General features: G+C 59.3%; 46 protein-coding genes, 1 tRNA gene and 1 rRNA gene (2 of these 48 only partly in view). 28 read left to right on the top strand and 20 right to left on the bottom strand.

The window, feature by feature from the left end:
- The 4 genes in view from NB311A_RS10295 to NB311A_RS10280 are tightly spaced (at most 58 nt apart) and all read left to right on the top strand, a layout consistent with a single transcriptional unit that may run on beyond the window.
- Positions 1-270: the 3' portion of a chemotaxis protein CheW gene (locus tag NB311A_RS10295; protein WP_040674878.1), read on the top strand. It extends 201 nt beyond the left edge of the window; 270 of the gene's 471 nt are visible here — the last part of the coding sequence; its start codon lies off the left edge, out of view; it ends in the stop codon at positions 268-270.
- Positions 271-328: 58 nt separating this feature from the next.
- Positions 329-694: a PleD family two-component system response regulator gene (locus NB311A_RS10290; RefSeq protein WP_009798472.1), complete on the top strand. Its 366-nt coding sequence runs from the start codon at positions 329-331 to the stop codon at positions 692-694.
- 48 nt (positions 695-742) lie between these two features.
- On the top strand, positions 743-1900 hold the full coding sequence (locus tag NB311A_RS10285; protein WP_040674717.1) for a chemotaxis response regulator protein-glutamate methylesterase: 1158 nt from the start codon (positions 743-745) through the stop codon (positions 1898-1900).
- Entirely contained in the window at positions 1897-2763 is an 867-nt protein-coding gene (locus tag NB311A_RS10280) for a protein-glutamate O-methyltransferase CheR (protein ID WP_009798470.1), read from the top strand. The genes NB311A_RS10285 and NB311A_RS10280 overlap by 4 nt, the downstream gene beginning before the upstream one ends.
- Positions 2764-2917: 154 nt before the next feature.
- Here the strand turns inward: NB311A_RS10280 and ctrA are convergent, their stop codons facing one another.
- Positions 2918-3619, bottom strand: coding sequence for a response regulator transcription factor CtrA (ctrA, locus tag NB311A_RS10275; RefSeq protein WP_009798468.1), 702 nt, complete (start codon positions 3617-3619; stop codon positions 2918-2920).
- Positions 3620-3987: 368 nt separating this feature from the next.
- Here ctrA and fliI point away from each other — a divergent pair, with 368 nt between their 5' ends.
- Positions 3988-5313, top strand: a complete 1326-nt coding sequence (fliI, locus tag NB311A_RS10270) for a flagellar protein export ATPase FliI (protein WP_009798467.1) — start codon at positions 3988-3990, stop codon at positions 5311-5313.
- Positions 5314-5420: 107 nt separating this feature from the next.
- Positions 5421-5846 (top strand): flagellar export protein FliJ, encoded by a 426-nt coding sequence (fliJ, locus tag NB311A_RS10265; RefSeq protein WP_009798466.1) that lies wholly within the window; start codon positions 5421-5423, stop codon positions 5844-5846.
- 310 nt (positions 5847-6156) lie between these two features.
- Here the strand turns inward: fliJ and NB311A_RS10260 are convergent, their stop codons facing one another.
- Both NB311A_RS10260 and flhA read right to left on the bottom strand, forming a co-directional pair.
- Complete coding sequence (locus tag NB311A_RS10260) at positions 6157-6357, bottom strand: hypothetical protein (RefSeq protein ID WP_009798465.1); 201 nt, start codon at positions 6355-6357, stop codon at positions 6157-6159.
- Between the two features lie 324 nt (positions 6358-6681).
- Positions 6682-8811 carry a flagellar biosynthesis protein FlhA gene (flhA, locus tag NB311A_RS10255; RefSeq protein ID WP_040674876.1) on the bottom strand — a complete coding sequence of 710 codons (2130 nt, stop codon included), beginning with the start codon at positions 8809-8811 and terminating at the stop codon, positions 6682-6684.
- Between the two features lie 322 nt (positions 8812-9133).
- Between flhA and NB311A_RS10250 the strand changes: the two genes are divergently transcribed.
- The 3 genes from NB311A_RS10250 to NB311A_RS10245 all read left to right on the top strand — a co-directional run bounded on the left by NB311A_RS10250 (position 9134) and on the right by NB311A_RS10245 (position 10420).
- Positions 9134-9209: transfer RNA gene (locus tag NB311A_RS10250), tRNA-Ile, on the top strand.
- A 48-nt stretch (positions 9210-9257) separates the two neighbouring features.
- Positions 9258-9404: a flagellar biosynthesis protein gene (locus NB311A_RS21965; protein ID WP_009798463.1), complete on the top strand. Its 147-nt coding sequence runs from the start codon at positions 9258-9260 to the stop codon at positions 9402-9404.
- Between the two features lie 620 nt (positions 9405-10024).
- A complete protein-coding gene (locus tag NB311A_RS10245; RefSeq protein ID WP_009798462.1) occupies positions 10025-10420 on the top strand; it encodes a transposase in 396 nt (131 codons plus the stop codon).
- Between the two features lie 39 nt (positions 10421-10459).
- On the opposite strand, the gene NB311A_RS10240 is transcribed toward NB311A_RS10245, so the two are convergent.
- Positions 10460-11119 carry a ParA family protein gene (locus NB311A_RS10240; protein WP_040674714.1) on the bottom strand — a complete coding sequence of 220 codons (660 nt, stop codon included), beginning with the start codon at positions 11117-11119 and terminating at the stop codon, positions 10460-10462.
- A 465-nt stretch (positions 11120-11584) separates the two neighbouring features.
- On the opposite strand from NB311A_RS10240, the gene NB311A_RS10235 reads away from it, so the two are divergent.
- The 7 genes from NB311A_RS10235 (at position 11585) to NB311A_RS10200 (ending at position 22897) form a co-directional block, all read left to right on the top strand.
- Positions 11585-12685 carry a calcium-binding protein gene (locus NB311A_RS10235; protein WP_009798460.1) on the top strand — a complete coding sequence of 367 codons (1101 nt, stop codon included), beginning with the start codon at positions 11585-11587 and terminating at the stop codon, positions 12683-12685.
- Positions 12686-12916: 231 nt separating this feature from the next.
- On the top strand, positions 12917-13522 hold the full coding sequence (locus NB311A_RS10230) for a class I SAM-dependent methyltransferase (RefSeq protein ID WP_040674712.1): 606 nt from the start codon (positions 12917-12919) through the stop codon (positions 13520-13522).
- A gap of 460 nt (positions 13523-13982) precedes the next feature.
- A complete protein-coding gene (locus NB311A_RS10220; RefSeq protein ID WP_009798457.1) occupies positions 13983-16217 on the top strand; it encodes a peptidase domain-containing ABC transporter in 2235 nt (744 codons plus the stop codon).
- On the top strand, positions 16207-17556 hold the full coding sequence (locus tag NB311A_RS10215; RefSeq protein WP_009798456.1) for an HlyD family type I secretion periplasmic adaptor subunit: 1350 nt from the start codon (positions 16207-16209) through the stop codon (positions 17554-17556). The genes NB311A_RS10220 and NB311A_RS10215 overlap by 11 nt, the downstream gene beginning before the upstream one ends.
- On the top strand, positions 17556-19595 hold the full coding sequence (locus tag NB311A_RS10210) for a tetratricopeptide repeat protein (protein ID WP_040674873.1): 2040 nt from the start codon (positions 17556-17558) through the stop codon (positions 19593-19595). Before NB311A_RS10215 ends, NB311A_RS10210 begins: the two co-directional genes overlap by 1 nt.
- A 162-nt stretch (positions 19596-19757) precedes the next feature.
- Positions 19758-21962 (top strand): glycoside hydrolase family 99-like domain-containing protein, encoded by a 2205-nt coding sequence (locus tag NB311A_RS10205; RefSeq protein WP_009798454.1) that lies wholly within the window; start codon positions 19758-19760, stop codon positions 21960-21962.
- Positions 21963-21973: 11 nt separating this feature from the next.
- Positions 21974-22897, top strand: coding sequence for a glycosyltransferase family 2 protein (locus NB311A_RS10200; protein WP_009798453.1), 924 nt, complete (start codon positions 21974-21976; stop codon positions 22895-22897).
- A gap of 207 nt (positions 22898-23104) precedes the next feature.
- Here NB311A_RS10200 and NB311A_RS10195 read toward each other — a convergent pair whose 3' ends face one another.
- Entirely contained in the window at positions 23105-24268 is a 1164-nt protein-coding gene (locus NB311A_RS10195; RefSeq protein ID WP_009798452.1) for a hypothetical protein, read from the bottom strand.
- Between the two features lie 258 nt (positions 24269-24526).
- On the opposite strand from NB311A_RS10195, the gene NB311A_RS10190 reads away from it, so the two are divergent.
- A complete protein-coding gene (locus tag NB311A_RS10190) occupies positions 24527-25777 on the top strand; it encodes a glycosyltransferase family 92 protein (RefSeq protein WP_009798451.1) in 1251 nt (416 codons plus the stop codon).
- A gap of 284 nt (positions 25778-26061) precedes the next feature.
- Here the strand turns inward: NB311A_RS10190 and NB311A_RS10185 are convergent, their stop codons facing one another.
- The 4 genes from NB311A_RS10185 to rfbA are packed head-to-tail and all read right to left on the bottom strand — an operon-like array spanning position 26062 to position 30015.
- Positions 26062-26712, bottom strand: coding sequence for a hypothetical protein (locus tag NB311A_RS10185; protein ID WP_040674709.1), 651 nt, complete (start codon positions 26710-26712; stop codon positions 26062-26064).
- Positions 26690-27991, bottom strand: a complete 1302-nt coding sequence (locus tag NB311A_RS10180; protein ID WP_009798449.1) for a UDP-glucose/GDP-mannose dehydrogenase family protein — start codon at positions 27989-27991, stop codon at positions 26690-26692. The genes NB311A_RS10185 and NB311A_RS10180 overlap by 23 nt, the downstream gene beginning before the upstream one ends.
- Before the next feature lie 58 nt (positions 27992-28049).
- Positions 28050-29114: a dTDP-glucose 4,6-dehydratase gene (rfbB, locus tag NB311A_RS10175; protein ID WP_009798448.1), complete on the bottom strand. Its 1065-nt coding sequence runs from the start codon at positions 29112-29114 to the stop codon at positions 28050-28052.
- Between the two features lie 25 nt (positions 29115-29139).
- Positions 29140-30015, bottom strand: a complete 876-nt coding sequence (gene rfbA, locus NB311A_RS10170) for a glucose-1-phosphate thymidylyltransferase RfbA (RefSeq protein ID WP_009798447.1) — start codon at positions 30013-30015, stop codon at positions 29140-29142.
- A 104-nt stretch (positions 30016-30119) separates the two neighbouring features.
- Here rfbA and rfbC point away from each other — a divergent pair, with 104 nt between their 5' ends.
- Both rfbC and rfbD read left to right on the top strand, forming a co-directional pair.
- On the top strand, positions 30120-30674 hold the full coding sequence (gene rfbC / locus NB311A_RS10165; protein WP_009798446.1) for a dTDP-4-dehydrorhamnose 3,5-epimerase: 555 nt from the start codon (positions 30120-30122) through the stop codon (positions 30672-30674).
- A complete protein-coding gene (rfbD, locus tag NB311A_RS10160) occupies positions 30674-31600 on the top strand; it encodes a dTDP-4-dehydrorhamnose reductase (RefSeq protein ID WP_009798445.1) in 927 nt (308 codons plus the stop codon). The genes rfbC and rfbD overlap by 1 nt, the downstream gene beginning before the upstream one ends.
- Before the next feature lie 158 nt (positions 31601-31758).
- On the opposite strand, the gene NB311A_RS10155 is transcribed toward rfbD, so the two are convergent.
- From NB311A_RS10155 to NB311A_RS10145, 3 genes are all read right to left on the bottom strand, one after another.
- Entirely contained in the window at positions 31759-34113 is a 2355-nt protein-coding gene (locus NB311A_RS10155) for a glycosyltransferase (protein ID WP_040674870.1), read from the bottom strand.
- 2 nt (positions 34114-34115) lie between these two features.
- Positions 34116-36569, bottom strand: coding sequence for a glycosyltransferase family 2 protein (locus NB311A_RS10150; protein WP_009798443.1), 2454 nt, complete (start codon positions 36567-36569; stop codon positions 34116-34118).
- 89 nt (positions 36570-36658) lie between these two features.
- Entirely contained in the window at positions 36659-37528 is an 870-nt protein-coding gene (locus tag NB311A_RS10145) for a hypothetical protein (RefSeq protein WP_009798442.1), read from the bottom strand.
- Positions 37529-38296: 768 nt separating this feature from the next.
- Here NB311A_RS10145 and NB311A_RS10135 point away from each other — a divergent pair.
- Entirely contained in the window at positions 38297-39688 is a 1392-nt protein-coding gene (locus NB311A_RS10135) for a glycosyltransferase family 4 protein (RefSeq protein WP_009798440.1), read from the top strand.
- 186 nt (positions 39689-39874) lie between these two features.
- On the opposite strand, the gene NB311A_RS10130 is transcribed toward NB311A_RS10135, so the two are convergent.
- The 3 genes from NB311A_RS10130 to NB311A_RS10120 form a co-directional block, all read right to left on the bottom strand.
- A complete protein-coding gene (locus tag NB311A_RS10130) occupies positions 39875-40624 on the bottom strand; it encodes an HAD-IA family hydrolase (RefSeq protein WP_009798439.1) in 750 nt (249 codons plus the stop codon).
- Between the two features lie 107 nt (positions 40625-40731).
- On the bottom strand, positions 40732-42558 hold the full coding sequence (gene typA, locus NB311A_RS10125) for a translational GTPase TypA (protein ID WP_009798438.1): 1827 nt from the start codon (positions 42556-42558) through the stop codon (positions 40732-40734).
- 322 nt (positions 42559-42880) lie between these two features.
- Complete coding sequence (locus NB311A_RS10120; RefSeq protein ID WP_040674867.1) at positions 42881-43639, bottom strand: Crp/Fnr family transcriptional regulator; 759 nt, start codon at positions 43637-43639, stop codon at positions 42881-42883.
- A 143-nt stretch (positions 43640-43782) separates the two neighbouring features.
- Between NB311A_RS10120 and NB311A_RS10115 the strand changes: the two genes are divergently transcribed.
- The gene (locus tag NB311A_RS10115; protein ID WP_009798436.1) at positions 43783-44199 is read left to right on the top strand and encodes a response regulator; all 417 of its coding nucleotides are present in this window, start codon (positions 43783-43785) and stop codon (positions 44197-44199) included.
- Between the two features lie 110 nt (positions 44200-44309).
- Positions 44310-45518, top strand: a complete 1209-nt coding sequence (locus NB311A_RS10110) for an NnrS family protein (RefSeq protein ID WP_009798435.1) — start codon at positions 44310-44312, stop codon at positions 45516-45518.
- An 80-nt stretch (positions 45519-45598) separates the two neighbouring features.
- Here NB311A_RS10110 and NB311A_RS10105 read toward each other — a convergent pair whose 3' ends face one another.
- Both NB311A_RS10105 and NB311A_RS10100 read right to left on the bottom strand, forming a co-directional pair.
- A complete protein-coding gene (locus NB311A_RS10105) occupies positions 45599-45853 on the bottom strand; it encodes a PepSY domain-containing protein (RefSeq protein WP_009798434.1) in 255 nt (84 codons plus the stop codon).
- Between the two features lie 198 nt (positions 45854-46051).
- Complete coding sequence (locus NB311A_RS10100; RefSeq protein WP_009798433.1) at positions 46052-47080, bottom strand: sensor histidine kinase; 1029 nt, start codon at positions 47078-47080, stop codon at positions 46052-46054.
- A gap of 411 nt (positions 47081-47491) precedes the next feature.
- Here NB311A_RS10100 and NB311A_RS10095 point away from each other — a divergent pair, with 411 nt between their 5' ends.
- From NB311A_RS10095 to NB311A_RS10080, 4 genes are all read left to right on the top strand, one after another.
- On the top strand, positions 47492-48160 hold the full coding sequence (locus tag NB311A_RS10095; protein ID WP_009798432.1) for a Crp/Fnr family transcriptional regulator: 669 nt from the start codon (positions 47492-47494) through the stop codon (positions 48158-48160).
- On the top strand, positions 48157-49038 hold the full coding sequence (locus NB311A_RS10090; protein WP_009798431.1) for a DUF6537 domain-containing protein: 882 nt from the start codon (positions 48157-48159) through the stop codon (positions 49036-49038). The genes NB311A_RS10095 and NB311A_RS10090 overlap by 4 nt, the downstream gene beginning before the upstream one ends.
- A gap of 378 nt (positions 49039-49416) precedes the next feature.
- Positions 49417-49767, top strand: coding sequence for a DUF3307 domain-containing protein (locus NB311A_RS10085; protein ID WP_050752101.1), 351 nt, complete (start codon positions 49417-49419; stop codon positions 49765-49767).
- Positions 49768-49923: 156 nt separating this feature from the next.
- A complete protein-coding gene (locus NB311A_RS10080; RefSeq protein ID WP_009798429.1) occupies positions 49924-50322 on the top strand; it encodes a hypothetical protein in 399 nt (132 codons plus the stop codon).
- Between the two features lie 19 nt (positions 50323-50341).
- On the opposite strand, the gene NB311A_RS10075 is transcribed toward NB311A_RS10080, so the two are convergent.
- Positions 50342-51052: a hypothetical protein gene (locus NB311A_RS10075; RefSeq protein ID WP_009798428.1), complete on the bottom strand. Its 711-nt coding sequence runs from the start codon at positions 51050-51052 to the stop codon at positions 50342-50344.
- A gap of 111 nt (positions 51053-51163) precedes the next feature.
- Here NB311A_RS10075 and NB311A_RS10070 point away from each other — a divergent pair, with 111 nt between their 5' ends.
- Complete coding sequence (locus NB311A_RS10070) at positions 51164-51721, top strand: MarR family winged helix-turn-helix transcriptional regulator (protein WP_009798427.1); 558 nt, start codon at positions 51164-51166, stop codon at positions 51719-51721.
- 35 nt (positions 51722-51756) lie between these two features.
- Here the strand turns inward: NB311A_RS10070 and NB311A_RS10065 are convergent, their stop codons facing one another.
- Together NB311A_RS10065 and NB311A_RS10060 are read right to left on the bottom strand one after the other, a co-directional pair.
- Complete coding sequence (locus NB311A_RS10065; RefSeq protein ID WP_009798426.1) at positions 51757-53043, bottom strand: glycerate kinase; 1287 nt, start codon at positions 53041-53043, stop codon at positions 51757-51759.
- A 390-nt stretch (positions 53044-53433) separates the two neighbouring features.
- Entirely contained in the window at positions 53434-55482 is a 2049-nt protein-coding gene (locus NB311A_RS10060) for a M23 family metallopeptidase (RefSeq protein WP_009798424.1), read from the bottom strand.
- An 824-nt stretch (positions 55483-56306) separates the two neighbouring features.
- Here NB311A_RS10060 and NB311A_RS10055 point away from each other — a divergent pair.
- Positions 56307-57671: ribosomal RNA gene (locus tag NB311A_RS10055) — 16S ribosomal RNA — on the top strand; it runs 124 nt beyond the window's last position.

Below are 57671 nucleotides of genomic sequence, written 5' to 3'. Positions count from 1 at the left end.
CGCGCCCGGCTCAAACTTCCCAAGGGAGAAGACAATCGTCCGCCTATGGCTGTCGGCGTCGAGCTGCGTGGTGAGTCCTACGGACTTTTGATCGACGCGATCGGCGAGGTCATGAAGCTGCCGGATGAAGGCCGGGAGGTCAATCCGGCTAATCTCGATGTGCGGATGGCGGAGCTGTCGGCGGGTGTGCATCGGCTGGATGGGCAGTTGATGGTTGTTCTCGATGTCGATCGTGTTTTGGAGATTGCACCGGACAAGCTTGCAGCTTGATCCACGCGGGCAGGTTCCGGCCGCGGGGAGAAGCGCTAAAAAAGACACGGAGACAAAAATGAAAACGTGCCTGATCGTTGACGATTCGAGTGTCATTCGCAAGGTCGCAAGACGTATCCTCGAGGGCTTCAGTTTCCACATCGTCGAAGCGGAGGATGGCGAAAAGGCGCTGGAGGTCTGCAGGCGTGAACTGCCTGACGCCGTGCTTCTGGACTGGAATATGCCGGTCATGGATGGGTACGAATTTCTTCGTAACCTGCGCCGGATGCCTGGCGGCGATCAGCCGAAGGTGGTGTTCTGCACCACGGAGAACGACGTGGCGCACATCGCCCGCGCACTCCACGCGGGCGCCAACGAGTACATCATGAAACCGTTCGACAAGGACATCGTGACGGCGAAATTTCAGGAAATCGGCCTCATCTGAATCTCGTTGCGATCCGGCCGGATACTTTAGTCGTTGCGTGGGGTGGGCATGAGTACTGCTGTGGCAAGTCATGTGGCTCTGGATTCGAAAAGGCAGGAGCCGCTGCGGGTCATGGTGGTCGATGACTCCGTCGTGATCCGCGGACTGATTTCCCGCTGGATCGATGCCGAGCCCGACATGGTGGTCGCGGCCTCGCTGCGCAACGGGCTCGACGCCGTCAATCAGGTGGAGCGCGCCAATCCCGATGTCGTGATCCTCGATATCGAAATGCCCGAACTCGACGGCATTTCCGCGCTGCCGCAATTGCTGGCCAAGAAGCGAAACCTCATTGTCATCATGGCTTCGACGCTGACCCGCCGCAACGCGGAGATCAGCTTCAAGGCGCTGTCGCTCGGCGCCGCCGATTACATTCCGAAGCCCGAGAGCACGCGCGAGATCGCGGCGGCTGAAATCTTCAAGCATGACCTGATGCAGAAGATCCGGCATCTCGCCGCAAAACGCCGCCGTCCGGCGACTGTCGCCTCCCCGCCGCTGGTCCACCGCGAACAGGAACCGCGTTTTGCCCAAGCCGCTCCTGCGACGAGCCGCCTGCCGCCAACGCTGCGTCCCTTCAGCGCCCATGCCCCGCGAGCGCTGTTGATCGGCTCGTCCACGGGCGGGCCGCAGGCTCTGATGGCGCTGGTGGCGGGAATTGGGCCGGTGATCGACCGCTGTCCGGTGCTGATCACCCAACACATGCCTCCGACGTTCACCACCATTCTCGCCGAGCATCTGTCGCGCGCCGCAGGGCGGCCGGCGCATGAGGGAGTGGATCAGGAGACCGTGAAGCAGGGTCATATCTATCTCGCACCCGGCGGCCGCCACATGAGGGTGACGAAAAAAGGAGCGGACGCGGTCATCGTTCTGGATGACGGCCCGGCGGTGAATTTCTGCAAACCGGCCGTCGATCCTCTATTCACGTCGGCGATCGATGTCTGGCAGGGGGGAGCTCTGGCGGTGATCCTGACCGGAATGGGATCCGATGGAATGCGCGGCGGCACGCAGATCGTCGCCGCGGGGGGGAATGTCATCGCGCAGGACGAAGCGAGCAGCGTGGTGTGGGGAATGCCGGGCGCCGCCGCCCAGGCCGGAATCTGCGCGGCCATTTTGCCGCTTCAACAAATCGCTCCGAAGCTGGTTCGGCTATTTGCGGGAGACCGTCTGTGACACCGGTTGATTTTGAGTACTTGCGCAAGTTGCTGAAGGAACGGTCCGGCCTCGACCTTGCCACCGACAAGCAATATCTGGTCGAAAGTCGGCTGACTCCGCTCGCTCGCAAGGCCGGCCTCGCAGGTATCGGCGGCCTCGTGCAGAAAATGAAGAACGGCGCCGCGGCGCTGACGGTTGACGTCGTCGAGGCGATGACCACCAACGAAACCTTCTTCTTTCGCGACAAGACCCCGTTCGACCATCTGCGGGAGACCGTGATTCCGGCGCTGCTCCAGGCTCGCGCGGCTCGTCGGAGCCTGCGGATCTGGTGCGCCGCCGGCTCGACCGGGCAGGAGCCGTATTCGATCGCGATGTGCCTGAGGGAGTGCGGCTCGACGCTTACGGGCTGGCGCACCGAGATCATCGCCACCGATCTGTCGAACGAGGTGCTCGAAAAATCGCGCGCCGGTCTCTACAGTCAGTTCGAAGTGCAGCGCGGACTGCCCATTCAGTTGCTCATCAAGTACTTCAAACAGGTTGGCGAACTCTGGCAGATCAACCCCGACATTCGCGCGATGATTCAGCACCGCCAGCTCAACCTGTTGCAGGATTTTTCCCATCTTGGGACCTTCGACATGATCTTCTGCCGCAACGTGCTGATCTATTTCGATCAGGAAACCAAAATCGGCGTTTTCACACGGCTTGCCAAGCAGATGGAAGCTGATGGCTTCCTTGCGCTCGGCGCTGCTGAAACTGTCGTCGGGCTGACCGATGCGTTCAAGCCTCACCCTGACAAGCGTGGCCTCTATCAGCCCAATCGTGTTCGCGCGCCGTCGTTGGTGCCCGGCATGCCGTCAACCAAAGCGGCAGTCCGCGCGTAGGCGCCACCGCCGACCGCGAGCGTACCCATCACCAACAACACGACGCGTCCGGAACGTTTCACCGGGGGCGAGCTACATCCAGACGTGTAGGCCTCACAAACAAAGACCCCGCCATTCACGGCGGGGTCAGTCTGGGAGGAATGGTGTTCCGGTGTCAGGCCGGGATGCGAACCTCGTCGTCGTGCGGTTCGCGCAGCACGTAGCCGCGACCCCAGACGGTCTCGATGAAGTTGCGGCCTTCGGAGGCGTTGGCGAGCTTCTTGCGCAGCTTGCAGATGAAGACGTCGATGATCTTCAGCTCGGGCTCGTCCATGCCGCCGTAGAGATGGTTGAGGAACATTTCCTTGGTCAGCGTGGTGCCCTTGCGCAGGCTGAGCAACTCCAGCATCTGGTATTCTTTGCCCGTAAGATGGACCCGCTGGCCGCCGACTTCCACCGTCTTGGTGTCGAGATTGACCACGAGATCGCCGGTCTGGATCACCGACTGGGCATGACCCTTGGAGCGGCGCACGATCGCATGAATGCGGGCGACCAACTCGTCCTTGTGAAAGGGTTTTGTCATATAGTCGTCGGCGCCGACGCCGAGACCCTTGACCTTGTCTTCGATCCCGGCCAGGCCGGAAAGGATCAGAATGGGTGTTTTGATCTTGGAGACGCGAAGCTGCTTGAGCACGTCGTAACCCGACATGTCGGGCAGGTTGAGGTCCAAAAGGATAATATCGTAATCATAGAGTTTGCCGAGATCGACGCCCTCTTCGCCGAGATCCGTCGTATAGACGTTGAAACTCTCGGACTTGAGCATCAGCTCGATCGACTGCGCGACGGCGCTGTCATCCTCAATCAGCAAAACGCGCATGCCAGTCCCCTAATCGTCGCCGCGCCGGGCGTCAGGCCGGCCGCAATACTTGCGGCACTGGAAACGCCTTTAAGCAACTGATTCGAACCCTGACCGCTTATGGTTAACAAAAACTGATTCTGATCTGCAAGTGTCTTCGGTGCAATTTTCATCGAATCGCCCTAAGGTGTTGCATAGAAGCAGCTTTCCTCATCCGCTCGCGCTCAGGCTCCACGTTAAAAGTCAGGCCTAACCGACTCTCGCGACTCGCCTTCGTCCTGAAGACAGGCGCGCTCAGTCACCAAAGACAGTGACGCAATGATTAACGATGCGGGTAAACACGAGGTTAAAGGACTTCCGCTAATGCGCGGAAACCTAAGGATTTCACGATGAAGGGTTTGGCCGAGCGGATTGGCGAGATCGAGCGCGTCAATATTTATGGCCGCGTGGTGGGGGTGCGCGGGCTGATGGTCGAGATAGCCGGCCCCATCCACGCGATGTCGGTGGGAGCCCGTATCGTAATCGAGACCGGCGTCGGTCCGGCCATCCCGGCGGAGGTTGTTGGTTTCAACGGCGATAATGCCGTTGTCATGCCGTTTGCCGGCCTCGACGGGGTGCGACGCGGCTGCCGTGCCTTGATCGCCAACGCCTCCGGCCAGGTGCGGCCGGCAGCCTCATGGCTCGGACGTGTTCTCAACGCCATGGGGGAGCCGATTGACGGCAAGGGACCGCTTCCGCAGGGCCCGGCGCCGGTGCCGTACCGCAACTCGCCGCCTCCGGCGCATTCGCGCAAACGGGTCGGCGAACCGCTCGATCTCGGCGTCCGCGCCCTGAACACATTCCTGACCTGCTGCCGCGGCCAGCGGCTCGGTATTTTCGCTGGCTCCGGCGTCGGCAAATCGGTGCTGCTGTCGATGTTGGCACGCAACGCGGATGCCGACATTTCGGTGATCGGGCTGGTCGGCGAACGAGGACGCGAAGTTCAGGAGTTTTTGCAGGACGACCTCGGCGAAGAGGGGCTCGCACGATCGGTTGTCGTGGTCGCGACCTCTGATGAGCCCGCCTTGATGCGGCGGCAGGCTGCCTATCTGACCCTGGCGGTCGCGGAATATTTCCGCGACGAGGGCCAGGACGTGATGTGCATGATGGATTCGGTGACGCGCTTTGCGATGGCGCAGCGCGAGATCGGGCTGTCGACCGGTGAGCCGCCGACCACGAAGGGCTACACACCGACAGTATTCACCGAATTGCCGAGGCTGCTGGAGCGCGCCGGACCCGGATCCGGCGAGGGGACAATCACCGGCATCTTCACGGTGCTGGTGGATGGTGACGATCACAACGAGCCGGTGGCCGATGCGGTGCGCGGCATTCTCGACGGGCACATCGTGATGGAGCGCGTCATTGCGGAGCGGGGCCGCTATCCCGCGATCAACATTTTGAAGTCGGTGTCCCGCACCATGCCGAAATCGGCCGATCCGGCCTTCCTGCCGGTTATTACCCGCGCGCGACAGATGATGGCGACCTATTCCGACATGGAGGAACTGATCCGGCTCGGCGCCTACAGGGCCGGCTCCAACGCGGAGGTGGACGAGGCGATCAGGTTGAATCCGGTTTTGGAGGATTTTCTGCGCCAGGCGAAGGATGAAGTGACCGGCATCGAGGAGGGTTATCGAAGGTTGCAGCAAATCGTTAAGACCTTGGAAACGGAAAGCTAACTTTGTCGGGCCATCATCGGCTTCTCAAATGAGAAGCAGGGCGGGATCCAAGGGAGGTGCCGCCGTTGTCCCGCGTGTAGATTGGGACTTCTGGGGAGTACGAGTCGATGAAGTCACGTGAAACGCTTATCCGCCTGAAGAAATTCCAGGTCGAGGAGAAGCGTAGGAGGGTGGCTCAGATCGAGAGTATGATTGCTGACTTCCAGCGCATGTCGGTCGATCTGGAGCGTGAAATCGAAATCGAGCAGGAACGTGCGGGGATCGATGATCCCGCGCATTTCGCATATCCAACCTATGCCAAGGCCGCGATCCAGCGCCGGGAAAACCTGACCCGCTCCGCGGACGAACTGCGCGTCCAGCTCGAAGATGCCAAAATGGGCCTGGCGGAAGCTTTTGAGGAACTCAAGAAGGTCGAATTGCTCGATGAGCGCGATCAGGCTCGCGAACGTGCAGAAGAGAACGCCCGCGAACAGGCCGATCTCGACAGTATCGGTTTAATGCGCTCCCGCATGGGCGTCGCCACCATCGCGTGAACGCGATGTCGACCATGTTCCATTGGGCGCCACGCCACCGGGTTGCTGAACTCTGCTGGGCTGCAAACACGCCGCTTGACCATCCGCAAGGGTACACAAGGGGGTGAATCGCCGGGACGGGAGCGGTTCATCGGGGGAAGTTCGGGCCGGGGCGCCGGATTCCAGGAGAGGTGTTTATAAAAAAGAAAACGCCCGTGGGGGGCGGGCGTTTTCCATCGTAGTCCACTTGGGGTTAGTGGGTCCTCTACGTACTCACGCGGCGACTTCGGGGGGCAAATGTAAAGAAGCCTCGTGAATTCTTCAAACTCCTTCAGCGGACGACCATCGCGCCCGAACTCGTAACCGCCATCGGCTTGCCTGCCTTGATGACGCGCGCCGTCTGCGTATAGCCATCCTCACCATTCATGCGCGCTGAAATTGCGAAACCCGCCACTGCAATACCTGCAACAAGAGCTACAACCACGATCTTCAGATGGGTCGTCCGATCTGCACTGTAAATCGAATGGTTCATTGGAAGCCCTCCTGCCCGTAACTTCCCTTTCGAAGATTGGTCTCCGTTGCCCACGCACAGGTTCATGACCTCGCGCCCTGAAAACGTAGGAAGTGGTCCTAATGTTCCGAAGAGGCGATCACAAAGTGGTGAAAATGTGTGAACGGATCGCGATCATCAATTCCGCCTGGGACCGGTAAATCTGATAATTATAAGCTATATCAATATCTTAATGTTAAATCGCGCTTTTGGCGTCTCCCGGCGGGGTAGGACGCGGAACGGACACAAACCATTTGTCTGATGCCAAAATGCCGCATTAGGCGCAGCGTGATTCGGGCAGCATTATCAAATGCTGCCGACCGTCTTGAGCCGGGCCCGGGGATGGATTTCGGCCTGTGACAGAACAGGGGTCTGGGCGCGGAAGCGCTCGACCAGCGAGCGGACGAACGGCCGGATCGCGGCCGAGGTTACCAGCACCGGCGCTTCGCCTTCCCGGGCGGCTTGTTCGAAGCGATCGCGCACCGCGGCCATGAACTCCGATAATTTTGACGGCTGCATCGCGAGGCTGCGCTCTTCGCCCTGGCCGATGATGGATTCGGCGAAGGCCTGCTCCCATTTGGCCGACAGTGCGACAAGTGGCAGGTAGCCGTTGACCGAGGTGTTCTGGGCGCAGATCTGGCGGGCCAGGCGGACGCGCACATGCTCGACCACCGTCGCGGGATTGCGCGAAAAGGCCAGCGCGTCGGCGATGCCTTCGAGGATAGTGGATACATCGCGGACGGAAACGCGCTCGGCGAGGAGGAGTTGCAGCACACGCTGAATTCCGGAGATCGAGATCTGGCTGGGAACAATATCCTTGATCAGTTCGCCCTGTTCTTTCGGTAGATCCCTCAGAAGCTTTTGCAACTCGCCGTAGGAAAGCAGATCCGACATATTGGTCTTGAGCAGTTCGGTAAGGTGGGTCGAAACCACGGTCGCAGCATCGACCACGGTATAGCCCTTCAGTGAGGCCTCCTCCTTGAGCGAGGCATCCACCCACGTTGCCGGCAGGCCGAAGGTCGGTTCGGTGGTGTGAATGCCGGGGATCCCTACCTGATCGCCGGAAGGATCCATCACCATGTACTGGTTCGGCCAGATACGGCCCGAGCCGGCGTCGACCTCCTTGATCTTGATGATGTAGGTGTTGGCCTCGATTTGCACGTTGTCCAGAATCCGTACCGCCGGCATCACGAATCCCATCTCGATCGCGAGCGAACGGCGGAGCGCCTTGATCTGCTCGGTGAGGCGATCCTGGCCGTCCGGCCCATTGACCAGCGGCAGCAGCGCATAGCCCAGTTCGATCTTCAGGTCGTCGATTCTGAGGGCCGCGGATATCGGCTCCTCCGCATCGGAGGCCGCTGTCCCGGCGGCCTCCGAGGCCGCGGCGGCCGCAGCTTCGGTAGCCGCCGCGCGTTGGCGTTTTCGCGAACTCCAGGCCAGCGCCGCCGCGCCGCCGCCGAGCGCGACGAACGGCAGCATCGGAATGCCGGGCAGCAGTCCGAGCACCAGCATGACCCCGGCCGACATACCAAGCGCCTGGGGATAGCCGGAAAGCTGCTTCATGAGCGCCTTGTCAGCCGCGCCTGTGACGGCGGCCTTCGAGACAAGAAGGCCGGCAGCGGTCGAGACGATCAGGGCGGGAATTTGCGTCACCAGCCCGTCACCGACGGTGAGAACCGTGTAGCTGTGCGCCGCATCGGCGAAACTCAGGTCCTGTTGTGCGATGCCGATGATCATCCCGCCGATGACATTGATGAAGACGACGAGCAAGCCGGCAACGGCATCTCCGCGCACGAACTTCGAGGCGCCGTCCATGGCGCCAAAGAATCCGCTTTCGTCCTCGAGCGCCTTGCGCCGTTCCTTGGCGGTCTTCTCGTCGATCAGTCCGGCGGAGAGGTCGGCGTCGATCGCCATCTGCTTGCCCGGCATGGAGTCGAGCTGGAAGCGCGCCGCGACCTCGGCGATGCGGCCCGAACCCTTGGTGATGACCACGAAATTCACAATCACGAGGATCGCGAACACGATGATGCCAATCACGAAGTTGCCGCCCATCACGAAGTTGCCGAAGGCTTCGATGACGTGGCCGGCGGCGGCCGAGCCCTCATGGCCATGCGACAGGATCAGCCGCGTCGAGGCGAGGTTGAGCGACAGCCGCAACATGGTCGAGATCAGGAGCACGGTCGGGAAGGCGGAGAATTCCAGCGGCGCCTGGATGAACAGCGCAGTCATCAGGATGAGGATCGATAGCGTGATCGAGATCGCCAGAAGGAGATCGAGAACGACCGCCGGAAGCGGCATGATGAGCACGACGAGGATCGTCAGGATGCCAAAGGCCAGCGCGAGATCGCCGCGCCGCAGCATGAGCACGATCTCACTAAAACTCGGAAGACCCGAGCGTGGCGCGGTTGCGCCCTGATCCGCCGTGATGTCCGTCATCTTCGCCGTCTCCACCACGCTCAAGCCCGTTCGCGCGCGCCGATCGTCTGCGCGGCGGCCGCGGCGTCCCCGGTTTCAAGAATGAGACGCGCCCTGGCGTTCACGAGGAACGATGCTGTTCTGGGCGGCTGCTGACCCGCGGCTTCCCTGGGCAAAATTTGCCCGGTGTATGGTTAGCAAAGGGTTAACTTGCCCTCGTCACGGCTGGTTCTGACATCGCGGGCGTGGCAGCCAAAAGTCCTGACCGCCGATTGCCGCGCGGCACATGACATTGTAAGGGGATGCCTGCGCCGACGGCGGTTGCGCATGCGACGTCCGGCCGGGGCCTGTAGCTCAATGGTTAGAGCCGACCGCTCATAACGGTCTGGTTGGGGGTTCGAGTCCCTCCGGGCCCACCAGCAAATCAGTGTACGATCCGGCGACATGGGTAACAGCTTGTACCACGCATGGCCGGCGAGGCCGTGGATCAGGTGCATTCGGCGACCGAGCGCGTCAGAGCGTGGTCCAGCGCGGCGGCGCGCGCCGGAGAAGCCGGTCGCGGATTCTCGGTCGTTGCATCGGAAGTCAAGGCAAAAGCCTATCACTCTCACTAAAGCGTTTTTCGAGCGAGGTGGATATCGGTTCGCCGCAAGGTTCAACTGATCGGATCATGCTTGGTGTCCACAACATCTTTAAGCGTAAAATGCAGCAGGGGGCCGGGTATATTTTTACCCTCAGCAATGGCTTCAGAATTAGGGGCTCGGGCTCGTCCGTTCGCGCGAGAAACCATTCCGATTCGGATTTGTCGAGGTGTGAGAGGCGGTTCCGCCGTGACGACGTCAGGTGCGATTGTCGTCTTACAGATTTGTCCTGCGGCCAGATCAGAACGCGGAGCGCGGAATTATGGATCCGTAGCGATCAAACACGCCGACCGTATCCCCCTTCGCCTCGAAGAAGTGATATGCGCGCTCGTGGTCCTCGTGGTATTTTAGGTATTTTATATGAATAGCAATGAAGCGATCTGATTGAGGCAGAGGTTGCGGTTTACGTTGCGCTGCAACTAACACGAAAGGCAAACTTGCGGAGCTTGAATGGTGATTGATACGGCAGCGCAGCTGCCATATATTATGTATTATCGTTGTGAAATTGTTCTCAATATGAGATTTACATTAGTTCTATTCTTTTGCTCGAGGCGCTTCGTTCCCAGTCATCGGAGCCGTATCCAGGTAGGAAGATGAAGAAGCATTCACGGGAGGAAATTCTTTCGAAACTTGCCCGGGCAGACGAGCTTGCGCGCGCCGGTAATTCGCAAGTCGACGTTTGCAAGGCGCTTGGTGTGAGTGTCATGACGCTCCACCGGTGGAGAAAATTGCCCTTGCCGAAGCCGGAAGCGCATGTTGTTCAGGATAATGCAGCAGAGAGTGTGGCGTCCGGCAGGCCTCCGGCGATGGATCAGATGCGTCATGTTCTGGAGGACCTTAAACTCGAGAACCAGCGGCTTCGAAAGATCGTCACGGACCTCTTGCTTGAGAAAATGAGGCTCGAGGAAGCCGCGGTTACCGCATCGTCTCGTCAGTCGGAAACACAAGGTGTGATCCAGGCTCTGCTTGGTCCCGCCAATTCCAGATAGCTGTCCTGGAGAGATGGTCTCTTTGAGAGGTGGATTCGCTTATTCCTCTTGATCGGTTTGTTCAATTGCGTCCGCGAGTTCTTGAATTTCCCGATCGGCAGTATCTCCCGGCACGTAGCTCGCCACCGACTGACCACTGGTGAAGCAACGAACAAAGGCGGCGCGGCTGGCAATCGGCGGCCCAACCGCTTCACCGAATGTGCTTAACTCATCAAGCAACTGCCTTCCCTCGAGCGTGCGGCGGTCGAGCCTGTTGGGCACCAAAATCACCTTGATTCGATCCCGGCGGCGTTCCCGTGCTGCGTCAATGATCGCAAGGGTTTGAAGCGTCGCGTCGAGGTCGAGACCGGATGGGGTGCACGGTACCAGAATCAGGTTGGCCACCGCGATAGAGGCTCCCATTTCCCGGGCGTTGGGAGCGGTGTCGATGATCACGACCCCGGCTTCAATGCTACGCACTTCCTGCGCCCAGGCGGAGACTGACATTTGTTCCAGGGCCATTTCATAGACGGGGAATTCGAGATTGCCGGGCTCCGCCCACTGGGATGCGGAACGTTGAGGGTCGCTATCGACAAGAGCAACGTCATGTCCGCGGCGCGCGAGCGCCGCGGCGACACAGACTGCGATCGTGGTTTTGCCGACACCGCCTTTGCGCTGAGTCACGGTGATAATTCTCCGTCTCAGTCCGGGAGAACTCATGCGGGCGCCACGATAACAAATTCTCACATTTTCTGGTAAAAGCATCCGCTGACGGTACCATTTCTTGACCGATAATCACAATCGGCAATGGGCCGGAGCTTGGCTCGTCGGCCTATGATCGTTATGCATGCCTCTTCGGCGTTTTCCGAACAAGACGCGCCGGATTCGAAGAGAACCGACCCAAATGCGCCTCGGAAGCGGTTTACGTACCCCCACGCCCCCCCGAAGATAATTATCAGCAACAGTGTATGTTAATGGAACGTGAGTTTGAACCTTGACTCCGGTCGCCTCTCCCCACTATAACACACATAACAAATGTCGCGACGCATCATAACATATGAGATGTGTTCGGACCAATCCGCGTTCAGGTTACAGCACATTCGAGCCGCAGATATTGGTATCGATTGACGTCGAACGGGTATCTGCTTTCGTCATTCTTCTTGAAGAATCCAGCCAGAGGACGCCATGGCCGTTTCCTACCTGACGAAGACCGAATTAGGCGACTTTCTTCATAATAACGGGAACATCGAGGCCGGCGTACGATCGGCATTGATCGATTCGCTCGAGCAAAGCGGCGTGTTCAACGAAGGCGACAACAGTGCGAGAGGGTGGCTGGAGTCCGGGCCGTTTGCCGGCGGGGCGGTTCCGCCGGTCATCCAGATTCTGGACGTATCCAACTCGACGACCGTCCAGACCAATCCGAACCTGAAGGCGATTGTTCTGGACGACCATAGCGCCAGCCTGGATGTCACCGGCGGTGATAACGATGTCTTTGTCGCCGCAGGCAGAGGTAATGACACGATCAACCTCCGCGATAGCGGCGACGATACAGTCTACGGTGGCGGCGGCAACGACGTCATCCGCGGCGGTCACGGCGACAGCTCATTGTTCGGCGGCGCCGGCAACGACAGCATTTATGGCGGCACAGGCAACGACACGCTTGACGGCGGCGCCGGCAATGATCTCCTGGTATCTGGTGCTTTCGCTTCCGGCGGTGGCGGTAACGCGCGCGTTGCCAGCGCTGACGACAGCGCTTTCGGGGATAGCGGTCGCGGCCGTGACCACGGCGGTCGCGGAGATGATCATCATGGTCGCGGTCGCGGAGACGACCACGGCGATGGTCGTGGAGGCGGACATGGCGGGGGCCATGGTCATGGAGGCGGACATGGCGGCGGTGGCGATGATGTTGAAGGACACAGCACGCTTATAGGCGGGGCCGGGAATGACACGCTGGTTGGCGTGCAGGGCGACGTCATGCAAGGCGGCGCGGGCAACGACTATTTCAGGCTGTCCGGTGGAAATGGCAATTCCACGCTGGAGGGCGGAGGTGGCAACGACACCTTCCGGATCGAGTCGCATAGCGGTAACGATACTATCTTCGGCGGCAACGGTAACGACTCGGCCGAATTCGCCGGTCGGTCGTTCTTCGATGTCGCCAAGATCGACGTCGATGCGAGCACGTCGACCTACACCCTGCACTTCAACGATGAGCAGACCGTTGCGGTCAACGGAGTTGAGGAACTGCACTTCAGCGACCAGATCGTCACGCTGCCGAAGCTATCATAGTCCAGACGGAAAGATAGGATTGTTAAAGCCCCGCTTCGGCGGGGCTTTTACTTTTGTGATGCGAAGAAAGCTTGGCGAGCCGCTCGTGCCTTTGTGAAGCCACATCGATAGGGTCATGGTCGTGGTCGCTGGAGCGGTATATTCTAACTCATTTTCCGATACTCCGACTCGGGGCGCGCTAAACTCCGATCGGGACGCTAGGAGCCGACGTTGCCCCGAGGTATCAAGCGCTTGCTCAACGCGGGCTCCGGCCCCGGATCTGCCCGGCGAATCGCTCAAATGATCCAGGAGCGAGGATTGGAAGAATTACGCTTTGATATCGACCCGAACGTCAAACCTCACGTCGTAGGCTCCATCCTCGAACTTGAAACGTCGTTCGAGCCGCAATCGTTTGATGTGATATGGTCCTCACATGTCCTTGAGCATCTCTATGCTCACGAGATCTTTCCCACTCTGCGCCAGTTCCACCGGGTCCTGCAACCGGACGGATTCGCCTTGATCATGACCCCTGATGTCGAGGCGGTGGCGCACTTCATAGTCGAGCAAGGTATTGCGGCTGTCGCCTATAATTCGCCTGCTGGTCCGATCAGGCCGCTCGACATGCTTTACGGACATTCCCGAGCCATCGAGGAGGGGCACGTGCACATGGCGCATCGCACCGGATTTACCGCGGAGCGGCTCGGCAATCTGCTATTGACGGCCGGCTTTCCTACCGTGTCGGTGGCAACGCAGAACTTCGAGGTTTGTGCGCTGGCGTTGATGCCCCAGGCTGACGATGCAGCTATCAAGAAGGGCTTATTGGCAAGCGGTTTTAATTTTCAGGAACTGGCGGCTTAGCTCGCTTTTGAGCGAACTGGGATGCCGGTTCGCGTGACGCGTGAAGAAAACGCGTTAAATCAGGACCATAGGACTACGCTTCTGATTCCGTCAGCACCGTGGCGGGGCGCGGAAATGCGTCATTCGCTGGCCATGGGGGCGGAAGCCAGAAGGATCAACGGCCCGCCGTTGAACCGGATCACCCCGGAAGCATGCGATAGCGAATTCCGTGAGATAAGTGCCGGCTCGGCGCCAATGTCAGGCAGAACACGCCAGAGCCAAGGCGCCTGCTGTGCGACGCCGGGCTCTGCCGCCCGATGAAACGCGGTCAATTACCGCCCCAACGCCGCCGCCGTATCTCTTTAAATGTTCGTGTTTCTGTCACTTTCATTGTATGTAATGTTATCAATGAGAAGTCATTATCGCTGCACTGATAGAAAAGACGACATATCATGAACTGCAACAAACAGAACGGGATTGCATGATCGCGCCAGTCGCCGCCGAGGATGCCGATATCGATCCGATGCCGCCGTCCGGGCTCGAATGCCTGGTTATCGTCGCTCGGCAGCACGGCCTGGATCTGACCTCGACGCAGCTCATCAAGGATAATCTTCTGACCGGAGGGGAAGTGTCTCCGAGCCAGTTGGTCGGCTGCGCCGAGAAGGCCGGCATGCGATCGAAGCACGTTCAGCTGGATTGGGGCGGGCTCTCTCACTTGAAAAAGGCGCTTCCGGCTATTGTCGGCCTCCGCAATGGAAGCTTCATGGTGTTGCTAGGCGTCGCCGGAGACGCCAACAATACCCGCATCGCGCTGAGGGATCCAAACGCTGCGGAAGATGCGCTGCTCGTGATCGATAGGCTTCGCTTCGAAGACATCTGGTCCGGGGACGTCGTTCTCGCCAAGCGCAATTACGAAATTTCCGACGAGTCGCAGCCCTTCAGTTTCGGCCTCGTTGCTGCATTGATGTTCCGCGAGCGTCGCATCGTTCGGGATGTCGCAATCTCGGCGTTGGTGCTGGGCTTCCTGGGCCTGGCGCCGATCATGTTCTGGCGCCTGCTGTCGGACAAGGTGATTCTCTATCACGCGTACAATACCTTCTATGTGCTTTGTCTGGCGATGTTGGTCCTCATCGCGTTCGAGGCCGTCTTCGCGTTTCTCAGGCAAGTCCTTGTTCATCGCCTGACGACCCGGCTGGACGTCAAGCTATCCACCTACGTTTTTGAGAAAGTCCTCAATCTTCCGATCGACTTTTTCGAGCAGACCGCCGTCGGCCTCGTTGCGCGCGATATCCACGAAGTCTACCGCATCCGCTCGTTCCTGATGGGCCAGCTGTTCGGTACGATGCTGGACTCGACGACACTGATCTTTTTCCTTCCCCTTATGTTCTTCTTTAGCCCGATCATGACGCTGGTGGTTCTGGCGTTTTCGGCAATGATCGTCGGATGGCTTGTTCTGATGATGCCGACCTACCGCAAAGTGTCGAATGCCGTTCTGGTCGCCGAGGGCGCGCAGGGTGCGTTTCTGGTTCAAACGCTCAACGGCATCCGAACGGTGAAGTCGCTCGCGCTCGATGCACGGCAGCGCCATATGTGGGATGTGCTGGTTGCCCGTGTGGCCAAAGCGCGGCTTGCGGAAGGAATGACCGGGAACGCGATCCAGGCGGTGGTGCGCCCCCTGGAGCGACTGGCGGTGAGTGGCTCCTATGCGATCGGCGTTTATCTCGCGCTTACAAACAATGATCCCGTTTTTATCGGAGCGCTATTTGCCTTCCTGATGCTGTCACAGCGCGTATCGGGCCCGCTGATGCAGATTGCGCAGTTGATCAATCAGTATGACGAGGCGCGTAGCGCAGTCGCTACAGTCCGCAAGCTGGTCAACCAGCCGGCCGAGGAGGGTCGCTCCGGCCACGGCGTTCGCTCGCCGATTGAGGGCAAGGTGGAATTTTCCGACGTTACCTTCAGGTACAAGGGAGCGGTTTCGTCGTCGTTGAACGGCGTCTCCTTTGAAGTAACGCCCGGAACCACGCTCGGCGTGATGGGCAAGAGCGGTTCCGGGAAAACGACGATCACGCGACTCTTGCAGCGACTGCATTCCGACTATGACGGACTGATCAAGATCGACGGTATCGATGTTCGCGAGTACGACGTCGATCACCTGCGCAGGAACGTCGGCATCGTGTTGCAGGAGAATTTTCTTTTCAGCGGCACAATTCGCGAGAATATCTCCGCGGCCGCTCCCGACGCCACCTTTGACGATATCGTCAAGGCGGCGCGGCTGGCCGGCGCGGAGGAGTTCATCGACAAGCTGCCGCGCGGCTACGAAACCTATGTCTACGAAGGATCACCCAACCTCTCAGGAGGGCAACGGCAGCGGCTCGCGATCGCCAGAGCGCTGATCGTCGATCCGCCGATTCTCATCCTTGACGAGGCTACGAGCGCGCTCGACGCCGATAGCGAGGCTATCGTGAATGGTAACATTTCGCGGATAGCCAATGGCCGAACGCTGATCATTATTTCGCACCGCCTGTCGTCACTGACGGCCGCCGATGCCATCCTCGTGCTCAATCGTGGAGTAGTTGACGATATCGGGCGGCATGAGGAACTGCTCGCGCGGAACGATATCTACAGCTCGCTCTGGTACCAGCAGAACACGCATCTCGCGCCTGCGGTCCGCAGCGATAAGCCGAAACTCCGGAGCCCGACCCTTGTCCCCTAGCCAGGCTTCGCTCGCAACCGTTCGCCAATTCCAGTCGGAGACCGACGCAATCCGGGAGGCCGCCGAGCCGCTGGTCGCGCGCGTGACCCTGTTCGTGCTTACTGCCTTCCTGATCTCGATCGTCGCAATCCTTTGCCTTACGCGGGTCGATCGCGTCATCACCAGCCTTAACGGCAATATCGTTCCGGTTGGGCATGTCAATGTGTTGCAAGCGCTCGATCCATCGATCATCAAGACGATCGATGTGCGTGAAGGTGAGCAGGTGAAGCCCGGACAACTGCTCGCCACGCTCGATTCAACCTTCACGTCCGCAGACCTTACGCAGGCGAAGTTGCAAATCGCAAGCCTCGAGGCGCAGGCGGCGCGCGATGAGGCCGAATTGAAACAGCAGCCGCTGGTGTTTCCCGATAATCCGGATCCCGACTTCCGGAAATACGCTGCTTTGCAGAATGCGCTCTACAAACAGCGCGTGGCTCAATATCAGGCCCAGCTCAACAGCTTCGAATCAAAGATCAGGGAGACCAAGGCGACGATTGAGAAACTTCGCGACGACGATGCTCGATACCGTCAGCGCGATGAGATTCTGGCGAAGATCGAGAATATGCGGACGACGCTCGCCGAGCGCGGCACCGGATCGCAACTCAACATGTACATTTCCCAGGATGCCCGGCTGGAGTTATTGCGGACATTGGAAAATGCGCACAATGGCCTGATTGTGGCCCAAAACACACTGGGGGCGATAACCGCCGATCGCGACGCATTCAAAGAGCAGTGGTTTGCGCAGCTGAGCCAGGATCTGGTGACGACGCGCAACAAGCTGGATGAAGCGAGAGCAACTTATGAAAAGGCTCTCAAGCATCAGGATCTCGTGCGCTGGACGGCTGCCGAACCCTCTGTGGTGCTGACGATAGCAAGGCTTTCGGTCGGCTCGGTACTCAAGCCGGGTGATCCTTTCATCACGCTCATGCCGATCGACACCAAGCTTGAAGCTGAAATCAGGATCTCGTCGCGTGATGTCGGCTTCGTCCGGGCTGGCGATCCCTGCACGATGAAGGTCGATGCCTTCAATGCAGCGGAGCACGGCACGGCGAGTGGCAAGGTGCGCTGGATCAGCGAGGGCGCCTTCACGACCGACGATGACGGCAAGCCGCTCGAATATACCTACTATAAGGCGCGGTGTTCCGTGGACGCGTCAAATTTCAAGGGTGTGCCGAGCAATTTTCGTCTTATTCCCGGCATGACCCTGCAGGGAGACATCAACGTCGGGGACCGTTCCGTCGCGATGTATCTGCTCGGCGGAATGCTGAAGGGCATGAGTGAGGCCATGCGTGAGCCATGATGCTTTCATCTAGATCGCTTTTCCAGTGGCTTCGTCCAGCTTCTGTATCTTCTCGCGCTGGTCCTTTCGACCATGGAATGGCTGCGTATGAGCGTGGCCATTATCTGGGAGCTTTCAAGCACTGGAAGCTGGCGTCGGAGGCAGGCGAGGCCGAGGCCGCTTATCGGATAGGAATGCTGTATGCGAAGGGTGAAGGGATCGACAGGAGCGTGCCCGATGCTGCCATCTGGTATGAGCGCGCGGCCCGGCGCGGCAACGTCGAAGCGCAGTTTCATCTCGGCCTGATCTTTCTACGGGGGGAAAAGCCGCTGTTGGGCCCGCATCGCCACGAAACGTGGCGCCAATCCTCGGCCGTACGTCTCGGCGACAGGGCGTCGAATATTCATCAGCTTGTCTTTCCGCATGGAACGAGCGTGGAGCGGAATGTTGACGCTGCTTTCCACTGGATATCGGTCGCGGCGGAAAGAGGGAAGGCTGAGGCGCAGACGGTCCTTGGCAACATGTACAGCGAGGGGCTCGGCTGCGAGAAGAATCTTCAGATAGCGTTCGCATGGTATGGCGTTGCGGCCGAGCAGAATTGCGCCGCGGCGGAATTCGCTCTGGGCGATATCTATTTCCAAGGCAAAGGAGTTCCCATTGATTTCGAGCAGGCGGCAGCCTGGTATCGCAAGGCGGCCGAGCAGGATCATGTAAGAGCGCAGGTTGCGCTCGCGTTCATGAACTTGAAGGGCACCGGGATGCCGGAGAATCTCGCGGAAGCGGCCCGCCTGTTCCAGAGCGCTGCAATGCATGACGATGTCATCGCGCTTTACAATATCGGCCTGTTGCGCCTGAACGGCCATGGTGTTGCGAAGGATATCGACAGGGCCGAAACCGCGCTACGCAAGGCGGCTCGCAGAGACTACTTTCCGGCAATTCAGGCGCTGGCGGAATTCTATTCGCACGGCGCAGGCTTCGCGCCCGATCTGCGGGAGGCTGCGGTCTGGTACGAGAAGGCGGCCGAGCGGGACGACGTGCAGGCGCAGTTCTTTATGGGCCGTTTCTATGCGACCGGTACCGGCGTCGGCCCGAACATCCGTCAGGCGGCAAGGTGGTTCGAGCGCGCTGCCCGCAATGGTCACGCGACCGCCGCGTTCAACATCGCTGTATTCTATCTCAACGGCTCAGGCGTCGAGCGCAACGTGGAGAGCGCGATCGAATGGTTCGAGCGCGCATCCGAAGGCGGCATCCGTGCCGCGCAGTTGCAGCTCGGCAGACTTTATTCGGCAGGCAACGGGATTCCACGGGATCACAAGCGGGCGGAAGAATGGCTCAGTAGGGCCGCGGTAGGAGGAGACCCGGACGCCAAGACGGCCTATGCGCTTTTCCTGCTCCATCTGGACGGTTCGACCGAGCAGCTTGAGCGGGTATGCGCTCTGTTGATGGAGGCGGCCGAGGCAGGTCACGCGCCGGCGGCATTTCAACTCGGTGCTTTGTATATGGGTAAGTTTGGAGGAAGCGCAGACGTCGAAGCCGCCGTCGGATGGTTCGCACGTGCCGCCAGCGCGGGTTACGTCGATGCCCAATACACCCTTGCGCTGCTTCATCTCGAGCCGAAGAACGGTTTGAGCGATGCCAAGGCCGCGGCGTCATGGCTGACCAAGGCCGCGCATGCAGGCCATGCCGGCGCGCAGTTTCAACTCGCCGTTCTGTATTGCACCGGCGCAGGCTTAGCCCGGGATGTTGAGCAAGGGGCTCAGTGGTACGAGGCCGCCGCGCGACAGGGACACAAGGTTGCGCAGTTCAACCTCGCAGTGATGCTTGGAAAAGGGCAAGGCTGCGAGCCCGATCCCGGGAAGGCAGTTGAATGGTTCGAACGAGCAGCTCAGCAGGATATGGCGGAAGCGCAGGTGGCGCTCGGCGACGCGTTGATGTCGGGAAGCGGTGTTGCGAAAGACGAGGGCGCGGCGGTGCAATGGTATCTTCGGGCGGCGAGTCAGAACCATGAAGGCGCTCAGCGCCGTCTGGATGCGGTTGGAGTGACAACGGTCGATGGCTGAGCATCGCTCGCGATCGGAATCGATCCTGAGCATTGAATGCGGGGCCATCCCTCTTCACGCGAGGTCTCGCCTGCGCGATGCGAGTGGCTTCTTCAGGCCGCGCCCGCGCCTGATGCGGATCATGAGTTTAACAGTTCAGGGCTGTCAGGAGACCCGGGTGCGATGAACAAGATTGCGGAGCGCGATGTGAGGAATGCGAAGGATGCGCAACCCGTCGCCAGTCCCATTCCACACGAGGAAAATCTTCAAAGCTCGTTCCTGGATCCTGATCTCGGCGATCTGGAGTCGGGCGCGCGCCTTCGCGGCGCGATACTGGAGCATTCCGGCCGGGAAATTTCCGGTTGGATCGTCGATACCCGCTCGCCGGCAGCATCTGTTGCTCTTTCTCTCTTTGTTGGGTCCCACGCGATCGAGGAGACGAGAACGGATCGTGCGGCTCCTGCCGGAATCGGGTCGGGAATGGCGATCGGCCGCCCCGGATTTCGAATCGATCTGGCGAATCCTGTCGCGCGCCGACGCCTGGCTCGCGCGCTCAGAAACATATTGGCGGACCCGGAGCAGACACAGATCTATCTTCGCGTTCGCCTGGATGATGGAGATTTTTTTGAGATCCCGCTCTTTGACGCTATCGCACCCGATGAGCTGGTCGTCGCGCTTGGATTTTCACCTTCCGATTATACTGATCTGCTGATTCCGAACAATAACGGGCCCATCGCGCCTGATCCGGATCCAGCCGGCAAGCAGGTGCGTCATGTTTGCTTCTACCTCCCGCAGTTTCACTCGTTCGAGGAGAACGACAGATGGTGGGGACCCGGATTCACCGAATGGACCAATATCTCACGTATGCGTCCTCAATTCCCTGAACATCAATCTCCCTGGCTGCCGGCAGACCTCGGCTTTTATGACGTGAGATTGACGGAGACCCGTCGGCAACAGGCCGAGTTGGCTCGCCGCTACGGCATCCATGGCTTCTGCTACTATGTTTACTGGTTCCAGGGTCGCAGGCTTCTCGAAAGACCACTGGAGCTTCTTCTGGAGGATGGAGAGCCGGACCTGCCGTTCTGCATTTGCTGGGCGAACGAGAACTGGTCGCGCCGCTGGGACGGTTCGGATGCCGAGCTTTTGCTCGGACAGAATCACGTGTTGGAAGATGACGTCCGCTTTATCGACGATATGGCGCAGCTTTTGCTCGATGACCGCTACATCACGGTAGATGGTCGCAAGATCATCCTGATCTATCGACCCTCGCTGTTGCCGGACAGACAGAGGCTGTTTGAAATATGGCGCGCAAGGGCAAATGAATTAGGGATCGGCGAGATTCTGATCTGCAACGCCATGACGTTCGGAGAATTCGATCCGCGCGACGTGAACTGCGATGCGGCAGTGGAATTTCCTCCGCATACCGTCTCGACGATGGAGCAGCCGCTGTCCGAGCTGGGTGCGCCGGCGACCTTCACGGGAAAGATTTACGATTATGTCGATGCCGTGCGCTCGTCTCTGGGCAAAACCTACGATTTTCCCTGCTTTCCGGCCGTCATGCCGCGCTGGGACAATACGCCCCGCAAAGGTTCTCGCGGACATATCTTCAATAGATCGAGTCCGGAGGCGTTCGAGGTATGGTTGCGGGATGCCGCAGGGCGGGCGAGGAGGGAGCCGTTTGCGGAGCCGATTGTTTTCATCAATTCCTGGAACGAATGGGCCGAAGGAGCTCATCTCGAACCGGACTCGAGGTACGGTCGGGCATTTCTTGAGGCGGTGAGAAGGGTGGCATCGTCCGAGCCGATCTCGGCCCAGGTCCGTTCGAATCCGGATTTGCTCGACTGCCTGAGTCGGCAAGAGCTCGAGCAGGCGGTGAAGGAAGCGAGCACCCATGTTCAATTGCTCGCTAACATCCATCGATCGGAGATGATCTATTCCGGCCTGCAGCATACGCGAAGCGGGATTCCGGTTGAGGCCGAGGGCGCGTCGGAAAATCCGGCGGAATCGCTGCTCGTCATCGAGAACATCAATTCTCAAACCAGCGAACGTGTGGTGGTGGACCCGCGATCGATCGTGCTCGTGCGAGGATGGGTCTGTGCGGGCGGTGCCTTCGAGGCAGGAAAACACCGGACAGCCTTCCTCGTCCTTCTCGCCAGGGACTCCGAAAAGCAGGATCGAAACGGATACTGCCTGATCGTGGACTGGCATGAGCGCGTTGACGTCAAGGAGTATATGAGAGCGAAAAGCAGGGATTGCTATTTCGGATTCCAGCTGTCCTTTTTGATAAGTGATATGTCCGACGGAGAGTACCAGATTGCGGTTCTGGAGGTAGGCGAGGGAAGCTGTGCACTCGTCAAGTCGAGCCACTCGATCATCGTTCGACGTTGAGAAACTTGCACATGTTGGCTAGCGTCGTCATTGCCTGCTACAAGCATGAATCATACATCGAGGAATGCCTCGAGACTGTTTATCGACAGACCTTCCCGGATGTCGAACTCATTGTCGTTGACGATCATTCGCCTGACAAAAGCTTTGAAATCGCGCGGCGGCTCCTCAAAAGGCGATCTTTTGCCAAACGTTTCGCGTCCTGCTCGCTTTTACAGAACCCTCTCAATCTCGGGGCGCACTGCACTTGGAACAGGGCGTTGTCGCTTGCGAACGGGGAAATGATCTTCTTTCTGAATTCCGACGATGCATTTTCGAAGGATCGCATTCAGATATTCGCGAGCCAGTATGACAGTGAGAAACTTTTTTTTGGTTTTTCCGCCGTTGAACCGATCGATGAACGAGGCAAGCCGATAACGACCCATCAATTCCCAATAAGCCTTCGGTACGCCGTCGATCGCGCCAGAATAACGGGTTCTCCGTTGTCCTGGACGTTTCTGGATTCACAGATCGCGGCCTCTACCGGAAACTTCGTGTTGAGCCGGGACCTGCTACGGAAGATCGGGTTGCTGTCGGATCTGAAATACTGCCATGACTGGGAGTTCGCGCTGCGCGCCATAACAGTGGTCGAGCCCCGATATGTCGAATCGGATCGCTATATGTACCGGCTCCATTCGACGAATAGTTTTCGAAGCTTGAGCAACGTGGCCGAACGCGAAACGAGAGCTTGCATGTCATCGTATTGCATAAATGCGATAGCTCAACGACCGATCAACAGAGTTTGCCTGAGCCCTATAAATTTCGGAGATGCCTTCTATAATTTCATCAAGCTTCATCCGAATTTCAGTTATTGGTTGAAGCAGCTCTATGCGCCCTACCATCCTGACCACCGGACCGTGGACTGGAACCAATGGACGATGCCGCTCAAGTGGCGATGATCTCCGATCATGATGATTCCGGATCGAATCCGTCCAAGCTGTAGTCTTTTCAAGCGAAACGGTATCAACTTCGCTTGGAAAATGCTTTAGAGCCTGTTTCAACCGCGTTGAATCAGACTCATCGCTTATCTTTTATTTGAGCATGATCTTTTCCGAAAACCGGTTTCCACTTTGCGCTGACGCGGCCCTTCGGGTCGGGATCATGCTCTAGCAGAGTTCAGGCTTGCGGCTCGGCGTGGCTGCCTTCTTCAGAACTTGACGTAGCGCATCGAGACGGTCTGTCTGGCAGGGCAATGTCGGCATCAGCCAGCCGCCTTCATCGTTCTCGTTCCAGGCATAGATCAGCACGGCGGGGGCCTGCTCATCCGGTGGTCGAGCGGCGACCCACCCGAGAGCGCGTGCTAGGTGATCGGCGAGTTCCTTCTTGGTCGGCGCTGTGAAGAAGTTCTCCATACCTTCTCCCGGCCGCTGTTTTGTTTCCCAAGGGACAGGATGTTCAATGCGAGGGCGTCGATCCCATCCTGTCATCACGGTTGGCACCACAGGCAGACGACCATGACTGAGTGCATTCCAGCCTCGCTCCGCAAATCGTGCAAGTTCGGCAAAAGATCCCCGACCGTTCCCGACCGTCAGTGCGTATGATCCGGTCGCATCGCCGCCGATATACTTGGCTTCCCGTATCAAGAAATTTTGGTCTCCAGCCAGCACGATGTAGGGACTAGCCAGCCCTGCCTCGGCTGCGTTACTCCTAAACCTTTCGATCTGCTCCCTCAGACCCGCAATTCCTTTCCAGTTTCGTTCTATTGCGGCTGGCGCGATGAAACCGAGAAAATACAAAGGTCGGTCGCCAGAGACTCGCAGGTAATTCCTGTCCGCCAAGAGACCGATATGCTCTTGAGGCAAAGTTGTCGGCCTATTGCGTGATCCCCACCGGTCGAGTTCGGTAAACAGACAATATCTGAGTTTGTCATTTCCTGCGCTGGCCCTGAATTGGTAGAGCGCCTTCGACATCGGATGGTTTGATCCGTAAGCAACGAAGGCCCAGTAATCGAGGCCGGCAAAGACGGCCTGACGTATCTCCTTGTCCATTTCCTCCGGCGTGATGGGAGGAAAAGAAAGATGCTTCAAATCATGGGACGAGCTTTTGGCGAAGAATGGCGCTCGCCAGCGATATTTCCCGGGCGATAGCGATTTCTCGACTGCTTCAGTCGGCGTCGAGCCCGGCGAGTACCAGGCGTCCCAGCGGATTGCTCCCACCAAAGGCCGGGCTTTTATCGCCGTTGCGGCGAAACCCCCACGGCCGAAAGGCGGCATGATAGGTGGAACCAGGTTTGCCGCCAGCGAGACGAGAATCGCGCGCCGGTTCAACATGCGAACGCCTCCTGCCTGTATTCGATTCCGTTCTTCCGAAAGCTCGCCTCATGCGACCATAACACTGCACCGTGATCCCGTTAACTAATCTGTTGATTTTCCACGAAATGACCTTACAACGATCAAAAACATGTTTCACACACATAAACTCGGAACACTGCTCTGATCTGTTAAGATCATATCGCAATTCGGCAATCAGTTCGTCTCGCCTGAGTTGGGAATTCGGTGTCGGGTTTTTCAAGCCTGGAGCGCGACAGGGTGGAAACAGAAACTGCGACACTGACGAGGCTCGGCCTGGACCTTGATGTCGGGGCGCTCACGGCCAACGAGATCGAGCCACGATTGAAAGAGTTCTTTTCTGGCCGGATTGCCAATCCGAATCCGGAAGAACTGATGCACTCGGTCAAGGAACTGGAAGAGCAGTTCAGCGGGTACCGCGAGTATCAGTTCGCAAGAGCTGCGGTGCTGATGCAGGCGTGCGATTTTGCGAGAGCACGGGACATTCTGGCGCGTCTCGCGAGAGAGCTGCCGTCCGATTCTCGTATTCTGCATCGGCTTGCCGTAACTCATTTGAACATGGGATCTGCCGAAGCGGCGCAAGATACCTATCTCGCCGCCTTGGCGATTGCTTCCTCGAGCGAGAATCTCCGCCGGGAGTTCGCCGGCCTTCTGCGAGTGATGGAGACCAGAAAGCTGCATGCCGGCGTGAACCGAAAGAAGCACAGATTGTCGGTTGTTTGTGCGATCAAGAACGAAGCGGACGACCTGCTTGAGTGGCTGCACCTTCACAAGCTGGTCGGCGTTGATCATTTCTATTTATACGACAATGAAAGCACCGATGAAACGCGAGCGATCATCGAATCCTTTCCCTGGCCGGACATGATCACCTACCACTATGTGAAAGGTGAGTTCGGGCAGATACGCGCCTTTCATCACGCCATCGACAGCTATCGAAATAACTCCGAGTGGTGCGCGTTTATCGACGCCGACGAGTTTCTTTATCCTGTCGGGGGCAACAGCATCAGGGATGTTCTGGACGATGTTCCTGAGGCGCCGGCTGTCGCGGTTCAATGGCTGAATTTCGGTTCCAATGGTCACGATGCAAGGCCGCAAGGTCTCTGCATCGAGTCGTTTACGCGACGGGCTCCTGATGATTTTCCGGACCACTATGTGATGAAGTCGATCGTGCGTCCGGATGCGATCGTGGCTTATCTTCATCCTCATCAGTCGCTGGTGTTGGGCTGTTATGTCCAGGAAGACGGCACCCCTGTTTTCCCGATCGGTGGCCGGTGCGCGGTTCCGAAGCGCAAGAAGCTGGCCATCAATCATTACTATACGAAATCTCGACAGCAGCTTTTGAAGAAGCGGGAGCGGGGGAGGCCGTTGGCGGCAGGTGATCCCGAGCGCATACGGGCGATGGAGTTCTTTACGCTTCGCGACCGTAACGACGTCGAGGATCCGACGATCTTGAAGTTCCTGCCTGAGCTCAAGAAGCAGGTCTATCGCTGAAGGTCACGATGCAGGTGTGGCGCGCGCTGTAGATCAGTTCAGCGCCCTATTCTATTCGCCGGCTTCGGCGCAAACACCGGTGAAGCTGTCCAGAGCATGATTCCGGGAAGTGGAAATCGGTTTTCTGATGAGATGATGCTCGATCAGAAAGTTAAGGCTGGAGTCTGGTTCATCGCAGTTGAGTCAGACGCTGGCTTTCCAGCGAGGTGAACGCCGGTTCACGCGAAGAAAATGCGTCGCACAAAGCCAAGGCCCGGCTTTGATTTCATCGAACCGGAATGGATTCAGGCTGGTTCGGAACGAAATGATTCAAGGATGGCCTCTGCAATTTTCTTTTCCGGCAGAGGCCGGAAAAACGAGATATCGCCAGCTGTTGCAATCTCGCGCGCGATCTCCCTGACGCAATGGTACTTTGGGCGTGACGTGAAGTCGTGAATGCCGATGATCGCATTCGGACCACAGTGCAACACGATCTGCGCGAAGCACGCGACCCTGAAGCGACCGTCAACGAAATAGAGATCCGCAGCCGCGCTATGCGGCATTTTCCAGATTGCAGAATGATAGTCCGGCCAGCGCGATTTCGTGGAGGCGTCGGCTGGAAAGCCCCATTCGCCGGTCTGACCGATATCGACAAAGATCAGTTCTGGCCGTGTTCGACTCGAGGCGCATGCGGTCCTGACCTGATCGAGCCATTCCCGGGACGAATCAACGGAAAGGATCGAACTCTGAACGTGCTGTGATGCAACGACAGTGCTTCCGCCGGTTCCGAATTCTACATAGATGCGGCTGTTTCTGACGAATGACAGGAACAAAGCCGCTTCCTCTGCAGACATTCTGGGCAACAATTGTTGCTTGCCGGCGGTTGCGGCCATGCAAGGGGTCAGCAAGGAGATGCCCCCTGGAGGGGTCGCCTTATTGTCGACCAATGCTTTCATATTTAAATCCCGCCGATCGCACGTCTTCCGGCCTGTAGATGTTTCGCAGATCCACGATAACAGGCCTGGCCATATCTGTTCTGATCCGCTCCAGGTCCAGCGCGCGGAACTGCCGCCATTCGGTCACGATCACCAGCGCGTCAGCGCCGCGGGCGCAGGCGTAGGGGTCGTCGCAGTATTCGATATCGGAAAGTTCCTTCTTCGCCTGCTCCATGCCGACGGGATCGTGCGCTCTTACCTTGGCTCCGAAATCGAGCAGGCCGGCAATCAGCGAGATCGACGGCGCTTCACGCATGTCATCGGTGTCTGGTTTGAAGGTCAGGCCCAGCACGGCGATGGTCTTGCCGCGAATGTCATGGTTGAGCGCGCCGGCGACCTTTCGCGACATTGTGCGCTTGCGACTCTCATTCACGGTCAGGGTCGCCTCGACGAGGCGAAGCTGCACGCCATAATCGAGCGCGGTTTTCGATAACGCACGCGTGTCTTTCGGAAAGCACGAGCCGCCATAGCCGGGTCCGGCATGAAGAAATTTGGCGCCGATGCGATTGTCGAGCCCGATGCCTCGCGCGACGTCCTGCACGTTGGCGCCGACGCGTTCCGCAAGATCCGCGATCTCGTTGATGAAGGTGATCTTGGTCGCGAGAAAGGCGTTGGCGGCGTATTTGATCAATTCGGCGGTGCGCCGGCTGGTATAGAGGATGGGCGCCTGGTTGAGATAAAGCGGGCGGTAGATCTGGCCCATCACTTTCCTGGCGCGCTCGTCTTCGGTCCCGACCACGATGCGATCGGGATGCTGAAAGTCGCGGATCGCGGCGCCCTCCCGCAGGAACTCCGGGTTCGCAACGACAGCGAAGTCAGCCGCAGGATTCGTCTCCCGAATGATCCGCTCGACCTCATCGCCTGTTCCGACAGGGACCGTCGATTTGGTGACAATGAGTGTAAAACCCTCGAGGCAGCCAGCGATTTCGCGAGCGGCGGCGTGAACATAACTCAAATCCGCATGACCATCGCCGCGCCGTGACGGCGTTCCAACCGCGATAAATACAGCATCGGCCTCGCCTATGTCGGAGAGATCGACCCCGAATCTCAGTCGGCCCGAATTGATGCCGGACTCGACGAGTTTGTCGAGATCGGGTTCGAAAATCGGAATCCTGTACTGGTTGAGTGCTGCGATCTTCTCGGAATCCTTGTCGACGCATGTCACGTCATGGCCGAAATCGGCGAAGCAGGCTGCCGATACCAGGCCGACATAGCCGGCGCCGATCATCACGATGCGCATGTATTAGGGACTCCGATTTCCGATCAGGACGGCAGCTTTCGAGCGAGCCATCGACAAGCTATTGCCTGAGTCCCACGCGCTTGGCCGCGTAGCCTCGCGCCAGGATCGCCCGCCACCACGGTTGTTCCTCGACATACCAACGCACCGTCTTCTCGATCCCACTTTCGAAGTTCTCCTCCGCGACCCAACCCAGCTCGCGCTCGAGCTTGGATGCGTCGATGGCGTAGCGCCGGTCGTGGCCGGGGCGGTCGGCGACGAAAGTGATGAGATTTCGATGCCTGGTGGCGCCCGGCGCGATCTCGTCGAGCAGGTCACAGATGCTCTCGACCACATGCAGGTTGGTGCGCTCGTTACGCCCGCCGACGTTGTAGGTTTCGCCGACCGCGCCGTGCTCGAGAGTCAGTGAGAGCGCCCTCGCGTGATCGTCGACATAGAGCCAGTCTCGAATGTTCTTGCCGTCGCCATAGACGGGCAGCGGCTCGCCGGCAAGGCCCTTGATGATCATGTGAGGGATCAGCTTTTCAGGAAAGTGATAGGGCCCGTAATTGTTCGAGCAATTGGTGACCAGCGTGGGCAGCTCATAGGTTTCGCGCCAGGCGCGCACCAGATGATCGGAGGATGCCTTGCTGGCTGAATAGGGTGAATTCGGTGCATAGGCGGTGGTCTCGGTGAAAAAGCCATCGTCGCCGAGCGAGCCGAATACCTCGTCGGTCGAGACGTGAAGGAAGCGGAATTTCCTTCGCTTCTCGTGCGACAAGGAACGCCAATGACGCAAGGATTCCTGCAGCAGAGTGAACGTTCCGACGATGTTGGTCTGGATAAACTCGCCGGGGCCATCGATCGAGCGGTCGACATGACTCTCGGCGGCGAGGTTCATGACGGCGTCCGGCCGATATTTCTCGAAAAGATGCCGCAGCCCGACGCCGTCGCAGATGCACTGCTTCTCGAAGGCATAGTTCAGATTCTCGTTCGTGCCAGGCAATGAGTCGAGATTCGCTGCGTAGGTGCACTTATCGATGTTGACCACACGAGCGTGAGTATGCGTCAACAGGTGACGAACCACCGCCGAGCCGATGAATCCCGCGCCGCCTGTGACAAAAATGGTCGAAGCTTTGAAGCGCATAGCCGGTCGCCTCCGAAAATCGGAATTAACATTGGTATGAAAGGGCAACAGATTTCAGATATTCGCCGTAACTGCTTTTCCCGTTCTTCTCGGCAGCCCTCTCAAATGCCTGAAGCGAGATGTAGCCTTGCCGCAGCGCGATTTCCTCGGGGCAGGCGATGCGTAAGCCCTGGCGCTGCTCAAGGATCTGGACAAAGTGGCTGGCTTCGACCAGCGAGGAATGCGTCCCGGTATCAAGCCAGGCGAAACCGCGCCCGAGCACTTCGACGTACAGGTCGCCGCGCTCAAGATAGGCGTTGTTGACGTCCGTGATCTCGATCTCGCCACGCGCAGAAGGCTTGATGCCGGCCGCAATCTCCACGACCTCGTTGTCATAAAAATACAGCCCGGTCACCGCTATGTTGGATTTCGGCTGCTTCGGCTTCTCTTCGATCGAACGCGCCCGCCCGGTGCCGTCAAGTTCGACGACCCCGTATTGTTCAGGGGAGTTGACGACATAGCCGAACACAGTGGCGCCCTTGTTGCGGGAGGACGCGGCCGACAACAGCTGGGGTAACCCATGGCCATAAAAAATGTTGTCGCCTAATACGAGCGCAACGGAGTCTGCCCCGATAAAATCGCGGCCGACGATAAAGGCGTCCGCGAGCCCGCGCGGGGTTTCCTGCGTCGCGTAGGCAAAGCGCATGCCGATTTCGCCGCCGTCGCCGAGTAGCCGATGAAACAACGGCCCGTCCTGCGGTGTCGAAATAATCAGAATCTCGCGAATGCCGCCCAGCATCAGCGTCGACAGCGGGTAGTAGATCATTGGCTTGTCAAAGACGGGCAGGAGCTGCTTGGAAACGACCGTCGTTACCGGGTAGAGGCGGGAACCCGTCCCCCCGGCAAGAATAATGCCTTTCATGCGCCCTCTCATTTATCGTCGATAACATAACATATAGTGTTAAGCGTGCAAGTTTGTTATCAATGCGGAGGCGTCATGAGTTAACAAATGCAAAGTGGCTTGAAATGAATGTTATTCGAACCGGGGTTCCCGAGGCCGTTATCATCGAGCCCAGACTGTTTGGGGACCAGCGCGGCTTTTTTCTCGAGACGTATCAATTTCCCCGTTACTCGGAGCACGGAGTTGCTTGCCCGTTCGTCCAGGACAACCTGTCCCGCTCTGCCCGGGGCGTGCTGCGCGGGTTGCACCTGCAAAATCCCTTTCCACAAGGAAAGCTGGTGACGGTGCTCCGCGGCAAGGTGCTGGATGTCGCCGTGGACGTCCGCGTCGGCAGTCCGAATTTCGGCCGCCATGTGGCCGTTGAGCTGAGCGATGAAAACAGGCGACAGCTCTGGGTTCCTCGCGGCTTTGCGCACGGCTTTGTCGTTCTCTCGGAGACCGCCGATTTCTTTTATAAATGCGACGATCTCTACAGTCCGAAGAACGAACTCTCGATTCGCTGGAACGATCCTGCAATCGGCATCGACTGGGGCGTGGAGACGCCGTCCTTGTCGGCCAAGGACGCTGACGCGCCGCTGCTCGCGGAGGTCAAGAACCTTCCTCTCTATGGGCAAGTCTGATGCGGATATTATTGACGGGTACCGGCGGTCAGGTCGGCGGGGCGCTTCGGCTGTTGCTGGGCAAGAGCGGCACGGTCATCGCGCCGTCGCGGAGCGCATTCGATCTGTCGAATCCCGACACGCTTGCCGGGGCGCTCGACGCATTTCGGCCAGATCTCATTGTCAATCCAGCGGCCTATACCGCGGTGGATCGCGCAGAGGACGAGCGCGATCTTGCGTTTCTCGTCAACGCCAAAGCGCCCGCGGCAATCGCGGAATGGTCGGCAAGGCATCGCGTGCCGTTGATCCATTTCTCGACCGACTATGTCTTCGATGGTTCGGGCGACAAGCCGTGGCGCGAAGACAGTCCCACGGGCCCGCTCTCGGCCTATGGCGCAAGCAAGCTCGCCGGAGATCTCGCCATCCACGCGGCAGGTGGGCCACATCTGATTGCACGCACCTCCTGGGTTTACGCAGCGACCGGCGCCAATTTCCTCCGGACCATCGTGCGGCTGGCCGGGGAACGCGAGGAGTTGCGCATTGTCGCCGACCAGATAGGCGCGCCGACCACGGCAAACGCGATCGCCAATGCCGTGACTCGCATCGTATACCCGAATACGTCGAACCTGAGCGCGTTGTTCGCGCGCCACGGCGGTGTGATCAATCTCGCTTGTGTGGGCGAGACCAGTTGGCATGGCTTCGCAAGCGCCATCGTCACCGGTTTGAAGTCGCGAGGTATGAAGCTCTCCGTGAAAACGATCATCCCGATCGCGACAACCGATTTCCCAACCAGGGCCAGACGACCCGGTAATTCAAGGCTCGACCTGTCGCAATTACAAGATCGTTTCGGGTTGACGCCGCCAACCTGGCAGGAAGCTCTGTCGAGAGAACTCGACAGCCTTGTCGCCGGCCAAGGCGAGCAGGCGGTCCTGGCAATGAGAGCATGATCACGATCCGAGGGTGCGCTGCGGCGGTCTCGATCGAAGCATGTCCTCGGGCTTGATACCGGTTTGCATGAAGGAAGCCGGTTTCGGATAAGGTCACGCTCAAGAAAATGAGGCCTGCAGTGCTGTCGATCGATTTCGTATATCAGATCGGTGGCGCGTCAGAAGCCAAGCGGCAGATCGCGCGCGACCGGAGGACGATTGTATCGGGGAGTTCGTTGCCCCGGCGGCCATGCCAGGCCGCTATAGGGTACGCCATCGCGTGATAATTGCGGATTGTAAGCCGGGTCGTGGTTCAGTAGTTCACCCCAGCGTGCACGAAGCAGATTAAGTTCGTGTTCGAACCGGCCTCGCCGGTCGGCGCGATGATCGCTCCCGCGACTGGCGGACTCGGCGTGGATCAGTTTCGCGTGCGGTGTCAAGACAACGTGCTTGCCGGCCTCGCGCAGCCGAAGGCAATAGTCGACATCGTTAAGCGCCACCGCGAAACGGGCCTCGTCCATTCCTCCGACGGCGAGATAGTCGCTTCGGCGGGTTGCAAGGCAAGCCGCGGTCACCGCGCTGCATTCGTGCGCCACAAGGAGCTGATCGAGAAAGCCAGGATCATCGCTAAATCGGTCCGTGAAGGCGTGCGCGACCGAAAAGTTCATGCCCAACACCACGCCGCCGTGCTGAATGACGCCTCCGGGCCAGGTTAATAGCGCGCCGACGGCGCCGACGTCCGGTTCGTCCAGACGTGTGAGCATTTCCTCGAGCCAGTCGTCGGAACACGCTTCGATGTCGTTGTTGAGCAGGCACAGGATGTCGCTGTCGAGCGTTGCTGCGGCCTGGTTGTTGAGCCGTGCGAAATTGAATGGCCCCTCGATCCGCAACGTTCGAATGCCGCGCCGCGGCAGACCGGACAGAAAGTCGATCGTCTGCGGGTTCGCGCTGTCGTTGTCGACGACAAGAATGTCGGCGCGGCAGCGCTGCACGGCCGGCGCGATGGTTTCAAGGCATTGTTGCAGGAGGGAGAGGCGGTCGCGCGTCGGGATGATCACCGTCACGCGTTGTTTGGAAATCGTTCGCTTGATTCGAACCGCAGGAAAGAAGTTACCAGTCTGCTGGGTCACGCTTGCATGGACTCCGCGGGTCCGCAGGTGCGACTGGGTTGCCGCGGACAGCAGCGCTCCGGCTGTTGTTCGATCGAGCCTTGGCATGGTCGCCAATGCTCCCGGCAAGTGAAGGATCTGTGCTTGACGAGGATCGATTCGATCAACAAGGCTGTTGAAAAGGCGATAGAGATTGTTCGGCCGCGCCGCTTCGATGGCCGCAAGTAATGCCTCACGGCGAACCGCGAACAGATGGGCGCAATACCCTTGTTCCAGAAATCTCTCGTAATCGAACGCGGGAAAGGCAAGGGGCCAGAGCCGGCCGTCGTCAGCGAGAAAGTCGAGGTCACCGTACAGAGCTAATGCATCAGGATGGGAGCCGAACGCAGCCGCAATGCGTGCAAGAGCGGTTCGTTCCAGCGACACGCCCGCCATGGTTACGACGACGTGGCCTGCGTCGGGCGCGGCGTCGCTGAGAAACTCCGGTATAGCGTCGCTGTCGATCGACAGCGGCTGACCGTCGATTGCGCCGGCGGTCCAGTTCTCGTGGCTTTGCGCTTCGAGGCTGGCGAGCGTCTGTTCAGTGCCCGAGCTGCCAGCGATCACGACGGCCAGCCGAAGCGGACTTGGTTCAGGCTCCGGTAACGGAAAGCGCTCGCGCCAGTCGGCGTAGTCGTACAGCGGCAGCGAGGCTGGAATAAGCCGGTCGTAAAGTTGACCGCGCAGCCGCTCGGCGGCATGGCCGCCGATGACGTCAATCATTCCGGCGAGGCCGTCAGGAAATGCCACGAAAGTGGCTGCTGCCGGAATTTGTTCGCCATCCTCTTTCCGTAGCAGGATTCGATGGACTCTTCCGTCGGCGAGACGTTGCGGGACGTGGAAATCGAATGCGCGGACGTTGCGGGAGACCCCTCCCTCGGCATCGCCGCCGATGTGCGTCCAGGCCGTGGCGCGGACCTGCGCGACGGATTCTCCGTCGACGATCGCTTCCAGAGTGACGACGATCTCGCTGTCGATCCAGCCCTGAAAATGCAGGCCACCCAGCCAGCGCAGCTTGCAGGTCGGGCGAAGATCGGCTCGAAACGCCGTGTCATTCTCAAGGTCGATGGGGTGGCCGACGGGAGTCCCGAGATTGGCGAGCCGCGCCGAAAGGTGGCGCCCGGCACGGAGCAGATCGATGTCAATGCGCACAGCGAAGGCGCAGGCGTTGTTTTGATCAATCTCAGAGCACTCAGGCGCGAATGCATCGGCGTAGGCGGTCTTCAGCACCAGGCCGTCAAGCAGGATGTCGATGGTGAAGCGGTGTGCCGGCGCCGCCGGATCGAATACGAAGCCGGATACGGTGCCGTCATCGCCGAGTGCGAGTCGGCTGATCAGCTTTGGTTTGGCGATCTGTGCCTTGCGAGCCCGGACGACACGCGTCATGTTCAGGACAGTCCGGCCCATGTGATAACGGCATCGATAAGTCCCGCCTCGTCCGCGTCTGCCGGGATGGCAAGATCGCCTTTTCGCGGTTTGGCCGATCCGTCTGAGCGGTCGCGGTATGCGACAGGTATCGAGGCTCGTCTAGCGGTTTCGATCAGAGGATGACCGAATGCCGGTTCGTCGAAATCCGTCAGCAGCCACCCAGGGTTATGCGGCGCCAGCACATCGCCGATCTCGCCGGCTGCGATCTTGCCGGTCACGAAAACATTCGCGCAGGACATCAGACGATCATCGTCGCAGGTCATGCCGGCAACAACGATCGATCTGGATGGCGCGCACCGCCGTAAATCATTTGCCAGGGCTTGTATCAAGCGGAAGGATGCGGCCGATGGCTCGGACGGTACAATGGCGAGCGATCGCCTCGCGCCATGAATCGGATCCAAGGTCATCGGGCAGGTCGGCCAATCCTGAAGGACGATTTTGCGTTCGGGCCAGCGAGCCCTCGCAAAAGCTTGGGCGATCCTGCCGGGAACGAAAAGCCGGGTGTCGTCGGGAAGCGATGTGATCGCTTCGCTCAAGATGCCTGACGTAAGCCACGGATGGATCGGAAGACCAAGTTTTCGGATCAGATCGATCAACCGGGGTAACGGGTTCGGCTCGAAAATCTCGACACGCTCGGGGTTCAGCCGTGTGATGATATCTGCCGCCTCGGTGGAGCCTGTCTCAGTGTCTAGATTCAACTGAACCGCTTGTGGACTGCTCCCATCTGCGGCCCTGACATGAACGACGTCTCGCGCGCGAGACAGGAGAATCGCACGCTCGCCGCGCCCGCGGAGATGGCGTGCCCGCTCCTCAGCAACGTCAAATTTATCTCCGTTGCCGAGAATCAGCACCGAGGGCTGGCTGGGCCATGTCAGCGCCAAGTCGAGCTTCGCTCGCGCCGGTCGCAACGGATCTGCGATCTCGAACGCGCGACATTCCCGCCGGTAGTCCGGAAATCGCTGGTCCAGCACCTCAAGGTTGCGAAGCACCAAACGCCGCTTTTCGTGCTGGAAGGATTTCGAGCCGTGATGTCCGATATAGACCGACGGCGCGCAGACGTTACGAAAACCTTTGCCGCGCGCACGCAAGCAGAGATCGACGTCCTCGAGATAGCCTCGTTCGAAATTCTCCGATAGCGCGCCAATGGCGTTGAGACAGTCGCGCGTGACATAGAGACAGAAGCCTATGCCGCTCGGCACGTCGGTGACAACGCCGGCATTGGCGACGCTCGCGGTCCGGTCGATCTCGAGAATTCCTTCGTAGCTTTGCATCGGGTTGAGATTGTTCGGTAAAGGAAACGAAAAAATGTCGCCGTTGTTTGACAACGGGGTGACTGTTCCAATATCCGGGGCGGAATGCGCCACGTCAGCCAGTCTCTCGACAAAGTCCGGCGGCACAACGGTATCCGAATTGAGCAGCACGACATCGCCCGCCAGAACATGCTCCAGCGCGCGATTGATCGCGCCGACGAAGCCGAGATTGGTTTCGTTCACGAGGAGATCTATCGTTCCACGGGCGGCAAGCTCGCTGAGACGGCGTTGCAGCTCCGGTTCGGGGCTGGCATCTTCGATGGCCAGAATGCGAAAGGAACGTTTCCCGGTTGTATTTGGTGAGCGGGACTTGATGAGACTGTCAAAGCAGTCCAGCGTCGCTGCCACGTCCCGATACACGGGAACGATGACGGTGGGTGGTGTGACCTCGGATCGTCGCGCGGTTGGCCGGCACGCTTGGTTTGGCGGGTCGGGTGGTGAAGGCAGGTTGGGAGCCAGCCGCCGGACCCGAAAGATTTCGCCGTCGCATGTTAGCGTCAGCGTCTGAGGCGCCCGCGACGGTGGACGCCGAACCAGGAACGCCGCTGCCTGAACGCCCGTGCTGGCCAAAGGGTGAAACGGATTTGGCTCGAGCTGGCTGGTCAGCGTGCCGGTTTCAGTTCCCAGGCTCACCCCGACGGTGTTCGCTGTGGTCCATGCGATCCATCCCGTCACGTGCTTGTCGAATACCGAATAAGCAGCCCAATGCCGATACCCCGCCTGTCGGAGTTCCTCGATGGCGAGACGCAAGACTGCCGGATTGCTGTCGCGGCCGATCAGATTGGCGGCCGCGGTACGCCGTCGATCGTCGATTGCCCAGGCAAACATTCTGCGGTTGGCGGCAAGATCGGATGGGTCGACAAGGAGCGCTTCGGCGAGATCAGCCATGGCCGCTTCCTTGCGTTCGAGCTTCCAGTTTGCCTCCGCGCGGAGAACGAAGCAATGTGCAGCCGATGATGGATCGACCCGGCAACGTCTGTCCGCGTATTTGAATGCAGCAGGATAGTCCTTCGCCGTCAGCGCTTGCGCGGCCATGCGCTCGAGCATGACATACGAGAAAAACCCGACACGGTCCTGATTGCCGGTGACGCGGCCGATAACCATCTGGCGGTGTCCTGACCAGTTGGCGCTTGTCTGTGCTTCAAATCTGCTGCTGGTCTTCAGGGGGCGATCCGAAAAGCGACGGCCGGCTTCTATCGGGCGCCGCCCGCCTGACGCTGCTGGCTGCGGAAGACCCGCACCCTTGCCGAACCGGCAGACTTGCGTGGCATTGCAGATGTTGCGACCACCTCCGAGGGCGCGTTACGCTCGATCCCGATGCGAAGGCCGACCAGAGGTTCGCGGTTGGTCGGGCCCGCTAAAACTACACGCTTGCCAACTGCGCGGAGAGTCGGTGCATTCAAAAACCCAGCCTCGGCGACAAACTTCAGTTCCTCGGTGCCGCTCATCTCGAGAACTATGCCGGTAAGGGGCAGTGCCCGGCCGCGCGTGCCTGCATAGGCGCCGAGCGGCACCATCCTGCCGCTGCCGGTCTGACCGTTGGCGAGCTGGACCGCGTAACGGATTTCGACGCTCGAAGGTTTATCTGGCCATTCCAGCGCCACGCCTTCCACGCGGGACGGCGCGGCCGGACCCGCGATCCACGCGTTGGGACCGACGATAATGTCGCCGCGGCCTGCGACGTGGCCGAGCACCTTCAGACCTTCCGTTGCAACATGCAAACCTATGCCATTGCCTGAATCTGGCGCGTCAGGAATTCGGCCGGGCTGGATCTGTTCGACGCGCACGATCGCAGACCGCGATCCTCCAGGTCTCATCGCCCGGACCTGAACCTGCAAAGTCGCGGGCGTATTAACCCGCACGACCAGTCCAGAATCTGGCTTGCACAAAGTCGGTTCGGTCGCGTCCGGATGCAGGATGATCTCCATGCGGCGCTCATGCCCCTGGGCCGGCGCGACGATCACGCGAGGCGGCGAGACGGAATCCTCGGCGCTTTTGTAATTGATGAAGAAAAGTCCGCGGTCGAGACTCAGCATTTTTTGTTGCTCTGTCTCGTTGATCATCCCCCGAAACAAATCCACCAGCCATCTCCCTCAGTCGTGCCAATTCGTCATACGCAGCCGGATGTAAGGAAAATCCGCCATCGTCAAACCAGCTGACCGTCGATCAAAACCGACGACACAACTCGAATTGACGTTCTCCATTGCCGCTCTCAAGTTGTGAACCCGTGATTGCCATCTTCAGAAAAAACGAAGCGGCCGGGCTAGATCAAATTCTCTCCGAGATACGATGTGGATCATGTTTACATGCGACAGTCGCGGCGAAGCAGAGGCTCCAGTAAAAGGATCAGGCCAACAAAGTCGTCGATTTCGTAGGCGAAAGAGATCGCCGGATATCCTCAGCCTCCACACTCAGCGATACGGCCATCTTGCGCAATCTGTCGTTCTCGTCTTTCAGCAGGATGATGGAATCTGCGATGCTGTCGGCGGAATCCGGAACATCCTCGACGCGGCTCAGATCCGGGTGCTGAATCCGCGGAAGATAATCGGAAGGATGTTGTGTAAATTTAAGCCTCATCGCGAATGCCCCGCGCTAGCCTTTATTATGAGTAACGGTGATTTCGGAATCCGTGTCCCTCGGGTTCGACTATTCGATGACTTTTAGGGCAGGAAGATGTCAGACGGAAGTGAAAGCTGAATGAATAAGCCTGGAGTCATTTGGAACATGTCAACGCGCAAAAATTTAGACGAGATTGTCTTGAAGGCCTCAGCGATGAAAGGTTTTACTAAATAGTGACGCGCGTGCCTTAGCGCGATCTTAGCAGAGGTCCTATGCCGATGAAGATTTTGTTCGTGCATAATAACTTCCCGGCGCAGTACCGCAATCTCGCAGCGGCGTTAGCAAAGGAGTCAGGATTCGAACTCGCCGCGATCGGTGCATCGAATGCGCAGCCGATGCCTTCGGTCAAGTTGATTAAATATGCTCTTCCCGACGCGGACGTTTCCGGGACGCATCCGTTTGCCAGACGTTTCGACCTTGAGTGCCGTCGCGCCGAGCAGGTGCTTTACAGCCTTTCAACGTTGGCGACATCAGGGTTTACGCCGGATGTCATCCTTGCCCATCCCGGATGGGGGGAAACATTGCCATTGCGCACCATGTTTCCAAAGGCGCGGCAGTTGGTCTATTGCGAGTTCTTTTACGGTGCCGAAGGTCGCGACATCGGCTTTGATCCGGAATTTCCAATCTCGGGCCTGGACGGCCATATGGGATTGCAACTCAAGAACGCGACGACCTTACTTGCACTAGCTGACTGCGATGTCGGAATTTCGCCGACAAATTGGCAGCAGTCGACTTTTCCAAGGCATTATCAAAGCAAGATCGAAGTCATTCATGAGGGGATCGATACGACGCGCGTGCGGCCTGATCCACGGGCGCGCCTGATGCTTCCAAACGGCCGTCACGTCAGCTGCTCCGATGAAATTGTGACGTTTGTCGTCCGTAATCTTGAGCCGCTCAGGGGCTACCATATCTTCATGCGCGCGCTTCCGGAAATATTGAAGCGGCGGCCGAACGCGCAGATTGTCATTATCGGCAGAGATGGGTTGTCGTATGGCCTTCCTCCGCCGGCGGGCAGTAACTGGAAGTCGATTTTTCTACAGGAGGTGCGCGATCGGATCGACATGTCGCGCGTTCATTTTATGGGCGGTGTTCCATACGGCACCTTTATCGCAGTACTTCAGGTTTCGTCGGCGCACGTCTATCTGACATACCCCTTCGTGCTGTCCTGGTCTGCGCTGGAAGCGATGAGCGCTGGCTGTCTGGTGATCGGGTCGGATACGCCCCCGGTGCGTGAAGTCATCAGTTCCGGGGACAACGGCCTGTTGGTTCCCTTTTTCGCGGCCGATGAAATGGCTGCGCGGGTTGTTGAAGCGCTTCAGGAACCGGATCGCTTTTACGCGATCAGAGAGGCCGCCCGGCAATTCGTCGTCGAGCATTTCGACGCGGAGCGGGTATGCCTGCCGCAAATGCGTCAACTTCTCGACCTGAAGGCAGCCCCGACATCCGTGGCTGTTCGACGGAACGTTTGGAGAGGCCGCCCGGCGTCGGAATGGCCTCAAGCTATCCGACGCTCCCGCAAACATATGACGCCGCCCGAAGCGGAAATTTCAGGAGAAGGTGCTTCAGGCCGGGAGGCTGAGACAGTGGATGAAAATCAATTCTAGAGCCCTTCCGCTTCTGACAGAATCAGAAGCGGGCTCTATGATTTTGTTTTGTCGCGTTTTCTTCACGCGAACCGGTGTCCATTTCGCTCGAAAAACGCTCTAAGGAAAAGTTGTTCTGAAAAGAGTCGTGATTTTGATCATGCGACTTCATTCGTTCAAGACAGCCGATGTGAGAACCCGTTCGGATCACATGTCCGGACTATTTTCAGGCGCGGCGGAAATGTGTGAGAAGTCATCTATTGTGAAAGCCGCGCCTGAAAAGTCATCGTCGCTGAAATAAGCGCTGCGCGAAATCAGGACAGGAATTCCCGCCGTCGACGCCGAAGCGAGACCGTTGCCGGAATCTTCGATGGCAAGGCATTTCGATGCCGGCAAATCCAGTTGGGAAAGAACCTTGAGATAGACGTCGGGCGCAGGCTTCTTGTTCCGCACCTCGTCCCCGGCGACAATAGCCGCAAACCACTGCTCCCAGTCCTTGCCCAACGCAACCGTGAGCAACGCATCGATGTTGCCGCGTGAGGTTGTGGTCGCAATCGCCAGAGGTTGCCCGCGCTGTCGCGCCGCGGTCAACAGGGCGTGAATGCCCGGACGAAGGGAACAGCCGCCATTGTTTATCAGGTCGGCGTATAGCTTGGTTTTGGCTTGGTGCAATTCGGCGATCTCGTGATCCGACAGCCGCGGTGAGGCGCCATTTCGCGAAACGTCGAATGCGCGGATGCGCTCCTTTCCGCCGGTCACTCGCAGCAATTCCTTGTAGAGGGCGCGGTCCCAGCGCCAATCAAGGCCGGCTTCGGCGAATGCGGCATTGAATGACTCGCGATGCGCTTCCTCCGTTTCAGCGAGCGTTCCGTCGACGTCGAAGATCAAGGCGCGCGCCTGAACGATCAAGGCTCTTACGCCATCCGGCGGTATATTATTGGCAGACGCTTCGCTCATTTCATTTCACCGGCAGGCAGATCGCAGAAAACCATGCGATCGATATGTCGTCCCCGCAGCTGTCGCCGCGAACTCGTTGCTGATAGCGAAACATCCACGCTTGATGTTTACGCCACCATCTCCCTGGTCTTCTCGGCGCGCTTGCGCTCGTTGGGATCGAGGTGCTTCTTGCGCAGGCGTATCGACTTCGGCGTAACTTCGACCAGTTCGTCGTCCTCGATATAGGCCAGCGCCTTTTCCAGAGTCATCTTGATCGGCGGCGTCAGCCGCACCGCCTCGTCCTTGGATGTGGTGCGGATATTGGTGAGCTGCTTGCCCTTCAATACGTTGATTTCGAGGTCGTTATCACGCGTGTGCTCGCCGACGATCATGCCGCGATAGACTCTCCAGCCTGGCTCGATCATCATCGGACCGCGATCTTCCAGCTTGAACATCGCGTAGGCCACGGCTTCGCCCTGTTCGTTGGAAATCAGCACGCCGTTGCGCCGGCCTCGAATGTCGCCCTTGTAGGGCGCGTAGCCGTGGAACAGGCGGTTCATGATCGCGGTCCCGCGGGTGTCGGTCAGAAGCTCGCCCTGATAGCCGATCAGGCCGCGTGTCGGCGCGTGGAAAACCAGTCGCAGCCGGTTGCCGCCCGATGGTTTCATTTCCATCATCTCGGCCTTGCGTTCGCTCATCTTCTGCACGACGACGCCGGAGTGCTCCTCGTCGACGTCGATCATAACCTCCTCGATCGGCTCCCGCCATTCGCCGCTCGCCTCATCCTTTTTCAGCACCACGCGTGGCCGCGATACCGACAGCTCGAATCCCTCGCGCCGCATGGTCTCGATCAGGATTGCGAGCTGCAATTCGCCGCGGCCCGATACCTCCATCGAATCCTTGTCGGCAGCCTCCGTTACACGTAGCGCGACATTGCCTTCAGCCTCGCGCAGCAAGCGGTCCCGGATCATGCGGCTCGTCACTTTGCTGCCCTCGGTGCCGGCCAGCGGCGAATTGTTGACCATGAAGGTCATGGAGACCGTCGGTGGATCGATCGGCTGCGCCGGAAGCGGCTGTTCGACAGCGGGATCGCAGAAGGTGTCGGCCACCGTCCCCTTGGTCAATCCTGCGATGGCGACGATGTCGCCAGCCATCGCCTCTTCGAGCGGCGTGCGCTCGAGACCACGGAAGGCGAGGATTTTCGAGATTCGGCCCTGCTCGATCAGCTTTCCGTCCCGCGCCAGCACCTTGATGCTCTGGTTCGGCTTGATCATGCCCGAGGAGATTCGGCCGGTGATGACGCGGCCCAGATATGGGTTAGCCTCGATGATCGTTCCGATCATGCGGAACGGTCCGTCTTCCACCTGCGGCGGCGGGACATGCCGGACGATCAGGTCGAACAGCGGCTGCATGCCGGCGTCCTGGGGACCTTCCGGGCTATCCGCCATCCAGCCTTGCTTTGCCGAACCGTAAAGGATCGGAAAGTCGAGTTGTTCGTCATTGGCGTCGAGCGCGGCGAACAGGTCGAACACCTCGTTGATGACCTCGGTCGGCCGGGCGTCCGGGCGATCCACCTTGTTGATAACGACGATCGGCTTCAACCCGACCTTCAGCGCCTTGGAGACCACGAATTTGGTCTGCGGAAGGGGGCCTTCGGCGGCGTCCACCAGCACCAGGGCGCCATCCACCATGTTGAGGATACGCTCGACTTCACCGCCGAAATCCGCGTGGCCGGGGGTATCAACGATGTTAATGCGGATGTCGTTCCATTGCACCGAGGCGGCCTTGGCGAGAATGGTGATGCCGCGTTCCCGTTCCAGGTCGTTGGAATCCATGGCGCGCTCGACCACACGCTGATTGTCGCGGTAGGTGCCGGACTGCTGTAGCAGGCGATCCACGAGAGTGGTCTTGCCATGGTCGACGTGGGCGATAATCGCGACGTTGCGGAGATTCATGAGTTGATTCTTCTTCATCGGAAAAACCGCGCATGGCCCGGGTTTTGGGCGGCGGTCTTGAATTAACGGGGATTTTTAAGGTCACGCGAAGGGCGCGGCGTGATCGATTTCACGCGGCAAAAGCGGTCAGAGATTTGTCGCTTCCGGCCAGGTCATTGCCACTTCTTGATGTGAGATGTCACTTCTTGTCTGAAATGCCGAATCAGGCGCGAACAGCCGCATTGCGGCTCCGGCGTTTTCGCTGCGACGCTATATAGCCGGAAATCGTCAAAAAACAATGCGCCGTTTGCCGTTTGGGGCTCATTTTGGGCAATGGCGGGGACTACTTTGCAAGTGGTGTGTCTTCTGTCGGATAAACGCCACGCAAAACCTCTTCGAAATGGCCCCTCACGGCCTCGTTGCAGAGGCAGGCGCGACTAGCGAGAGCATCCCGGTTGCATACCATAATGGCGCCTCGCCGGGTCGCCAGAACGCCTTCGACCTTGAAGGTCTGGATCACACGGCTGGCATAGCTGCGTCCGACACCAAGCATGGTCGATAACTGCTCGTGGGTCAGTGGTACAAGTTCGCTACCGGTACGCTCCATGGCCGAAAGGATCCACTTGGCCGTGCGTTGCTCGATCGAATGGATGGCGTTGCAGGCGGTGGATTGAAAGACCTGTGCCAGTATGCAGTCGGCATAACGTGCGAAAAGATCGTGCAGCGTGGGTGATTTTGTTTTCGCGGCTTCCAGTTTCGTGATCTTCAGCCGCACGAATGGCCCGCCGACCTTGACCATAATCCGTGTATAGGCTGGCAGATGGCCTTGGCTGACGATGCCGCCGACCGCCCCCTCCCGTCCAACCAGAATGGTTTCGACATCGCGGCCGTCCTCGTTGGGGACGAGATAAGACACCAGACTGGGTCCGCAAGGAAAGTGGACGGTTTCGACATCGTCTCCGGGATTGTAAAGCAAGTCGTCGCCTTCATTGCGAGCGACTTCAAGGCTGGGCTTGATCAGCGCAAAATCCGCGTCGCTAAGCCGACGCAGAAGGTTGTTGTACGGTCGGCTCTGACGGTTCGTGTCCTGCTGTACGGCCATGCTGCGTCCCCCTGTCAGAGTTCCATAGCGCATACGCCTGTTGTTTTTATGTGCAGAAGTGAACAGACAAAGCGCTATGGGCCGTGGTTGGTTCCATGCATGAAACCGGATCAGGTCTAGGGTTCCCGCCCTCGGACGGACCCATGGAAGTCATGCATCCCATTGTTCCCGATGGTCCGGCTTCGTCGCCAGCCGGCATTCCTCGCGACGTGCTGATCGTCGAGGACGATGTCATTATCGCGATCGACATCGAGCAGACCGTCGCGGAGTTCGGCGTGGCATCGGTGAGGACCTCATCAAATGTGGCGCAGGCGCTGGCCATGATCACCGAACGCGCTCCCGACTTCGCGCTTCTTGACGTCAGTCTTTCGGAAGAAAATAGTTTTGCAATTGCCAAGGTGCTGGCCGCGTTGAAAGTCCCATTTGTTTTCGTGACCGGCTATAGTGGCGACAAGGCTTTCCCGGCGGAATATTCGGATCGGTCCAGACTTTCGAAACCATTCTTGCGCGATGAACTGTTCGCGATCTTGTCGAACTGGCGAAACGGCGGCGTAGGATGAGTTGCCCCAGCGCAATCTCAAGCGCGGGTATCAAGGGTACACATCCCTGACCGCACAATAACAACCCCGCATTTGCTGGTATCGTCGCGCGGAACTTGAGGGGATGGCGCATGGCCATGTCGGACGTGGAGAACGCGAAAGCGGAGCCGCTGGCGATCTGGACGATCGGCTTCAGACCATTCTTCCTGATGGCCGGCGTCTGGTCGGCGGTGGCGCTCGCCGGATGGATCGGCATGCTCACAATGGGGCTCGTGCCGCCCAGCCGTTTCGATCCGCTCACATGGCATATCCATGAAATGCTGTTCGGGTTCGTCCTGGCTGCGATTGCCGGTTTTCTGCTGACCGCGATTCCGAACTGGACCGGCCGCGCGCCGATCAACGGTCTGCCGCTCGCCGCGCTGGTGATGTTGTGGCTCGCGGGTCGCGTTATTTGTGTCGTTTCAGCGTCGATCCCGCTCGGGCTGGCAGCGGCGATCGATCTTGCCTTTCCGTTCGTGCTTTGCGGGGTTGTCGCTCGCGAAATCATTGCCGGTCGCAACTGGCGCAACCTGGTCATGTCGGTCCCTCTTGCCGTGCTCGGCGTTGCAGACCTTCTGATGTATCTGGAGCTTGCAGGTGGTTCCGTACCCGCAGGTCTGGGATGGCGCCTGGGACTGACCGCCATCATCGTTCTGATCTCGGTCGTCGGCGGCCGGATCATTCCGAGCTTCACCCGCAACTGGCTCGTCAAGCGAAATGCGCTCCGCCTTCCGCCCGCGCACGGACACGTCGATAGCTTCGCACTTGTAACGCTCCATGCCGGGATGATCGGATGGGCGCTCTTTCCCGGAGTCTGGCCTCTCGGTTGGCTGTTGCTTCTCGCCGCGGCGTTCAATCTTTGGCGACTCGGGCGCTGGCGAGGTACGGCCGCCGGAACTGAGCCGCTGTTGATCGTTCTTCACGCCGGATATCTGTGGGTCATCGTCGGCGCGGCTTTGCTGGGCGCTTCGATGCTGACGGATCATGTGCCTCAGGCCGCGGCGATCCACGCGCTGACGGCCGGCGCCATCGGCACGATGACGCTGGGTGTGATGACCCGCGTCTCGCTCGGCCACACCGGACGCGCTCTTACAGCGGATCGGATCACCGTCCTGATCTATCTCTTCGTAAGCTTCGCAGCCGTCGCGCGGGTTGCCGCTTGGGGTGGCGGATCGGCAGCGATGTTGATCGAGATTTCGGCCACACTGTGGATCAGCGGCTTCGGCCTGTTCGCGCTCCGATATGGACCGATGTTGTTGGCGCCCCGCCCGCAGCCTGTAGATATTCAGGGTCGCGAATAGTCACGTTATCGCCGTGCCGCCAGTATCGCACGGGGCGCGGGAATTCGAACATTTTCATGGTGTTGCCGATCGAACGGTGTCTATCGGTCGACGTTTAGCACCGCGCCCGTCGTGGCATCGACGTCGACTTCCATATACTGGCCGGCCGCGTCACGTCCCTCGATCTGCCACTCGTAGCCGGCGAACTCCGCGTCAGAGACAGCGGCGATACCGACCTCGACCGCGACGCCAAGCGCCTCCTGCATCGAGAGAAGGCTGCCGGAGTCATAGGCCAGCGCCGGAGTGGCCGCGCCGAGGAAAGCGGCGGCAGCCAGAGACACAATGCATTTTCGCATGGGTAGCTCCTCGTCCAATGATCAAGCCGCTGCACGTCGCAGCGCAACATCAACTAGAACCGAGAGGGCTCCGTTGCGTTCCCGTCTCCCACACGGCAAGTTTGAGCGAATGGGCCGGCGCCTGTGGTGTTCCCCTATGGCGAGTCCGACCTGCTGTCGCGCTCAGATGCAGAGACAGCGATGCTGAAAATGCGATGATCAGCCTCTTTCACTCCCGGCTTGCAAAGAACTGTGGTCCGGATGAAGTCCCGCTTTTTTATTGGCTGGCGGGGGATCGATCCGGCATTGCATAATGCAGTGCAGCCCGGTGCCGAGGAACGCGATCTCCGCTTTTCCGTCGAACGCCCGCAGGCCGGCGTTCAGCAGCTGCGTTCCAAACCCCGGCTTGCCCTGTGCAGTGATTATCGGCCCGCCTGATTCATCCCAAACGATTGACAGCATGCCGTTGGTTACAGTCCAGGATACCTGGAGCAGACCATGGGAGGTGGAGAACGCACCGTACTTGGCGGCATTGGTGGCGAGTTCGTGAAACATCAGCGCCAAACTGACCGCGAGTTTCGCCGGCAGAAAGAGGGGGGCGCCGTTCAGCGTAAACCGGACATGCCCGTAGGGGCCGAGTTCCGAGCGCAACAGCTCGATGAGGTCGCAGCCGCGTTCGTTGGTGCGCGCGATCAGATCATCGGTCGTCGCCAGCGCGCCGAAGCAGCCGTCCATCTTGGTCCGAGCCGCCGGATAATCGTGAAGCGCCTGTCTGGTCACCGCGTGGATCGTGGCGAGTTTGTTCTTTAAGCGATGGCGCAGCTCTTCCACCATGAGTTCGCGGTAGCGCTGTTCCTTTTCCAGTTCGGTCGCGAGTTCGCGGTGATGCGCGACCAGCGACCGATGGCGTCGGACTCCCAGGATAATAAGCGCCGCGACGACGAAATAGACCGCCATCAATATTAACGCAGCCATGACCCGCGGCGCCTCGCCGAAATCCAGCAACAGGCCGAGAGCCGCGCCGCCAATTGCGGCGGCAATTCCGGCTCGCTCTCCGCCGAACGCGGCTGCGGCGAATACGGCGGGAAGATACGCACTGTAGGGCACGTCTGCGTGAAGATGCGAGATTCCGAACCGGAACACGGTGGCGAGCATCAGGCACACGGCCGCGAGGCCGAAACCCAGAACGGCCGGAGGTTCAGAGATTCCCTGCCATCCGCGCCGGAATTCCTCGATCCATTTGGCCATCCGGCCCCCACTGCAATGTCACGCCGGCACCGCTGAATTTCGCCGGGGCAGACGTCTGCAGGAAGCTTAGCTTAAAGGCGCGGCCCGGCTACATACATTTTTTTCTGCGAGGGATTGACCCAACCCCGTGGTTTCGATGCTTTCGACAAAAATGATGCGATCTGTTCCTGGCCTATTGAACGTCCGCAGCACGATGCGTCCGGCTCGCCATGCTGGTGCTTATCCCCCTCGTCAGTTGCGAGCACGCCTGTCGGCGATCAAGTTTCACACCGATGGACAAAGGACGGCTCGCCGTGGCGGCAGCGCGCGTCTTTTTGCCGGGATATTGGATTATATTTCGGTATAACCTTCGCCGTCTTCCCTATAGATCGCTATGCCTCTCATCACGTCAGGAATTTTGGCTGGATCGCCATGGACACATCACATTTAGCCGAACATTTTGGGACCGTCGGCGGCGTGGCCGCTTCGTTCTTCGTGGTCGCCACCTACACTATGCGGACTATGATTCCGCTTCGTATTTTCGGCATGCTTGCTAATCTCATGCTGATGATGACTGCGCTCCCACTCCACAATTATCTGCAATTCGGGCTCCACGCGGGATTGTTCTGTCTAAACGGATATCGCCTGCGCCAGATGCTGCGGCTCGTGCGCGAGGTGAAGAAATCCGTCAACAGCGATCTGTCGATGGACTGGCTGAAGCCCTTCATGACCAAGCGCAAGTGCGAGGCAGGAGAGATGCTATTCTACAAGAACGAGAAGGCGGAAACGATGTTCTACATCGTCAGCGGCCGCTATCGTCTGGTCGAATCCGGCATTGAGCTTCCGGTTGGCGCCATCGTCGGCGAACTCGGTATGCTGTCGCCTTACAACGAGCGAACTCAATCGCTGGAGTGCATCGAAAGCGGTATGGTGCTCAGCGTGAGCTACCGCCAGGTCGAGGAGCTTTACGTTCAGAATCCGGAATTCGGTTTCTATTTCCTGCGGCTGGCCAGCGCGCGGCTGTTTCAGAACATCGGCAAGCTCGAAGAGCGGCTTGCTGAACATGCGGCGCCCGCAGCCGTGACCCCCAAGCTCGCATGAATTTCGGCAGAAGCAAAGCCGCAGATGTTCTGCCCGCCATCCGTTCGATGTTTGCGAACGTTTCGGGCGAGAACAACAGTCTGATTCCGACGCTGCCGGAGGGCATGCCTGAAGATGCGAGGGTTGCGGCGGTCGATGGCGTGAAACACCTGATTGATTATCAGGGAGCGAGTTATGCGCAGCTCTATATCGCCCGGCTTCGGCGGTTCATCGGCCGGCGCAATTTAGATGCTGAAGTGTTTGCCGATATCGCGCGTCTGTTGGCCGTTCGTATGGCTTATGACGATCCTGTCCGCATGGCGCAGCTCAAACTTGCTGAATTCCGAATGGGTTCGTCTGTCCCGTCCGACATCCGCAAGCTACGTCTCGACGAACTGGTGTCGATGCTCCCAAAACGGGGAGCGGATCCTGTGCTTTCGCTGCTTGACCGGTTCGGGTGGCGGCGCTTGCCGGTGACCATCCGGTTCAGCGCCGCTAGCGGAATCCGGCTTCGATGCCTCAGGATCGAGGCTTCGCTCCGGCGATGGCGGCTGTCATCTCTCCGTTACGCCAATGAGCGCGTTTGGGTCGAGCGCTGGCTGCATATGATCGATCGCAGCCTGGAAAAGCAGCCTGCTGCGGTCGCCGCGGTGATTGCGACCGCCGAAATGGTGCGGGGATACGGTGATGGATACATCCAAAGCCTGCGTGACTGGAATCTGATCATCGACCATGTTGTCAAACCGACTTTCGACGGCGCGATCGTCTGTTCTGATCTGGGCGCTGCAATTACCGAGGCGCGCGCAGCCGTGCGCTATGATCCGCGGCAGGAATTGTTGAAGCGTGTCATCGTGGTGATAAGGGAGCGCGCCGGTACCGATACCCGGTGGGCCGGTTGAGTGTCATCCCTTTCGCCATGTCCGGGACAGCAAAGGGCTGGCTGGCCGAGCCAATGGCCAGGATTTCTCCGTTGCGTTCAGGACGAGGAGGTGTATCCCGGTTCCGGAGGTGGCATAAATGCGGGGAGTTGAGCCGATCCGATGGGAAGGAAAGCTCAGCATGCCTCGGTCATGAACATGTGAATTTCAAGGACCGGCATTATTGCATTTTCGAGCGAAGGATACCGGTTCGCGTGAAGAAAACGCGTCAAATCAAAAAGATGAAGTCTTTCACTGTTTCCGTGAAGCGGTGAAAAGACTGTGGTCAAGAGCAAGGGCGTCCGCGTGCTACTTCCTTCGTTATCGTCGTTGATCGCAGTGAGTCCGCTGGTTGGCTGGATGGTCGTGCTGACCATCAAGCATGTGTTGGCCGATTTCGTGTTGCAGACGTCCTGGATGGCGATCGGCAAGGATCAAAAGACTGGCTGGGGGCTACCGCTGCTCTCGCACTGTCTCGTGCATCTGGCGCTGGCGCTGGCGCTGATTCTTCTCATCGCGCCACGCTTCTGGTTCATCGCCTTCATCGATTTCGCGATTCATATCGTCGTGGACCGCGCCAAGGGTATCTGCGTGTCCACCTTCGACGTGACACATCAGCACCCCTGGTTCTGGACGCTGATAGGCGTCGATCAGGCACTGCATCATCTCACCGGATTCGCTCTGGCGATCGTCATGGCATTCAACGCGTGACCTGCAATACGCGACCTGGCGGCGGCGTCATTCGAATCGACGATGGCCGGTTGATTCGGAACCGGAATGCAAGCCCGTTTCGCCCGACTTTGCGGGCGTGGTTAACTTCTCGTTAGGGAATTGCGTTGCATCCTCAGGACCTGAGGAGAGTTGCGCATGTTGTCCAGCGCCCACGCTTTCGAAAATGACATATGCCCGATCAAGGATGATCTGTTGGGCGCCATGTATCGGGCCAGCGAGCATGGGTTGCCCCAGCTCATCGCCAGCGTCGCTCCGGATGTACGAGCGATGCTGGCACTGTTCTGCTACCGACGGAGCCACCTGCACGCACTGGCTTTGTCAGTCGCTTCAAGCTGCACCGAGCGTGATCTGGTCGCGCTCGGTGGCCGCGTCGGTTCCACCCTGTTCGCGCTGTCGCGCAACGCACGGCAACATCATGCTCCGTCGCAGCACAGCCAACGTAAGCCCATTACGCTCTCGACGAGACCGCTCAGCACGTTCGTGCCGCTCGACGATCAGGTCGACGACGACGAGGCCGCGCTGATTTCGGCGTAGCGCGCCGGGCTCTGGCGGCTTACTTCTTCTTCTCTTTGGTGATGATGCCCGGCAGCGTGAGATTGCCGGAAGCGACCTTGTAGGTGCCGGTGACGCACAGAAGCGGCGCCTTGCCGGTTTCATTGACCTGCAAATGCGCGGCCACGGCATCGAAGTTGACGTTCTCCGCGCCTGTCACCGGCACGGTAATGCGCACCGTCTTGCCCTTGAGGATGGGGCTCATGCCGGGACTGTCCAGCGCCAGCGGCAGGCCGGGCGCGGTGGCGGGCAACAGGTCCTGTCCTGGCGAGATGTCCAGCACCTTGAGGCCGCCGGCGCAGGCCTTGTCGCTGGCCAGCACCACCCAGTGCGAATGCCAGCCGGCGCCGTCGTTGGCCGGATCGCCGTCTCCGTTCTCGTCGAACAGCGGTGTGTCGTCGAAGTCCGGATGCGCGGTAATGGCGAGCGCAAGAATGCCCGAGCCTTTTGCAAATCCGACCGCCGCGGGATCGAGCTTGGTCGGCCAGACATAGGCGTCTACTTTGGCGCCGGCGAGCTTGCCGACCTTTTGCGGTTTCATGGAGCCGGCATCGCCGCTCACTTCCATGGCGAAGGTGGCAAGGCGGCCGTCCGTCGAGGCGGAGGCGCGGGTGACGTCGAACGCCGGCGGCACGGCGGCGTCGGGTTTGGCGCGAATATCGTGGGCGGGAGCGGAAGTTGCCAGCGCGCCTTGCAGCAGGATGATGGCCATTATTTCCGTCGAGAACCTGGGCATGGGAAGCTCCTGTTGTAATATCGAGTCGATACTATATGCTTGACCCACGATCGGAGCTTCGTCAACTAAAAATAGCGAGTCGCTACTATGTCTCTTGATGCGGCGTATCTGATCAGCCGCCTGGAACGGCTGGCGCGCAGCGGAGTCAATGTCCAAGGGCTTAATCCTGCGCAGTGGGAGGCGTTGCGCTATCTGTCGCGCGCCAACCGCTTTTCGCGCACGCCCGCAGCGTTGGCCGGTTACGCCGGCTCGACTCGCGGGACCATTTCACAAACCCTGATTGCATTGGAGCAGAAGGGGTTGGCGTCGCGGCAGTCCAGCCAGCGCGACGGCCGCTCGGTGGAACTGGCGCTCACCCGGCGCGGCGAGGCTGTATTAAGAGACGATCCGCTGCGGCGGCTGGCGGATGATATCGCGGTCGCCACAGGCGGCGATGCCGGCGAGTTGCTGGCAACCTTACAGGACATCCTGTCGGCAACGATTGCGCGCAACGGTGGCCGCGCCTTTGGAGTTTGCTGCACATGCAGGCATTTCCGCCGTAATGCCAAACCGGGCAGCGCCTCGCCGCATCATTGTAATTTGCTCGATGAAGCGCTCTCCGAGTCCGATGGCGGCGCGATCTGTCAGGAGCACGCGGCCGCGTGAAGAAACGCTATGGAAGCGCAGCGACAGCGCGCCAATCAGACGGCATCCACCAGAATGACCCGGATGTCATTGACGTTGGTAAGCGTCGGGCCGGTTAGCAGCAGATCGCCGGTAGCGGCGAAGAAAGTCGTGGCGTCGTTGTTGGCGAGACAGGCGAGGGGATCGAGCCTGAGCGCGCGCATAGTCCTGAATGTGCGGGCATCGATCACCGCGCCGGCGGGATCGGAGGGATCGCCCGCTCCGCCGTCGGCGCCATCGGTGTCGGCTGCCAGCACGGAGATGCCCTCCGCGTCCTTGAGTTGTGATGCAAGCGACAGCGCATATTCCTGATTGGGCCCGCCGCGCCCGTTGCCACGAACCGTTACGGTGAGTTCGCCGCCCGACAGGATGGCGAGCTTGCGGCCACCGGCGCGCGCTTTCAGCGCGAGTTTCGCGTGTTCCACTGAAACGTCGCGAGCTTCTCCTTCGAGATCAGCGCCGAGGTCGAGCACCTCAAAGCCGGCATCGCGCGCCAGTCTGACGGCGGCGTCGAGCGAGGTCCTTGGTCGTGCGACGATTTCGAAACGGTTGCGTGCGAAGGCGGCATCGCCGGGCTTGCAGCTCTCGTTGACGGGATCGTTGAGGGCCCGGCTAACGGCATCGTCGTGTGCAATCTTGTATTTCGCGATCAACGCGCGGGCGTCGGCCAGCGTGGTCGGGTCAGGCACCGTGGGGCCGGAGGCGATAACGGTCGGCTTATCGCGCGGCACGTCCGATATTGCCAGGGTTACGATCTCGGCGCGCCGGCCTGCGCGCGCAAGCCGTCCGCCCTTGATCCGAGACAGGTGCCTGCGCACGGTGTTGATGTCGTCGATCGGAGCGCCGGAGCGGAGCAGCGCACGGTTGACCTGCTGCTTCTGGGCGAAAGATATGCCGTCCGCAGGCGCGATCCAGTTCGCCGAGCCGCCGCCCGAAAGCAGCACCAGCAGCAGATCGTCTGCTGTCGCGGCGCTCGCAAGGGTCAGGCTGATGACGGCGGCGCGCAAGCTGGCTTCATCCGGCACGGGATGGCCGGCCTCGATCACCTTGATCCGGCGCGTCGGTACGCTGTGGCCGTAACGGGTGGCGGCGAGGCCGGCCAGCCGGGCAGGATCAAGATCGCCGGCGTCGAGATAGTGTCGTTCCACCGCTGCGGCCATGGCGGCGGCGGCCTTGCCGGCGGCGAGGCAGATCACCCGGCCTTTCGGCGCCGGTGGGAGGCGCGCCTCGAGGATGTTGTCGGGATGCGCGGCGGCGACAGTCGCGTCAAAGATGGCGTGCAGCAGCTTGCGGTGGCCGGTCATGCTCGAATCCTACCGAAACGTGAAAAGTCGGACGGATCGCGCTTGGAGGCGGAAAGGGTCCGCTATGCTCAAGAAACTGACTTGGAATGTCGGCTCGGGCCGTCGCCGTTCGTCTGGAAGAGAGGACACGCACTCTGACCGGATGGACATCTTATGCAGCTATTGTCGATATGCCCGAATCTCGATTGTCTCTCCATGATCGCTTGTTGGATCAAGTTGCGGATTTCCGCTGCGTTGACGGATTTTTGCCCCGCCCTTTACTCTTTCGACGAACTGACCAAGCAGGTTCCGACGAGAGCGTTTCGAGCGAAGCGTGTTCTCGGGCTTGACCCCAGGATGGATGACCTGCTCGCGTGAAGAAAACGCGTCAAATCAAAAAGCGAAAGGCTTTCACCGTTGGTTGGAGATCTGCCGAGGCAGCGGTAGGGCGGGTGAGCCTGTGGCATCCGATACCCTGGCAACTGCGCCGCGGCTGCTCATCATCGCCTCAAGCCGGTCGCGTTCCTTCTCGAAGCCGGCCAGGATCGCGCCGTCCAGTGATCGCCCTCGCGGAAGCCTGACGCGCATCGGATCGACGAAGCGGCCGTTAACCAGAATCTCGTAGTGCACGTGCGCCCCGGTGGAGCGGCCGGTCGAACCGACAAAGCCGATCACCTGCCCTTGGCGGACCCGCTTGCCCGGCGCCAGGCCCTTGGCGAAGGCCGACATGTGTCCGTAGGCGGTTTCGTAGCCGTTGTTGTGCTTGATACGGACATACTTGCCGTAGCCGCCTTCCCATTCTGCTTTTTCGACCACGCCGTTGCCGGCTGCAAAAATCGGTGTGCCATAAGATGCCGCCCAATCGACGCCGGTGTGCATTTTCACGTAGCCCAGGATGGGGTGTCGCCGAACGCCGAAGCCTGATCGCATGATCGCGCTGGCAACCGGTTTGCGGACCAGGAACTTCTTCGCGCTTTTGCCGGTCTCGTCATAATAATCGACGGTGGCATCATCGGGGGTTTGGAAACGATAGTATTTTTTGGTCTCGCCCCCCACGGTGAGCGAGGCATAAAGCACTTCGTTCTTCTCGGTGGTCGGCGTTCCTTCATCGTCACCGGCGTAGAAGACATCGAATGAATCGCCGGGCTGAACCTTGCGCTGGAAATCGATGTCGTAGGAGTAGATGCGGACCATGTCCTCGATGACGGCAGAGGGGACTTTGTCCCGCAGCGCGGTCTCATAGATGCTTTGATACAGCCGGGCTCCGCCACGGTCGTCATTGTCGGCGCTGTCGGCGGCATCGGCGACCGAATTCATGCTGGCGACGTCGACAGCGACGTAATTACCGAGATCCGACAGCGCGGCGACAGCCTCGATGGTGGACTCATTCGCCACGACCACGCGGTAAGGCACAAGTCTCTGGTCGGCGGCTGCGGGCGCCATCAGGATACGCAGCTTCTGGCCTTCCCTGAGCCCGCCGTCGCGGCCGCGGAGCCCGAGCGTGCTTGCGATCGCACGCGCATCTTCCGGCGTCGCGCCATGGTTCCGCAGCACCGAGACGATCGTGTCGCCTTTCCTGACCAGATGCACCCGCTCGCCCATGGGATTGCCGCCGGTAAGTTGTTCGCTGGTTTTTGAAAGCAGCGTTACGTTCTCGGGGACGATGCGGGCCTCGAATCCGGCATAGGGGTCCACGCCGCCTTCGGCGGCGTAGGCCATTGTGATGCTCGACGTTGCGCCGGGGGCGTCTACCGCAGATTCGGCCATAGTGTATCGCACGCCGCCGTTGCCGCGCCAGTTTGAGGCATCGCGCACCCGCATCAGGACTTCATCGATCGGGATGGTTGCCGCGATCGTCACCTTCGGCAGGATCGATGCGAGATCGCGGGTCACGAAAGAGACTTCGGCGTCTGGTTCGGCCGCCGCCGCGGCGCTTGCGTCTTCCGGGGCAGGGCGGGCGTGGCTCCCAACGTCGGCCAGCAGGCGCTGCGCGTTGAAGGGTGGAATCTTTGCGCTGAGATCGCTGGTCGCCATCGATAGGTTGCCGGACACCCGAACGAACGGCCTGACCCGCATCACGTCGCGATTGCCGGCGCGGGTCACGGTTGAGACGCGGATGATCTGCTTCGCAGCGGCCGCCTCGCTCGGCGGCGGCAGACGATCGCTCTTGTGTAGGCTGGCCTGATGGTCACCGGTTCCGAACGAGCCGCGAAGTCCGCCCTCTACGCGTTCGGCTACCCTTGCAAAGGTGGTTTCACCATCGAGCGACGCAAAAACGGCGCCGCCGATGAGGGCCGCGCCGCATAGACCTGTCAGAATGGTGCCGCTGAACCACTGAACGGAGATGCGGCGGCGGTCGATGATGGCAGCTTCGGATCCATCCGCCGAAAGCGGAGGCTCATGACCCAGGTCAATGATCCCCGTCTCGCGTCCTCGATGTCCAGCGCGCGCCGTGTTCAATCCGCCGTCCCCCAATTTCTATAACGGGCGAAATTCCTGCGCATCGCGGTAGCCGACGTTCTCGGGTGAGAGACGGAAGATCGCGTGTTTCATGCTCAAAACTCCCGCCGCATGGCCTGAGTCGCGAGCATCATGGCGCCTGAACCTCGATGCAATGCGGTCTCTTGGACAATGCGATGCGACCGTGGACGATCGCCGTCTCAAGCTACCGATCCTGGACTTAACCGATTGGCCGAACGCCCCACGCCCCTGGCAATCGGTGATTCAAGACTTATTTCTCACTGAGAACGTCGCAGGAATGTGGCTCAAGTACGGCGTTTCGCGAGGCTTTTCGCGCTGCGAAGTTATTTTACCCACCGCAACAATTTGTTGACGATGGGCGTTGACAAGCGCCGACGGGTGGGACTATAAACCGCCCACTGAACGCGGCGCTGCTTTGGCCTTGCCAAGGCACTCAGCCGCGTCGGTAAAGCTCCTCACGAGGTTGAGCGAATCAACAGCCGATAACCATCGGTTGTTATTTGTCGTCCGTGGAGTGCTGTCGATCTTCCAGAAATGGAAGTGAGGGTCTTCGGATCCCGGGCTGTTTGACAAGTGAAGATGAAGAAAGAGAAACGTGGACGGCGGAGTCCTTGCGGATCTCGCCCGCCAAAGCTTCGGCTTTTGGTGGATCGAGGTCGGACGAAAGACTTCGGCGGTACACGTTTCAAAGGTTACACCATGATCTCGGTCTATTTGAGATCAGTCGACGCGATGTGAATCGCATCGGCGAAATGGTGGGACCTCGTCAAACGTTGTGATCAGCCGGCTCAAAGTTTCAAGTCCAACTTGAGAGTTTGATCCTGGCTCAGAGCGAACGCTGGCGGCAGGCTTAACACATGCAAGTCGAACGGGCGTAGCAATACGTCAGTGGCAGACGGGTGAGTAACGCGTGGGAACGTACCTTTTGGTTCGGAACAACCCAGGGAAACTTGGGCTAATACCGGATAAGCCCTTACGGGGAAAGATTTATCGCCGAAAGATCGGCCCGCGTCTGATTAGCTTGTTGGTGAGGTAACGGCTCACCAAGGCGACGATCAGTAGCTGGTCTGAGAGGATGATCAGCCACATTGGGACTGAGACACGGCCCAAACTCCTACGGGAGGCAGCAGTGGGGAATATTGGACAATGGGCGCAAGCCTGATCCAGCCATGCCGCGTGAGTGATGAAGGCCCTAGGGTTGTAAAGCTCTTTTGTGCGGGAAGATAATGACGGTACCGCAAGAATAAGCCCCGGCTAACTTCGTGCCAGCAGCCGCGGTAATACGAAGGGGGCTAGCGTTGCTCGGAATTACTGGGCGTAAAGGGTGCGTAGGCGGGTCTTTAAGTCAGGGGTGAAATCCTGGAGCTCAACTCCAGAACTGCCTTTGATACTGAGGATCTTGAGTTCGGGAGAGGTGAGTGGAACTGCGAGTGTAGAGGTGAAATTCGTAGATATTCGCAAGAACACCAGTGGCGAAGGCGGCTCACTGGCCCGATACTGACGCTGAGGCACGAAAGCGTGGGGAGCAAACAGGATTAGATACCCTGGTAGTCCACGCCGTAAACGATGAATGCCAGCCGTTAGTGGGTTTACTCACTAGTGGCGCAGCTAACGCTTTAAGCATTCCGCCTGGGGAGTACGGTCGCAAGATTAAAACTCAAAGGAATTGACGGGGGCCCGCACAAGCGGTGGAGCATGTGGTTTAATTCGACGCAACGCGCAGAACCTTACCAGCCCTTGACATGTCCATGACCGGTCGCAGAGATGTGACCTTCTCTTCGGAGCATGGAGCACAGGTGCTGCATGGCTGTCGTCAGCTCGTGTCGTGAGATGTTGGGTTAAGTCCCGCAACGAGCGCAACCCCCGTCCTTAGTTGCTACCATTTAGTTGAGCACTCTAAGGAGACTGCCGGTGATAAGCCGCGAGGAAGGTGGGGATGACGTCAAGTCCTCATGGCCCTTACGGGCTGGGCTACACACGTGCTACAATGGCGGTGACAATGGGAAGCAAAGGGGTGACCCCTAGCAAATCTCAAAAAACCGTCTCAGTTCGGATTGGGCTCTGCAACCCGAGCCCATGAAGTTGGAATCGCTAGTAATCGTGGATCAGCATGCCACGGTGAATACGTTCCCGGGCCTTGTACACACCGCCCGTCACACCATGGGAGT

The sequence above is a fragment of the Nitrobacter sp. Nb-311A genome (assembly GCF_000152905.1).
Classification (GTDB): Bacteria; Pseudomonadota; Alphaproteobacteria; order Rhizobiales; family Xanthobacteraceae; genus Nitrobacter.
Note: the sequence above shows the minus strand (reverse complement) of the source record. Positions and strands in the feature narration are given on the sequence as shown.

What these genes read in the sequence shown, in the direction of transcription:
- NB311A_RS21965 (WP_009798463.1), top strand. Translation starts at nt 9,258, where the DNA reads ATGGCCGGCGAGGCCGTGGATCAGGTGCATTCGGCGACCGAGCGCGTC.
- NB311A_RS10150 (WP_009798443.1), bottom strand. Translation starts at nt 36,569, where the DNA reads ATGGTTATCGGCCGCGTCACCGGCAATCAGGACCGTGTCGGGTTTTTC.
- NB311A_RS10085 (WP_050752101.1), top strand. Translation starts at nt 49,417, where the DNA reads ATGGTCGTGCTGACCATCAAGCATGTGTTGGCCGATTTCGTGTTGCAG.
- NB311A_RS10260 (WP_009798465.1), bottom strand. Translation starts at nt 6,357, where the DNA reads ATGAACCATTCGATTTACAGTGCAGATCGGACGACCCATCTGAAGATC.
- ctrA (WP_009798468.1), bottom strand. Translation starts at nt 3,619, where the DNA reads ATGCGCGTTTTGCTGATTGAGGATGACAGCGCCGTCGCGCAGTCGATC.
- rfbB (WP_009798448.1), bottom strand. Translation starts at nt 29,114, where the DNA reads ATGCGCTTCAAAGCTTCGACCATTTTTGTCACAGGCGGCGCGGGATTC.
- NB311A_RS10145 (WP_009798442.1), bottom strand. Translation starts at nt 37,528, where the DNA reads ATGATCAACGAGACAGAGCAACAAAAAATGCTGAGTCTCGACCGCGGA.
- NB311A_RS10285 (WP_040674717.1), top strand. Translation starts at nt 743, where the DNA reads ATGAGTACTGCTGTGGCAAGTCATGTGGCTCTGGATTCGAAAAGGCAG.
- rfbD (WP_009798445.1), top strand. Translation starts at nt 30,674, where the DNA reads ATGCGGATATTATTGACGGGTACCGGCGGTCAGGTCGGCGGGGCGCTT.
- NB311A_RS10210 (WP_040674873.1), top strand. Translation starts at nt 17,556, where the DNA reads ATGCTTTCATCTAGATCGCTTTTCCAGTGGCTTCGTCCAGCTTCTGTA.
- NB311A_RS10195 (WP_009798452.1), bottom strand. Translation starts at nt 24,268, where the DNA reads ATGTTGAACCGGCGCGCGATTCTCGTCTCGCTGGCGGCAAACCTGGTT.
- flhA (WP_040674876.1), bottom strand. Translation starts at nt 8,811, where the DNA reads ATGACGGACATCACGGCGGATCAGGGCGCAACCGCGCCACGCTCGGGT.
- NB311A_RS10135 (WP_009798440.1), top strand. Translation starts at nt 38,297, where the DNA reads ATGCCGATGAAGATTTTGTTCGTGCATAATAACTTCCCGGCGCAGTAC.
- NB311A_RS10075 (WP_009798428.1), bottom strand. Translation starts at nt 51,052, where the DNA reads ATGGCCATCATCCTGCTGCAAGGCGCGCTGGCAACTTCCGCTCCCGCC.
- NB311A_RS10245 (WP_009798462.1), top strand. Translation starts at nt 10,025, where the DNA reads ATGAAGAAGCATTCACGGGAGGAAATTCTTTCGAAACTTGCCCGGGCA.
- NB311A_RS10080 (WP_009798429.1), top strand. Translation starts at nt 49,924, where the DNA reads ATGTTGTCCAGCGCCCACGCTTTCGAAAATGACATATGCCCGATCAAG.
- NB311A_RS10065 (WP_009798426.1), bottom strand. Translation starts at nt 53,043, where the DNA reads ATGACCGGCCACCGCAAGCTGCTGCACGCCATCTTTGACGCGACTGTC.
- NB311A_RS10100 (WP_009798433.1), bottom strand. Translation starts at nt 47,080, where the DNA reads ATGGCCAAATGGATCGAGGAATTCCGGCGCGGATGGCAGGGAATCTCT.
- NB311A_RS10105 (WP_009798434.1), bottom strand. Translation starts at nt 45,853, where the DNA reads ATGCGAAAATGCATTGTGTCTCTGGCTGCCGCCGCTTTCCTCGGCGCG.
- typA (WP_009798438.1), bottom strand. Translation starts at nt 42,558, where the DNA reads ATGAATCTCCGCAACGTCGCGATTATCGCCCACGTCGACCATGGCAAG.
- NB311A_RS10235 (WP_009798460.1), top strand. Translation starts at nt 11,585, where the DNA reads ATGGCCGTTTCCTACCTGACGAAGACCGAATTAGGCGACTTTCTTCAT.
- rfbC (WP_009798446.1), top strand. Translation starts at nt 30,120, where the DNA reads ATGAATGTTATTCGAACCGGGGTTCCCGAGGCCGTTATCATCGAGCCC.
- NB311A_RS10155 (WP_040674870.1), bottom strand. Translation starts at nt 34,113, where the DNA reads ATGACGCGTGTCGTCCGGGCTCGCAAGGCACAGATCGCCAAACCAAAG.
- NB311A_RS10290 (WP_009798472.1), top strand. Translation starts at nt 329, where the DNA reads ATGAAAACGTGCCTGATCGTTGACGATTCGAGTGTCATTCGCAAGGTC.
- NB311A_RS10200 (WP_009798453.1), top strand. Translation starts at nt 21,974, where the DNA reads ATGTTGGCTAGCGTCGTCATTGCCTGCTACAAGCATGAATCATACATC.
- NB311A_RS10205 (WP_009798454.1), top strand. Translation starts at nt 19,758, where the DNA reads ATGAACAAGATTGCGGAGCGCGATGTGAGGAATGCGAAGGATGCGCAA.
- NB311A_RS10090 (WP_009798431.1), top strand. Translation starts at nt 48,157, where the DNA reads ATGAATTTCGGCAGAAGCAAAGCCGCAGATGTTCTGCCCGCCATCCGT.
- fliI (WP_009798467.1), top strand. Translation starts at nt 3,988, where the DNA reads ATGAAGGGTTTGGCCGAGCGGATTGGCGAGATCGAGCGCGTCAATATT.
- NB311A_RS10185 (WP_040674709.1), bottom strand. Translation starts at nt 26,712, where the DNA reads ATGAAAGCATTGGTCGACAATAAGGCGACCCCTCCAGGGGGCATCTCC.
- rfbA (WP_009798447.1), bottom strand. Translation starts at nt 30,015, where the DNA reads ATGAAAGGCATTATTCTTGCCGGGGGGACGGGTTCCCGCCTCTACCCG.
- NB311A_RS10120 (WP_040674867.1), bottom strand. Translation starts at nt 43,639, where the DNA reads ATGGCCGTACAGCAGGACACGAACCGTCAGAGCCGACCGTACAACAAC.
- NB311A_RS10110 (WP_009798435.1), top strand. Translation starts at nt 44,310, where the DNA reads ATGGCCATGTCGGACGTGGAGAACGCGAAAGCGGAGCCGCTGGCGATC.
- NB311A_RS10130 (WP_009798439.1), bottom strand. Translation starts at nt 40,624, where the DNA reads ATGAGCGAAGCGTCTGCCAATAATATACCGCCGGATGGCGTAAGAGCC.
- NB311A_RS10095 (WP_009798432.1), top strand. Translation starts at nt 47,492, where the DNA reads ATGGACACATCACATTTAGCCGAACATTTTGGGACCGTCGGCGGCGTG.
- NB311A_RS10220 (WP_009798457.1), top strand. Translation starts at nt 13,983, where the DNA reads ATGATCGCGCCAGTCGCCGCCGAGGATGCCGATATCGATCCGATGCCG.
- fliJ (WP_009798466.1), top strand. Translation starts at nt 5,421, where the DNA reads ATGAAGTCACGTGAAACGCTTATCCGCCTGAAGAAATTCCAGGTCGAG.
- NB311A_RS10115 (WP_009798436.1), top strand. Translation starts at nt 43,783, where the DNA reads ATGGAAGTCATGCATCCCATTGTTCCCGATGGTCCGGCTTCGTCGCCA.
- NB311A_RS10180 (WP_009798449.1), bottom strand. Translation starts at nt 27,991, where the DNA reads ATGCGCATCGTGATGATCGGCGCCGGCTATGTCGGCCTGGTATCGGCA.
- NB311A_RS10070 (WP_009798427.1), top strand. Translation starts at nt 51,164, where the DNA reads ATGTCTCTTGATGCGGCGTATCTGATCAGCCGCCTGGAACGGCTGGCG.
- NB311A_RS10240 (WP_040674714.1), bottom strand. Translation starts at nt 11,119, where the DNA reads ATGAGTTCTCCCGGACTGAGACGGAGAATTATCACCGTGACTCAGCGC.